The 57,077-nt window shown below is 70.3% G+C and carries 52 protein-coding genes, 1 pseudogene and 1 riboswitch (1 of these 54 running past the window's edge); of the genes and pseudogenes, 30 read left to right on the forward strand and 23 right to left on the reverse strand.

The genetic code is table 11. The features are described from left to right. Positions 1-191: 191 nt before the first annotated feature. Positions 192-1,325: a CaiB/BaiF CoA transferase family protein gene (locus AC30CM_RS07560; RefSeq protein WP_490116228.1), complete on the reverse strand. Its 1,134-nt coding sequence runs from the start codon at positions 1,323-1,325 to the stop codon at positions 192-194. Next, entirely contained in the window at positions 1,322-2,509 is a 1,188-nt protein-coding gene (locus AC30CM_RS07565; protein ID WP_490116229.1) for an acyl-CoA dehydrogenase family protein, read from the reverse strand. The genes AC30CM_RS07560 and AC30CM_RS07565 overlap by 4 nt, the downstream gene beginning before the upstream one ends. Positions 2,510-2,639: 130 nt before the next feature. Between AC30CM_RS07565 and AC30CM_RS07570 the strand changes: the two genes are divergently transcribed. Further along, complete coding sequence (locus AC30CM_RS07570; protein WP_490116230.1) at positions 2,640-3,650, forward strand: LacI family DNA-binding transcriptional regulator; 1,011 nt, start codon at positions 2,640-2,642, stop codon at positions 3,648-3,650. A 4-nt stretch (positions 3,651-3,654) separates the two neighbouring features. On the opposite strand, the gene AC30CM_RS07575 is transcribed toward AC30CM_RS07570, so the two are convergent. The 4 genes from AC30CM_RS07575 to AC30CM_RS07590 form a co-directional block, all read right to left on the reverse strand. Continuing rightward, a complete protein-coding gene (locus tag AC30CM_RS07575) occupies positions 3,655-3,879 on the reverse strand; it encodes a hypothetical protein (RefSeq protein ID WP_490116231.1) in 225 nt (74 codons plus the stop codon). An 89-nt stretch (positions 3,880-3,968) separates the two neighbouring features. Further along, positions 3,969-5,006 carry an ABC transporter permease gene (locus tag AC30CM_RS07580; RefSeq protein WP_490116232.1) on the reverse strand — a complete coding sequence of 346 codons (1,038 nt, stop codon included), beginning with the start codon at positions 5,004-5,006 and terminating at the stop codon, positions 3,969-3,971. Positions 5,007-5,018: 12 nt separating this feature from the next. Further along, positions 5,019-6,596 (reverse strand): sugar ABC transporter ATP-binding protein, encoded by a 1,578-nt coding sequence (locus AC30CM_RS07585; RefSeq protein ID WP_490116233.1) that lies wholly within the window; start codon positions 6,594-6,596, stop codon positions 5,019-5,021. A gap of 1 nt (position 6,597) precedes the next feature. Next, positions 6,598-7,950, reverse strand: a complete 1,353-nt coding sequence (locus AC30CM_RS07590; protein WP_490116234.1) for a sugar ABC transporter substrate-binding protein — start codon at positions 7,948-7,950, stop codon at positions 6,598-6,600. A gap of 140 nt (positions 7,951-8,090) precedes the next feature. Between AC30CM_RS07590 and AC30CM_RS07595 the strand changes: the two genes are divergently transcribed. Further along, positions 8,091-9,482, forward strand: a complete 1,392-nt coding sequence (locus AC30CM_RS07595) for an LLM class flavin-dependent oxidoreductase (protein ID WP_490116235.1) — start codon at positions 8,091-8,093, stop codon at positions 9,480-9,482. Here the strand turns inward: AC30CM_RS07595 and cbiE are convergent. From cbiE to AC30CM_RS07620, 5 genes are read right to left on the reverse strand one after another with little or no spacing between them, the layout of a single operon-like run. After that, positions 9,458-10,672, reverse strand: coding sequence for a precorrin-6y C5,15-methyltransferase (decarboxylating) subunit CbiE (cbiE, locus tag AC30CM_RS07600; protein WP_490116236.1), 1,215 nt, complete (start codon positions 10,670-10,672; stop codon positions 9,458-9,460). The genes AC30CM_RS07595 and cbiE overlap by 25 nt on opposite strands. A 10-nt stretch (positions 10,673-10,682) precedes the next feature. Further along, on the reverse strand, positions 10,683-11,426 hold the full coding sequence (locus AC30CM_RS07605) for a cobalt-precorrin-6A reductase (RefSeq protein ID WP_490116237.1): 744 nt from the start codon (positions 11,424-11,426) through the stop codon (positions 10,683-10,685). Continuing rightward, positions 11,423-12,898 carry a cobyric acid synthase gene (locus AC30CM_RS07610; protein ID WP_490116238.1) on the reverse strand — a complete coding sequence of 492 codons (1,476 nt, stop codon included), beginning with the start codon at positions 12,896-12,898 and terminating at the stop codon, positions 11,423-11,425. Before AC30CM_RS07610 ends, AC30CM_RS07605 begins: the two co-directional genes overlap by 4 nt. Positions 12,899-12,908: 10 nt before the next feature. Then, positions 12,909-13,682 (reverse strand): precorrin-6A synthase (deacetylating), encoded by a 774-nt coding sequence (gene cobF, locus AC30CM_RS07615; protein ID WP_490116239.1) that lies wholly within the window; start codon positions 13,680-13,682, stop codon positions 12,909-12,911. After that, positions 13,675-17,307, reverse strand: coding sequence for a cobaltochelatase subunit CobN (locus AC30CM_RS07620; RefSeq protein WP_490116240.1), 3,633 nt, complete (start codon positions 17,305-17,307; stop codon positions 13,675-13,677). The genes cobF and AC30CM_RS07620 overlap by 8 nt, the downstream gene beginning before the upstream one ends. Positions 17,308-17,335: 28 nt before the next feature. Further along, positions 17,336-17,467: riboswitch (cobalamin riboswitch) on the reverse strand. Between the two features lie 214 nt (positions 17,468-17,681). Between AC30CM_RS07620 and AC30CM_RS07625 the strand changes: the two genes are divergently transcribed. Genes AC30CM_RS07625 through lysE form a run of 4 tightly spaced genes read left to right on the forward strand, consistent with a single transcriptional unit; the run spans position 17,682 to position 21,118 of the window. Continuing rightward, on the forward strand, positions 17,682-18,689 hold the full coding sequence (locus AC30CM_RS07625; RefSeq protein ID WP_490116241.1) for an ABC transporter substrate-binding protein: 1,008 nt from the start codon (positions 17,682-17,684) through the stop codon (positions 18,687-18,689). Further along, entirely contained in the window at positions 18,686-19,708 is a 1,023-nt protein-coding gene (locus AC30CM_RS07630) for a FecCD family ABC transporter permease (protein ID WP_490116316.1), read from the forward strand. Before AC30CM_RS07625 ends, AC30CM_RS07630 begins: the two co-directional genes overlap by 4 nt. Continuing rightward, positions 19,705-20,469 carry an ABC transporter ATP-binding protein gene (locus AC30CM_RS07635; RefSeq protein WP_490116242.1) on the forward strand — a complete coding sequence of 255 codons (765 nt, stop codon included), beginning with the start codon at positions 19,705-19,707 and terminating at the stop codon, positions 20,467-20,469. Before AC30CM_RS07630 ends, AC30CM_RS07635 begins: the two co-directional genes overlap by 4 nt. 49 nt (positions 20,470-20,518) lie before the next feature. Beyond that, positions 20,519-21,118 (forward strand): L-lysine exporter, encoded by a 600-nt coding sequence (gene lysE / locus AC30CM_RS07640; protein ID WP_490116243.1) that lies wholly within the window; start codon positions 20,519-20,521, stop codon positions 21,116-21,118. A gap of 5 nt (positions 21,119-21,123) precedes the next feature. On the opposite strand, the gene AC30CM_RS07645 is transcribed toward lysE, so the two are convergent. The 4 genes from AC30CM_RS07645 to AC30CM_RS07660 are packed head-to-tail and all read right to left on the reverse strand — an operon-like array spanning position 21,124 to position 24,234. Beyond that, on the reverse strand, positions 21,124-21,813 hold the full coding sequence (locus AC30CM_RS07645; protein WP_490116244.1) for a GntR family transcriptional regulator: 690 nt from the start codon (positions 21,811-21,813) through the stop codon (positions 21,124-21,126). Continuing rightward, positions 21,810-22,325, reverse strand: a complete 516-nt coding sequence (locus AC30CM_RS07650; RefSeq protein ID WP_490116245.1) for a flavin reductase family protein — start codon at positions 22,323-22,325, stop codon at positions 21,810-21,812. The genes AC30CM_RS07645 and AC30CM_RS07650 overlap by 4 nt, the downstream gene beginning before the upstream one ends. A gap of 9 nt (positions 22,326-22,334) precedes the next feature. After that, the gene (locus AC30CM_RS07655) at positions 22,335-22,772 is read right to left on the reverse strand and encodes an ester cyclase (RefSeq protein WP_490116246.1); all 438 of its coding nucleotides are present in this window, start codon (positions 22,770-22,772) and stop codon (positions 22,335-22,337) included. Continuing rightward, on the reverse strand, positions 22,765-24,234 hold the full coding sequence (locus AC30CM_RS07660) for a purine-cytosine permease family protein (protein ID WP_490116247.1): 1,470 nt from the start codon (positions 24,232-24,234) through the stop codon (positions 22,765-22,767). The genes AC30CM_RS07655 and AC30CM_RS07660 overlap by 8 nt, the downstream gene beginning before the upstream one ends. A 174-nt stretch (positions 24,235-24,408) precedes the next feature. On the opposite strand from AC30CM_RS07660, the gene AC30CM_RS07665 reads away from it, so the two are divergent. The 15 genes and pseudogenes from AC30CM_RS07665 to AC30CM_RS07735 all read left to right on the forward strand — a co-directional run bounded on the left by AC30CM_RS07665 (position 24,409) and on the right by AC30CM_RS07735 (position 36,553). Further along, on the forward strand, positions 24,409-25,032 hold the full coding sequence (locus tag AC30CM_RS07665; protein WP_490116248.1) for an amino acid synthesis family protein: 624 nt from the start codon (positions 24,409-24,411) through the stop codon (positions 25,030-25,032). Beyond that, positions 25,029-25,580, forward strand: a complete 552-nt coding sequence (locus AC30CM_RS07670; protein ID WP_490116249.1) for an amino acid synthesis family protein — start codon at positions 25,029-25,031, stop codon at positions 25,578-25,580. Before AC30CM_RS07665 ends, AC30CM_RS07670 begins: the two co-directional genes overlap by 4 nt. Before the next feature lie 4 nt (positions 25,581-25,584). After that, on the forward strand, positions 25,585-26,313 hold the full coding sequence (locus AC30CM_RS07675) for an alpha/beta fold hydrolase (RefSeq protein WP_490116250.1): 729 nt from the start codon (positions 25,585-25,587) through the stop codon (positions 26,311-26,313). Next, positions 26,306-27,793, forward strand: a complete 1,488-nt coding sequence (locus AC30CM_RS07680) for an aldehyde dehydrogenase (RefSeq protein WP_490116251.1) — start codon at positions 26,306-26,308, stop codon at positions 27,791-27,793. Before AC30CM_RS07675 ends, AC30CM_RS07680 begins: the two co-directional genes overlap by 8 nt. Before the next feature lies 1 nt (position 27,794). After that, entirely contained in the window at positions 27,795-28,010 is a 216-nt protein-coding gene (locus tag AC30CM_RS07685) for a tautomerase family protein (RefSeq protein ID WP_490116252.1), read from the forward strand. After that, complete coding sequence (locus AC30CM_RS07690) at positions 28,007-29,050, forward strand: LLM class flavin-dependent oxidoreductase (protein ID WP_490116253.1); 1,044 nt, start codon at positions 28,007-28,009, stop codon at positions 29,048-29,050. Before AC30CM_RS07685 ends, AC30CM_RS07690 begins: the two co-directional genes overlap by 4 nt. Before the next feature lie 23 nt (positions 29,051-29,073). Then, entirely contained in the window at positions 29,074-29,409 is a 336-nt protein-coding gene (locus tag AC30CM_RS07695) for a hypothetical protein (protein WP_490116254.1), read from the forward strand. An 84-nt stretch (positions 29,410-29,493) separates the two neighbouring features. After that, positions 29,494-30,425: pseudogene (locus AC30CM_RS07700) on the forward strand (hypothetical protein). A 120-nt stretch (positions 30,426-30,545) separates the two neighbouring features. Then, positions 30,546-31,529, forward strand: a complete 984-nt coding sequence (locus AC30CM_RS07705; RefSeq protein ID WP_490116255.1) for an ABC transporter substrate-binding protein — start codon at positions 30,546-30,548, stop codon at positions 31,527-31,529. Between the two features lie 20 nt (positions 31,530-31,549). Beyond that, a complete protein-coding gene (locus AC30CM_RS07710) occupies positions 31,550-32,254 on the forward strand; it encodes a queuosine precursor transporter (protein WP_490116256.1) in 705 nt (234 codons plus the stop codon). Between the two features lie 85 nt (positions 32,255-32,339). Then, positions 32,340-33,029, forward strand: a complete 690-nt coding sequence (locus AC30CM_RS07715) for a 5-oxoprolinase subunit B family protein (RefSeq protein WP_490116257.1) — start codon at positions 32,340-32,342, stop codon at positions 33,027-33,029. Between the two features lie 10 nt (positions 33,030-33,039). After that, a complete protein-coding gene (locus AC30CM_RS07720) occupies positions 33,040-33,921 on the forward strand; it encodes a 5-oxoprolinase subunit C family protein (protein ID WP_490116258.1) in 882 nt (293 codons plus the stop codon). A gap of 40 nt (positions 33,922-33,961) precedes the next feature. Next, positions 33,962-34,516, forward strand: a complete 555-nt coding sequence (locus tag AC30CM_RS07725) for a GNAT family N-acetyltransferase (protein WP_490116259.1) — start codon at positions 33,962-33,964, stop codon at positions 34,514-34,516. A 193-nt stretch (positions 34,517-34,709) separates the two neighbouring features. Continuing rightward, the gene (locus tag AC30CM_RS07730; RefSeq protein WP_490116260.1) at positions 34,710-35,873 is read left to right on the forward strand and encodes a uroporphyrinogen-III synthase; all 1,164 of its coding nucleotides are present in this window, start codon (positions 34,710-34,712) and stop codon (positions 35,871-35,873) included. Next, a complete protein-coding gene (locus AC30CM_RS07735; RefSeq protein ID WP_490116261.1) occupies positions 35,870-36,553 on the forward strand; it encodes a sirohydrochlorin chelatase in 684 nt (227 codons plus the stop codon). The genes AC30CM_RS07730 and AC30CM_RS07735 overlap by 4 nt, the downstream gene beginning before the upstream one ends. A 23-nt stretch (positions 36,554-36,576) precedes the next feature. Here the strand turns inward: AC30CM_RS07735 and nirD are convergent, their stop codons facing one another. Together nirD and nirB are read right to left on the reverse strand one after the other, a co-directional pair. Further along, positions 36,577-36,933, reverse strand: a complete 357-nt coding sequence (nirD, locus tag AC30CM_RS07740; protein ID WP_490116262.1) for a nitrite reductase small subunit NirD — start codon at positions 36,931-36,933, stop codon at positions 36,577-36,579. Further along, a complete protein-coding gene (gene nirB, locus AC30CM_RS07745) occupies positions 36,930-39,503 on the reverse strand; it encodes a nitrite reductase large subunit NirB (protein WP_490116263.1) in 2,574 nt (857 codons plus the stop codon). The genes nirD and nirB overlap by 4 nt, the downstream gene beginning before the upstream one ends. A gap of 184 nt (positions 39,504-39,687) precedes the next feature. On the opposite strand from nirB, the gene AC30CM_RS07750 reads away from it, so the two are divergent. After that, positions 39,688-40,251 carry a YdcF family protein gene (locus AC30CM_RS07750; protein ID WP_490116264.1) on the forward strand — a complete coding sequence of 188 codons (564 nt, stop codon included), beginning with the start codon at positions 39,688-39,690 and terminating at the stop codon, positions 40,249-40,251. 25 nt (positions 40,252-40,276) lie between these two features. On the opposite strand, the gene AC30CM_RS07755 is transcribed toward AC30CM_RS07750, so the two are convergent. Both AC30CM_RS07755 and AC30CM_RS07760 read right to left on the reverse strand, forming a co-directional pair. Next, positions 40,277-40,687, reverse strand: coding sequence for a hypothetical protein (locus tag AC30CM_RS07755; protein WP_490116265.1), 411 nt, complete (start codon positions 40,685-40,687; stop codon positions 40,277-40,279). A gap of 73 nt (positions 40,688-40,760) precedes the next feature. Beyond that, positions 40,761-41,519, reverse strand: a complete 759-nt coding sequence (locus tag AC30CM_RS07760) for an isocitrate lyase/PEP mutase family protein (RefSeq protein ID WP_490116266.1) — start codon at positions 41,517-41,519, stop codon at positions 40,761-40,763. Positions 41,520-41,640: 121 nt separating this feature from the next. Here AC30CM_RS07760 and AC30CM_RS07765 point away from each other — a divergent pair, with 121 nt between their 5' ends. The 5 genes from AC30CM_RS07765 to AC30CM_RS07785 all read left to right on the forward strand — a co-directional run bounded on the left by AC30CM_RS07765 (position 41,641) and on the right by AC30CM_RS07785 (position 45,834). Further along, complete coding sequence (locus AC30CM_RS07765) at positions 41,641-41,937, forward strand: Rv0250c family protein (RefSeq protein ID WP_490116267.1); 297 nt, start codon at positions 41,641-41,643, stop codon at positions 41,935-41,937. Between the two features lie 77 nt (positions 41,938-42,014). After that, entirely contained in the window at positions 42,015-42,833 is an 819-nt protein-coding gene (locus tag AC30CM_RS07770; RefSeq protein WP_490116268.1) for a hypothetical protein, read from the forward strand. Between the two features lie 35 nt (positions 42,834-42,868). Next, entirely contained in the window at positions 42,869-44,803 is a 1,935-nt protein-coding gene (locus AC30CM_RS07775; protein WP_490116269.1) for a fumarate reductase/succinate dehydrogenase flavoprotein subunit, read from the forward strand. Positions 44,804-44,805: 2 nt separating this feature from the next. Further along, entirely contained in the window at positions 44,806-45,555 is a 750-nt protein-coding gene (locus tag AC30CM_RS07780) for a succinate dehydrogenase/fumarate reductase iron-sulfur subunit (RefSeq protein WP_490116270.1), read from the forward strand. A gap of 117 nt (positions 45,556-45,672) precedes the next feature. Then, complete coding sequence (locus tag AC30CM_RS07785; RefSeq protein WP_490116271.1) at positions 45,673-45,834, forward strand: hypothetical protein; 162 nt, start codon at positions 45,673-45,675, stop codon at positions 45,832-45,834. A 16-nt stretch (positions 45,835-45,850) separates the two neighbouring features. Here the strand turns inward: AC30CM_RS07785 and AC30CM_RS07790 are convergent, their stop codons facing one another. Then, positions 45,851-46,336, reverse strand: a complete 486-nt coding sequence (locus AC30CM_RS07790) for a flavin reductase family protein (protein ID WP_490116272.1) — start codon at positions 46,334-46,336, stop codon at positions 45,851-45,853. A 208-nt stretch (positions 46,337-46,544) separates the two neighbouring features. On the opposite strand from AC30CM_RS07790, the gene AC30CM_RS07795 reads away from it, so the two are divergent. From AC30CM_RS07795 to AC30CM_RS07805, 3 genes are all read left to right on the forward strand, one after another. Then, on the forward strand, positions 46,545-48,275 hold the full coding sequence (locus AC30CM_RS07795; RefSeq protein WP_490116273.1) for an AMP-binding protein: 1,731 nt from the start codon (positions 46,545-46,547) through the stop codon (positions 48,273-48,275). A gap of 10 nt (positions 48,276-48,285) precedes the next feature. Then, positions 48,286-48,957, forward strand: coding sequence for a GAP family protein (locus AC30CM_RS07800; protein ID WP_490116274.1), 672 nt, complete (start codon positions 48,286-48,288; stop codon positions 48,955-48,957). A 125-nt stretch (positions 48,958-49,082) separates the two neighbouring features. Beyond that, positions 49,083-50,192: a PE-PPE domain-containing protein gene (locus AC30CM_RS07805; RefSeq protein WP_490116275.1), complete on the forward strand. Its 1,110-nt coding sequence runs from the start codon at positions 49,083-49,085 to the stop codon at positions 50,190-50,192. Positions 50,193-50,258: 66 nt separating this feature from the next. Here the strand turns inward: AC30CM_RS07805 and AC30CM_RS07810 are convergent, their stop codons facing one another. The 3 genes from AC30CM_RS07810 to pks2 all read right to left on the reverse strand — a co-directional run. Next, the gene (locus tag AC30CM_RS07810) at positions 50,259-53,267 is read right to left on the reverse strand and encodes an MMPL/RND family transporter (RefSeq protein WP_490116276.1); all 3,009 of its coding nucleotides are present in this window, start codon (positions 53,265-53,267) and stop codon (positions 50,259-50,261) included. Between the two features lie 77 nt (positions 53,268-53,344). After that, positions 53,345-54,766: a condensation domain-containing protein gene (locus AC30CM_RS07815; RefSeq protein WP_490116277.1), complete on the reverse strand. Its 1,422-nt coding sequence runs from the start codon at positions 54,764-54,766 to the stop codon at positions 53,345-53,347. A 49-nt stretch (positions 54,767-54,815) separates the two neighbouring features. Then, positions 54,816-57,077, reverse strand: the 3' end of a protein-coding gene (pks2, locus tag AC30CM_RS07820) for a sulfolipid-1 biosynthesis phthioceranic/hydroxyphthioceranic acid synthase (RefSeq protein WP_490116278.1). 4,029 nt of this gene lie beyond the right edge of the window; only the last 2,262 of its 6,291 coding nucleotides appear in the window; its start codon lies off the right edge, out of view — the gene reads right to left on this strand; the stop codon is at positions 54,816-54,818.

Consider the following 57,077-nt stretch of genomic DNA (forward strand, 5'->3'; position numbering starts at 1 on the left):
GCCGGGCGCGGCGGCCGCCGCGGCGCGCACCGCGGCGTCGACGTCCGCTCGGGAGGCATGGCGGCCGCGACCGACGACGACGTCCGGGTCGTGCGGGCTGGTGCTGGCGAACTCGTCGCCCCCGCCCTCGGCCCAGTTGCCGCCGATCAGGTTCACCAAGTCGACCATCGCGCTGCCCACCCTTTCGTCGTTCACTCCAGTACCGCGGCGGCGTCCTCGCCGAGTCGCGGAGGCGCCGTACGGTACCGCGCTGGCGTGGCGCTGAGCCGAATCGGGTTGGCCACCTGACGAATCGGCGCATCTCGACGGGGATCGTCGACCTCGACCACCGGGTTCAGGCCCACCCGCTCGGCGAACGCGAAGGCGTCGGCCACGTCGTTGATGGGCCCGCAGGGCACGCCGGCGGCCGACAGCGTGGTGAACCAGGCGTCGGCCGTGTCGCGGGCGAACACCTCGGTGAGTTCCTTGGTCAAGGGCACGCGATGGGCCACGCGCTGGTCGTTGGTGGCGTACCGCGGATCGGACGCCATGTCCGGTCGGTCGAGAACGCGTGCCAGGGAACGGAATTGACCGTCGTTGCCGACCGCCAGCACGATGGGGCGATCGGCGGTCTCGAACACCTGGTAGGGCGCGACGCTCGGGTGTTCGTTGCCCATCGCCTGGGGTACGACGCCGGCGCCGACGTAGCCCGACGCCTGATTCACCAACGCCGAGAGTGCCGACGACAGCAGGTTCACCTCCACGCGCTGGCCCTCGCCGGTGCGGTCGCGGTGACGCAGCGCGGCGAGGATGCCCAGGGCGGCGTGCAATCCGGTGATGACGTCGACCACCGCCACCCCGACCTTCGTCGGCGTGGCGGGATCGGGACCGGTGATGCTCATCAACCCGCCGATGGCCTGCACCGCCAGGTCGTAACCGGGCAGCCCGGAGTCGCCGCCGAACCCCGTGATCGAGCAGTAGACGACGTCCGGATTGACCTGGCGCACCTGCTCGTAACCCATTCCGAGGGAGTCCAGCGTGCCGGGCAGGAAGTTCTCGACGACGACGTCGGCGCGGCTCACCAGGTCCGTTGCGGCCCGCAGGTCGTCGGGATCGCGCAGGTCGAGCGCCACCGAGCGCTTGTTGCGGTTCACCGCGAGGAAGTACGTCGACTCGTCACCGGACCAGGGCGGACCCCACCGCCGGGTGTCGTCCCCGGAGCCGGGCCGCTCGATCTTGACGACCTCCGCCCCCAGGTCGGCCAGCAGCATGGTGGCGTACGGGCCGGCCAGCACGCGGCCGAAGTCGGCGATGACGATGCCGTCGAGAGCCCCGGGCGAATTCACCTGAAGGCCGCCAGCCCGGTGAGTGCCTTGCCGATGGACAGCTGGTGCATCTCGGAGGTGCCCTCGTAGGTCAGCACCGACTCCAGGTTGTTGGCATGCCGCATGACAGGGTACTCGAGCGTGATCCCGTTGGCGCCCAGGATGGTTCGCGCTTCGCGGGCCACGGCCAGTGCTTCCCGGACGTTGTTGAGCTTGCCCAGGCTGACCTGCTCGGGACGCAACCCGCCGTTGTCCTTGAGCGAGCCGAGGTGCAGGGCGAGCAGGTAGGCCTTGCCGACTTCGAGGGCCATGTCGGCGAGCTTGGCCTGGGTCAGCTGGTAGGCCGAGAGCGGCTTGTCGAACACGTCACGGGTGTCGGCGTAGTCCAGGGCGGACTCCAGGCAGTCGCGCGCTGCGCCCACCGAGCCGAACACGATGCCGAACCGGGCCTCGTTCAGACAGCTCAGCGGGCCCTTGAGGCCCTCGGCCTCGGGCAGCATCGCCGAGGCGGGCAGGCGTACGCCCTCGAGCACCAGTTCGGAGGTGACCGACGCCCGCAGCGACAGCTTGGCCTTGATGTTCGGTGCGCTGAAACCGGGGGTGTCCGTGGGCACGACGAACCCGCGGACGCCGTCGTCGGTGCGCGCCCACACCACGGCGACGTCGGCGATGGAGCCGTTGGTGATCCACATCTTGGTGCCGTTGAGGATCCAGTCGTCACCGTCACGCTTGGCGTTGGTGCGCATGCCTGCGGGATTCGATCCGAAGTCGGGCTCGGTGAGGCCGAAGCACCCGATGGCCGTCCCGGCGGCCATCGCGGGCAGCCACTGCTGCTTCTGCTCCTCGCTGCCCCAGCGATGGATCGCGAACATCGCCAGCGACCCCTGGACCGACACCAGGCTGCGGATGCCGGAGTCGACGGCCTCGAGTTCCAGGCACGCCAGGCCGTAGGCCGTCGCGCTGGTGCCCGCGCACCCGTAACCCTCGAGATGCATGCCGAGCACGCCGAGGTCGCCGAGTTCCTTCGCGAGGTCGCGGGCGGGCAGCTCGCCGCTCTCGAACCACTCGGCGACGTGGGGGCGCAGCCGCGCCTTCGCGAAGTCGCGCACGGTGTCGCGCATGGCGATCTGTTCGTCGTCCAACAGGCTGTCCAGTGCGAACAGCTGCGAGAGGGTCTGGCGGTCGGACTTCTGGGTTTCGGACATGTGAGCTTCCCGTCGGCGTGATGCAATCGATAGAGAGAACGTTTGCACAAACGATCGCGTGCCTATGCTAGGTTCCCCTCGTCGTGGCAGTCAACCCGCCCCGAGCGGCCCGAAGAACGGAGGCGCAGCCGTGACGTCGCACCGGCCACCGCGCGCTCCCACCCTCAAGGAGATCGCCGAGCGCGCAGGCGTGCACGTCTCGACGGCGTCCCGGGTACTGCGGCAGCCCGAGCCCGTCGACGGCTGGTCGGCATCGGCACAGCGCGTACGCGAGGTCGCGGCCGATCTCGGCTATCGGCGCAATCTCTGGGCCGCCAGCCTGCGGACCCGCAAGACCACCACCATCGGCGCCGTGATGCCGAGGCTCACCGACGGCGTCGTCGCCACCCTGCTGCAGGGTGTCGAGGCGGCCGCGACCGCCGCGGGCTACTCGGTGCTGCTGTCCAGCCCACCCGACGAACTGGAGGCCCAGCGGCGGGCGGCCGAACTGCTCGCCGGCAGGCAGGTGGACGGCCTGCTGATGAGCAGCCTGCACATCCCCGGGCGCGAGTTCGTCGAGAACCTGCCCGTCGGGGGCCTACCGGTGCTGCTGCTCAACCGGCACGCCGAGGCGGGTCTGCCGTTCGTCGCGGGCGACGACCACCAGGGGGGCCTGCTCGCGGCCCGCCACCTGCTGGGCCGCGGCTACACGGACCTGGCCGTGCTCGCCGGTCCGCCGCACGCCAGCACCGCACGAGACCGCACCAGGGGCTTCCTCGACGGGGTCGCCGAGGCGGGGCTCACCGTGCGCCCCGACCGCGTCCAGCGCTGCGGATTCGACGTCGCGGGCGGCAGTGAGGCGGCTACCCGCCTGCTGGGCGCCGCCGATCGGCCCCAGGCCGTCTTCGCCGTCTCCGACACGCTGGCCATCGGGGCGCTGGGCGTGGCACGCGACGTGGGCCTGCGCGTGCCCGAGGATCTGGGGCTGGTCGGCTACAACGACATCGCGGTGTCGGCACAGCTTCCGGTGCCGCTGACGACGGTGCGTACACCCGCCGAGGAGATCGGCGCCCGGGGCCTGCAGGCCCTGCTCGACCTGATCGCCGGCCAGGAGGTCGAGTCGCTGCGATTGCCGGTGGAACTCGTGGTGCGGGGCACCTGAGCGCTCAGCGCTTCAGCCAGGTCCTCACGGACTTCAGGTCGCGGCTGTTGCTCATCAGGTAGCCGTCCTGGAAATGCGCACCCCCGCTGATGGCTCCGGGCTCCTGCCAGGTGACGCGCACCAGGTCCTCGCCGCGCGAGAAGTAGTCGGTGCGATCGGCGGTGCGCAGGTCCCAGCCCGCCGTACCGGCGATCTCGGACAGCGCCTCGCGCTCGGCGTCGTGCGCCATGGGTGTACCTCCTGTGTCTCCAGGTACGCTAGCGAATCCCCGTGGCCGAGCCCAACGCACCAGGTCGCAGGGCGGACACCCACGGGACGCTACTTCACGACGAGCGTGCGCTGCGAGGCCATCGTGAACACGGCGGCGACGATGATCACCAAGCCTTTGATGATGGTCTGCGTGTAGTCCTGTGCGCCGATCTGGTTGAGCCCGTTGGACAGTACGGTCAGGATGAGCACCCCGAGCACCGTGCGATTCACCCCGCCGACGCCACCCGAGAGCGCGGTGCCGCCAATCACGATGGCGGCGATCGAGTCCAGCAGGATCGTCGACCCGAGCGTCGGGCCCGCCGCCCCCAGCTGCGCCGTGAGCAGCAGACCGGCCAGGCCTGCGGTGATGCCCGAGGCCACCAGGATGCCCACCTTCACCCGCCCGGTGCGCACGCCGGCGAGTTCGACCACCCGCTCGTTGCCGCCGACGGCATACACATAGAGCCCGAAGCGGGTGCGCCGCGAGAGGAACCACACCACGAGGAACGCGACGCCCGCGATCAGAGCCGCGTTCTGCACGTTCGGCACGAGCTGCCCGATGGCCAGCTCGCGGATGGTCTGATTGGTGAAGTTGATGGTGCTGCCCTGCAGGATCGTGAGGCCGATGCCGGCGAAGAGCGACAGCGTGCCCAGCGTGGCGATGAACGACGGCACTCGCCCATAGGCGAACACGACGCCGTTGAGCAGACCGATGGCCGCTCCCACCGCGACGGCGATGGCCACGGCCAGCACCGGGTTGGTGACGCCCGCGTTGATCGCCGACGCGAGGACCGCACCGGTGAGCAGCGCGATGGAGCCCACCGACAGGTCCACCGAGCCGGCGATCACCACCAGGGTCGCCCCGAGCGAGGCCAGCAGCAGGATGCCCGCCTGACCGGTGATGAGCGTGAGGTTGGCAGGGGTCAGGAACGCCTCGGCGCGCACGGAGAAGAAGACCACCAGGATGGCCAGCGCCGCGATCGGCAGCACGTCGGCGACGACGCTGAACCTGCCGATGCTGGTGGGGAGTGCACGGGGCCGCGGCACCGGTTCGGGGTCGGACGCGGGACCGGAATCAATTGCAGTGGGGTTCAATTCGAGGGTCATGTCGGGTTCTTCCTAACTGGCGGTGGCGACGGCGGGGTGTGCCCCGGGGATCATCCGGGCGATGACGTCGTGTTCGTCGGGCTTGTTCCCGACGGGCGCGTCGAGCACCTCGACCAGGCGGCCCGCGGTGACGACGGCGATGCGATGCGACAGCCCGATGAGTTCCGGCAGGTCGTCGCTGATCAACACGATGGCGGTCCCCGTGGCGGCGACCCGTCGCAACAGGTCGTAGATGCCCTCGCGCGCTCCGGTGTCGACACCCTGGGTGGGCTCGTCGAGCACCAGGACGTCGGGCGCCCGCAGCAGCCACTTCGCGATGAGCACCTTCTGCGCGTTGCCGCCCGACAGTGACGACACGGGAGCGTCCAGACCGCCTGCCACGATGCCCAACTCGTCGACGAGACGCTGCGCCTCGCGCCGCGCCCGGCCCACCGCCCACAGCCCCGTCCACCTGGTGGCGAACCGATCGTGTAGCGACGGCAACTGGACGTTGTCGGTGATCGAGGCACCGACGATGAGGCCCTTCTCGGCGCGATCCGGTGGCACGTAGGCGATCCCCGCACGCACGTGGTCGCCGATCGAACCGTCGACGGTGACCCCGTCGATCGCCACGCGACCACCGGTGCGGCGCGCCACGCCTGCGATGATCTCGCCGAGTACGCGCTTGCCGGAGCCCTCCGTGCCTGCGAGCCCGACGATCTCACCCGCGGCCACGTCGAACGACGCGTCGAGCAGGACCCCCGCGCCGGAGACGTGCTCCACCCGCAGCTTGGCGGGCGCATCCGGCGCGATGGGCACCTGGGCGTGCTCGCGGTAGTAGTTCTGGGCGCGCACCCGGCCCACCATCAGGCGGTGCAATTCGCTCTCGTCGGTTCCCGCGGTGGGCCGGTCGGCGACGGACTCGCCATCCTTGAACACCGTGACGCGTTCCGTCACCTGCAGGATCTCGGGAAGGCGATGCGAGACGAACACCACCGCCGCAACGCCGCGCAACCGGTCCAGCAGCGTGAGGAAGTTGTCCTCGTGCTCCTGATCCAGCGCCGTGGTGGGCTCGTCGAACAGCACCACGGGCCGCTCGATCTCCAACAGCTGAGCCAACGCCACCACGCGCGCGATGTCCAGGCTCTGCTTCTGGCCGGGACTCAACCGCCCCGTGGGCTGCGTCGGATCGAGGTCGGTGACACCGGCAGCGGCCAGCGCCTCGGTCGCAGCCGCCAACAGTGCCTTGCGGTTCAGGCCGCCCGTGCGCGACCGGAACAGCCGCTCCCAGCCGAAGAACGTGTTCTCGTACACGGCGAGGTGATCGACCAGCGCCGTGTCCTGGAACACACGGAAGATGCCCAATCGGTTGGCTTCCTGGTAGGTCTTGGGGGCGATCGATGCGCCGTCGAGCAGCAGGGTCCCACCGTCGAAGGGCAGCACCCCGGAGATGATGTTGAGGATCGTGCTCTTGCCCGCGCCGTTCTCCCCGATGAGGCCCAGGACCTCGCCGTCGCCGACGGTGAGGTCCACGCCCTTGAGGGCCCGGTGGGCACCGAAGGTCTTGACGATGCCGCGCGCCTCGAGTCGCGGCGTCTGCGCATCCGCCATCTCAGACCCTCCCCACCGGCGACGGTCCGAGCACGGGCGTGCGGTAGTGCTCGGCGTACAGCGCCCGGATGCGTTCGAAGTCGCCGTTGCGCCGGGCGTCCAGGTATGCCTGCGGATACGCGAACCCCTCCGGTTTGGGTACTTCCGGCCAGATGCGGTCGAGGTCCTCCACCGGGTAACCCGCGAACTGCAGGTCGAAGTCGTGCGGGTGCTCGACGCGCGAGAGCAGCCGCACGTCGAACGACTCGCCGATGGGACCGTCGACGTAACGAGCCTTGAACGCGTCGACGTTGTCCTTGGTGATGATCTCGGCGCGCCAGCCGTAGAACTTCTCGGCGGCTTCGGGCTGCCAGCCGTGCAGGCGGTCGTGGAACTGGGCGACGGTCACGAACGACGGATAGGCAGGCACGTTGCCCGTGGTGACGAGTTGCTTGCCGGACACCACCCGCTCGATGCCCGCCGTGGACCCGTTGGCACCCACCACGAACACGTCCTTGCCGGGTACCTTGCCCGCCGCCTCGATGCCGGCGACCACGCCCGTCGCGGCGTCGTCGTTCACCGCGACGATGCCGACGGTGTCGGGAAAGCGCGCCAGCAGCGACGCGGCCGCCCGCTGGGACAGGTCGGCGTCGTACTTGGCGTGCAGCTCCCCGGCGAACGTGATCCTCGGGTACTTCTGCAGCGCGTGGTGCACCGCCAACCGCCGCTGCACCTCGAGACCGTCGATCGACGGGTAGTAACCCCCTACCCGGACCACGGTGCCCTCTTCCCCGATCTGCTTGGCCAGCACGTCGACGGCCTTGCCCACCGAGTCGTACTCGTCGGGCATGAGGAACGCGTTGTACTTGTCGCCGTCGGCATCACCGTGCCAGGGGGTGAACCACGCGGGCGAGTTCCACGCCGCCTGGAACAGCACGCCACCGTCGTTGGAATCGTGGGCCATGGTCGGCAGGGCGCCGGGATCGTTGAGCCCCACGAAGATTCCCGTCGTCTTCTGCGTCAGCAGCTGGTTGAACTGATTGGACTGCACGGCCGCGTCACTCTTGCCGTCCAACACCACGCTGCGGTAACCGAGTTGGCCCGCAGCCTCCTGAAAGGCCTTGGCCCACTGCACCTGGTAATCGCCCGTCGACGACCAATTCAACAGCGCGAACTGGCCATCGGTGTAGGCGACGGCGCCGGCCCCGGACCGGTCCGGTCTTCCCACCGCGGCCAGGGCACCGCCGGCTGCGAGCACGGCCGCGCTGCCCGCCAACAGTTTCGCGAACTGGCGGCGGCCCATGCCGTAGGTGTCGAGCCGCTCGAGGAGGGGGTCGAGTGCCCGGCGCTCGTCACCGGTGCCATCAGGGGTCATGGCGGCCGAGGCTACGAGCCCTGTGCCCACGCCCGAAGGCTCTCGCTCGTGGTGAGTCGATCACGGTGAGCAGAAATGCCTCCGGCGCAGCGTGATCGGAATCGTTGTGCCCGCAGACACGGCACGTGAGGCTGACGGACATGGCCGCTCCACCGCTGCACTTCTCTGCCTTCGTGATGAACACGACGTCGCACATCCTGCAGGGGGTGTGGCGTCGCCCCGACGCCCGGCAGACCGACTTCAATTCCCTGGACCACTGGGTGCGATTGGCGCAGGTGCTCGAGCGCGGCCGCTTCGACGTGCTGTTCTTCGCCGACGTCGTGGGCCTGTACGGCGACTACGGCGGTTCGTACGAGAAGTACGTGGAGACCGGACTGCAGATTCCCAGTAACGACCCCAGTGTCATCGCTTCGGCGATCGCCTACGCCACTACCGATCTGGGCATCGCGATCACCAGCTCGGTGATCCAGGAGCATCCGTTCAACTTCGCCCGCAAGATGTCCACCCTGGACCACGCGACCGGCGGCCGGATCGCCTGGAACATCGTGACCAGTGCGCTCACCAACGCGGCCCGCAACTTCGGCCATGCCGAACTGACCGAACACGACGAGCGCTACCGCTGGGCAGACGAATACGTCGACGTCACCTACAAGCTGTGGGAGGGATCCTGGGACGACGGGGCACTGCTGCAGGACCGCGAGCGTGGAGTTCACGGCGACTACTCGAAGGTGCACAAGATCCACCACGTCGGCCCGCGCTACCGCGTGGAAGGCCCGCATCTGGTGGCGCCCTCGCCGCAACGCACGCCCGTGCTGTTCCAGGCCGGCTCGTCCGAGGCCGGGCGCGACTTCGCCGCTCGTCACGCCGAGGCACAGTTCATCATCAGTCCCGGCCCGAAACAGGCGCGCGCCCTCGTCGACGACACCCGCCGCCGCGTGGTGGCCACGGGTCGGCGCCCCCGGGACCTGAAGTTCTTCCAGGGCTTGCACTTCGTGATCGGCAGCACCGAGGCGGAGGCCCGACGCAAGGAAGCCGAACTCGACGCGTCGATCGACCTCGACGGCATGGTGGCCCACCTGTCGGGCGCCGTCGGCGTCGACCTCGGCGGTCACGACCTGGACACCCCGCTGGGCGATGTCGCCGACACCGACGGCACCCGCAGCATCGTCGCCTGGGTCCGGGAGTCCGTGTCTGGCCGCGAGCCGACGGTGCGCGACCTCGGCTTGCTCCAGGGCCGAAACTCCCGGGTGGTCGGCACACCGGAGTCCATCGCCGACCAGCTCGCCGTGTGGCGCGACGCCGGGGTCGACGGTATCAACGTCGTCAACGCGACCATTCCGGGCAGCTACGAGGAGTTCGTCGACCACGTGACGCCCGTGCTGCAGAAGCGCGGGCTGGCCCAGCGCGAATACCTGCCTGGGACGATGCGCATGAAACTGTTCGGGTCGGACGGGATCGACGACCGCCACCCCGCCGCACGGTACCGCGGGGCGTTCTCGGGATCGGGTCAGCCCCTGGTGAACGCCCACTGAGTGACCGCGCGCGCCGGGGTCCACCCGGTGAACGAGCCGATGGGAGCGGCGATCTCGATGTGGATGCGGGTCAGCTCCCCGCCGTGGTCGCGGTAGCAGGTCGCCAGCAGCGTCTCGGTCTCCACCGTCACCCCGTGCACCACCAGCCGTCCTCCGGACGCCACCGCGGCCAGGCATGCCGGGAGCACCCCGTCCGCCGACGCGCCCCCGCCGACGAAGATGGCGTCCGGCGTGGGCAACCCGGCCAGCGCCTCGGGGGCGCGGCCGGTCACCACCCGTAGCGCCGGCACCCCGAGCGTCCGGGCGTTGCGGGCCACGCGGGCGGCGCGGGCGGCGTCGGCCTCGACGGCGATCGCCCGGCACGTGGGATGGGCGCGCATCCATTCGATGCCGATCGACCCTGCGCCCGCGCCGACGTCCCACAGCAACTGCCCCGGCGCGGGCAGCAGCCGCGCCAAGGCCGACGCCCGCAGGTCACGCTTGGTGAGTTGCCCGTCGTGGTCGAAGGATTCGTCGGGCAGGCCACTCGCCCAGCCCGCCAGCAGCGGTCCGGCGGCCTCGACGGCCACGACGTTGAGCCGCGGCGCCGCGCACCCGGTCGCCGCCTGCGCGGCGGTGCTCTCGATGCGCGTCTCGCCGGGCCCGCCCAGATCGCCCAGCACCACCATCCGGCTGCCGCCGTATCCCCGCGACGTCAGCAGCCGGCCCACCTCGGCGGGCGTGGTCTCGTCGGACGACAGCACGAGGATGCGGCGACCGGGTGCGAGTTCGCGCAGCACCGCGTGCACGTCGCGGCCGACGACGCTGACCACCGTGGACGCCTCCGCCGACCAGCCCAGCCGGCCCCGCGCGAGCGTCACCGACGACACCGCGGGCACGATCGAAACGTGCTCCGCACCAAGGAGTTCCACCAGCGTCGTGCCGATCCCACTGAGCATCGGATCCCCCGAGGCCAGCACCACCGTGTCCATGCCGGCGCACTCGGCCAGGACGGCGGGCAGAGCCTGGCGCAGCGGGGCCGGCCACGGGCGGCGCAGCTGGCCGTCGCCCGCCGGCAGCAGGTCGAGCTGACGGGCACCACCCAGCACCACCTCGGCGGTGGCGATCCGGGCACGCGCGGCCTCGGTCAGCCCGGCCCACCCGTCGGCACCGATGCCGACGACGGTCACCCGGACGCCCTGGATCACCACGGTCGCGATGCTAACCCAGCCCCGGTTGCGCGTGTACCCAGCGCACGGCGTCGGCCACGTCGGCGACCGTGGCCACCCCGGCCGGCGCGGCGGGACGCCGCACGATCACCACGGGCACGCCCAGTTCTGCCGCGGCGGCCATCTTGGCCCACGTGTACTCACCACCGGAGTCCTTGGTGACCAACACGTCGCTGCCGTGGGCACGCAGCAGCGCCAACTCGTCGGCCAACGCGTACGGTCCGCGATCGTGGCGCACCGTCCAGGTCGCGGGGATGGGCACGTCGGGTTCGTCGACGACGCGCGTCAGGACCGCGAGATCCCGCAGGGCCGGTACGAAGCGGGCCAGCTGCTGTCTGCCCACCGTCAGCAGCGGCCGGCTCCCCAGGCGCGCGGCGGTCCTGGCGGCCTCGTCGTGCGTGTCCACCCAGTGCCACGTCGGCAGGGCCCGGTCCGCCCAGCCCGGCCGCTGCAGCCGCAGCAGCGGCCGCTCACCGGCGCACGCGGTGGCGGCATGGGCCGAGATGGTCGCCGCGAAGGGGTGCGTGGCATCGACGATAACGTCGAATTCACGCGCTGCACGGCGCAATCCGTCGGGACCCCCGAAGCCGCCGATGCGGACGTCGCCGACCGGCAGCCGGGGCCGGGCCACGCGGCCTGCCAGCGAGCTGGTCACCGCCGCGCCGTCGGACACCAGCCGGGCCGCCAACGCCCTGGCCTCCGCGGTCCCTCCGAGGATCAGCACGCGCGTCGTCACGGCGCCCCCGGAGGCAGCACCGGCAGCCCCGGCGGCGCGCCGCGACGGGCCAGGTCCATCACGGCGTCGACGTCGACGTGCCGTTCGACGAGGTCGGCCAGGACGTCCAGGCGCCGTTGTCGCGCAGCGGGAAACGAGACGCCCGAGGCGGCGACGTCGAGCACCTCGCCGAGGAACGCCGCGCGCAGGGCGTCGCCCTCCAGCGCGCCGTGCCACATGGTGCCGAACACCCGGCCTGCGCGCGCCCCGCCCAGGAACTCCTCGGCGGCCGCGCCGCGGGTGATCCGGCCGTGGTGGATCTCGTATCCGGAGGCGGGTGCGCCCAGCGCGGCGCCGCGTGGCAGCCGCAACGCCTTCTCGGCGGCGAACGTCGTCTCGACGTCGAGCAACCCCAGGCCCTCGGCGTGGGGGACCGAGCCCTCCACGCCGTCGGGATCACGGATGACGCGGCCCAGCATCTGAAAGCCCCCGCAGATGCCCAGCACCGGCCTCCCCGCGGCGGCATGGGCGAGCACCGCCCGGTCCAGCCCCCGTGACCGCAGCCACGCCAGATCGGAGATCGTGGCCCGCGTGCCCGGAAGCACGACGAGGTCGGCGTCGTCGACCGCGCGCGGATCCGAGGCGAACACGACGTCGAGGTCGGGTTCCAGACCGAGGGCGTCCACGTCGGTGAAGTTGCTGATCCGCGGCAGCCGGATCACCGCGACGCGCCGCGCCGAACGTCGCGGTGCCCGTCGGCCCGCGATGTCGAGCGCATCCTCGGAGTCCAGCCAGACGTCGGGATGCCATGGCACGGTGCCGAACACGCGGCGCCCCGTGATGCGTTCCAGCCCTTGCAGGCCCGGCGCCAGCAGGGTGGGATCACCCCGGAACTTGTTCACCACGAAGCCTGCCACCAGGGCCTGGTCCTGCGGCGAGAGCAGGGCGACCGTGCCGAAGAACGCGGCGAACACTCCGCCCCGGTCGATGTCCCCGACCACGATCGTGGGCAGCCCGGCGTGCCGCGCCAGACCCATGTTGACGTAATCGCCTGCGCGCAAGTTGATCTCGGTGGGACTGCCCGCTCCTTCGGCGATCACCACGTCGTACCTCGATGCCAGGTCGTCGTAGGCGGCGTGCGCCGCCGCGGCCAGTGCCCGCCGACCGTCGAGCCAGTCGGACGAGTCGACCGCACCCCACGGGAGACCCAGGAGCACCACGTGGCTGCGCCGGTCACCGCCCGGTTTGAGCAGCACGGGGTTCATCGCGACCTCCGGTGTCGCGCGCGCGGCGAGCGCCTGAACCCATTGCGCGCGCCCGATTTCGGCACCCGTCCCGTCGGGACCGGCGCACACCATGGAGTTGTTCGACATGTTCTGGGCCTTGAACGGCGCCACCCGCACGCCGCGACGTGCCAGGACCCGGCAGAGTCCGGTGGTGATCGCACTCTTGCCTGCGTCGCTGGTGGTGCCGGCGACCAGCAGTCCCGCCATCAGGCCGACCTCACGGCGTGCATCGCCGCACCAGGAACACGTCCATCACCCAGCCCGCCTCGGCCTTGGCCGCCGCGCGGGCCGCCGCGATGCGGCGCATGGTGTCGCCGACGCGCCCGGTCTCGAGGCGCTCGCCGACCGCACCGAGATTGGCGCCCCACCAGATGGTCCAGTCCTCGATGCCCCGCAGGTCCAGCCGCTCCGGCGGCGGGTTGAGCATGGCCACGACGTTGTCCTGGCCCGCGCTGACCGCCTCGGGCAGGCGGCGGCCGGTGGTGACGTGCACCGGCCGGCCCACCTCGTGCAACACGATGCGGTGTCGCGCCGCCAGCACCTGGGGCGCGCTGATGCCCGGCAGCACGTCGAATTCGACGTCGACACCCGACGCGGCGATGCGTTCCACGACGCGGATGGTCGAGTCGTACAGGGCCGGGTCGCCCCACACCAGGAAGGCCGCCGTCCCGGCGCGCGAACGCATCTCGGCGGCGTACCGTTCGGCACGCGCGGCGTGCCAGTCGGCGACGGCGCCCTCGTACTCGGTCCCGGACAGGCGTGCGGAGCGGTCGCGTTCGGGATCGGGCACCGCCACGACCTCGATGGCCCGGTCCGGCGCCACCACGGCGACGATCCGTCGACGCAGCTCCAGCAGCCCGTCGTCCGCGTCGTCCGACTTGTCCGCCGCCAGTACGTAATCCACGGTCTGCAGCGCCTCGGCGACCTCCGGCGTGACGTGCGCCGGGCCCATCCCGACGCCGAGGATCCTGACCCGGACGGGGTCAGCCATCCGCGCGTGCCTCCAGATCACCTTCCACGTCCAGGTAGGCCTGCCGCAGCGCGGCCAGCGTCTGCGGATCCGGGTTCTCCCACAGACCACGGTCGGCGGCCTCCTGGAGGCGTTCGACCATGCCCTGCAGCGCCCACGGGTTCGACTGGTCGAGGAACTGTCGCGTCTCGGGATCGAGCACGTAGGACTGCGCCAGCTTCTCGTACATCCAGTCGTGGACCACGCCTGCGGTGGCGTCGAAGCCGAACAGGTAGTCCACGGTGGCCGCGAGTTCGAACGCCCCCTTGTACCCGTGCCTGCGCATCGCCGAGATCCAGCGCGGATTGACCACGCGCGCCCGGAAGACGCGCGCCGTCTCCTCGCTCAGCGTGCGGGTGCGCACGGCGTCCGGCGACGTCGAATCCCCCACGTAGGCCATGGGATCCGATCCCGTGAGCGCGCGGACCGTCGCCACCATGCCGCCGTGGTACTGGAAGTAGTCGTCGCTGTCCACGATGTCATGCTCGCGGGTGTCGATGTTCTTGGCCGCCACCTTGATCCGCGCGTAGTTGGTGCGCATGTCGGCCGGCGCCGGGGCGCCGTCCAGCCCACGGCCGTAGGCGAACCCGCCCCACGCGGTGTACACCTCGGCCAGGTCCTTGTCGTCGCGCCAGGTGCCCGCCTCAACCACCTGCAGGATGCCCGCGCCGTAGGAGCCCGGTTTGGACCCGAACACCCGGGTGGTGGCGCGGCGTTCGTCCCCGTGGTCGGCCAGGTCGGCGCGCGCGTGTGCGGCCACGAAGTTCACGTCGTCGGGCTCGTCGAGCAGGGCGACCATGCGGACGGCGTCGTCGAGCATCGTCACCACGTGCGGGAAGGCGTCGCGGAAGAAACCCGAGATGCGGATGGTCACGTCGATGCGCGGCCTGCCCAACTCGTCGAGCGGCACCACGTCGAGCCGGGAGACGCGCCGCGAGGCCTCGTCCCACTCCGGCCGCACGCCGAGCAGTGCGAGCACCTCGGCGATGTCGTCACCCGAGGTGCGCATGGCGCTGGTGCCCCACACCGAGAGCCCCACCGACTCCGGGTAGGTGCCCGTGTCGTCGAGATAGCGTTGCAGCAGGGAGTCGGCCATGGCCTGCCCGGTCTGCCAGGCCAGCCGCGACGGCACCGCGCGCGGGTCGACGGTGTAGAAGTTGCGCCCGGTGGGCAGCACGTTGACCAGACCGCGCAGCGGCGAACCCGACGGTCCGGGACGCACGAAGCCACCCGCCAGTGCGTGCAGCACCGCGTCGATCTCCCCGGCGGTCCCGGCCAAGCGCGGCACCACCTCGGTGGCCGCGAACCGCAGCACGTCGCGTACCTCGGGGTTGTCGGTCAACGTGTCGGCGGTCTGCGGCGCCCAACCTGCCGCCTCCATCGCGGACACCAAACCGCGTGCCTGCGTTTCGATCTCGTCGACGGCCGTCGTCTCGGCACCCTCCTTGAGGCCCAGCGCCGCACGCAATCCGGGGACCGCGTGGTCCTTGCCGCCCCACACCTGAGCGGCGCGCAGGATGGCCAGCACCAGGTTGACCCGCGGCTCCCCCACGGGTGCACCGCCGAGCACGTGCAGCCCGTCGCGGATCTGGGCGTCCTTGATCTCGCACAGCCAGCCGTCGACGTGCAGCAGGAAGTCGTCGAACTCCTCGTCGTCGGGCCGGTCGTCCAGACCCAGGTCGCGGTGCATCTCGGCGGCGCGCATCAGGTTCCAGATCTCCCCGCGGATGGCAGGCAGCTTGGCCGGGTCCATCGCCGCGATGTTGCCGTACTCGTCGAGCAGTTGTTCCAGCCGGGCGATGTCGCCGTAGCTCTCCGCACGGGCCATCGGCGGGATCAGGTGGTCGACGATCGTGGCGTGCGCGCGCCGCTTGGCCTGGGCCCCCTCCCCGGGATCGTTGACCAGGAACGGGTAGATCAGCGGGAGGTTGCCGATGGTCGCGTCCGTGGCGCAGGCGGCCGACAGCGCGGCGTTCTTGCCGGGCAGCCACTCCATGGACCCGTGCTTGCCGAGGTGCACCACCGCGTCGGCGCCGAAGCCGTGCTCGAGCCAACGGTAGGCCGCGAGGTAGTGGTGGCTGACCGCCATGTCGGGGTCGTGATAGATCGCCACCGGATTCTCCCCGAACCCGCGCGGCGGCTGGATCATCAGCACCAGGTTGCCGGAACGCAATGCGGCGAGCACGATCTCGCCCGCGTCGTTGACGAACAGGGTGCCCGGCGCCGGACCCCACGTCTCGGCGATCTCGGCCCGCAGACTCTCGGGCAGATCGGCCGTCCACCGGGCGTACTGATCGGCGCTCACCCGCACCTGGGCATCACCGAGCTGGGCCGTGGTGAGCCACTGCTCGTCCTGGCCGCCTGCCTCGATCAGCGTGTGGATGAGCTGGTCGCCGGCGCGCGTCTCGTCGGCGATCTCGAGCACGCCGAAGCCGTCGCCCACGTCGTAACCTGCCTCGCGCAGGCGGTGCAGCAGGCGCACCGCCGACGCCGGCGTGTCCAGGCCGACGGCGTTGCCCACCCGCGAGTGCTTCGTCGGGTACGCGGACAGCACCAGCGCGATCTTCTTGTCGGCGTTGGGGATTCGACGCAGCCGCGCGTGCTTGACCGCGATGCCCGCGACGCGGGCGCAGCGCTCGGCGTCGGGCACGTAGTGCGGCAGGCCGTCGTCGTCGACCTCCTTGAACGAATACGGCGCCGTGATGACGCGGCCGTCGAACTCGGGAATGGCGATCTGCGTCGCCGAGTCCAGCGGCGTCACGCCGTCGTCGTTGGCATCCCATTCCGCGCGCGAGGACGTCAGCGAAAGTCCTTGTAGCACCGGCACGTCGAGAGCGGCGATGCGCTCGATGTCCCAGGACGCGTCGTCCTCACCGGCACCGGCGGCCGCCGCCTTCGACCCGCCGGCGGCCAGCATGCTCACCACGATCGCGTCGAGCGTGCCCAACGCGTCGAACAGCTCGTCGGGCGCATTGCGCAGCGACGACGCGAAGACGGGCAACCCCACCGCGTCGCCGGTGGCGTCGATCGCGTCGGCCAGCCCGTGCACGAACGCGGAGTTGCCGCTGACCTCGTGCGCCCGGTAGTACAGGATGCCCACGCGCAGCGCGTCGGGCCGCGCCCGCCCGGCGCGTTCTGCCCAGCCCCACTCGGGGATCACGACGGGCTCGTCGAAGCCCTCCCCGGTGAGCAGCACCGTGTCGCACAGGAACGCGTGCAGTTGCGCGAGGTTGACCGCCCCGCCCTCGGCGAGGTAGGCGTGCGCCTGCGCCGCCACGCCGATGGGCACGGTCGAGCACTCCATCAGCTCCGCGCTGGGCTGACGTTCCCCGCCCAGCACCACCAGCGGGCGCCCGGTGGCGCGCAGCGCGGCCAGTTCGTCGGCGACCTCGGCCGACGACCCGAGCACCCGCAACACCACGACGTCGACGTCGACGGCGGCCGGGTCGCCCCCGGCGCCCAGGATGGTCTCGACGGCCTGCCGGGAGGGATTGCCCAGTCGGTAGGACGCACCGCTCGCCCGCGCCGACAGCAGGTCGGTGTCCGACGTGGACAGCAGCGCGATGCGCGGAGTGTGGATGGAGTCGCTGGCGTGGGCCGCTGACATGGGTCCTCCTCGGGGTTCTCGCCCCTCGTAGACGACATGCCCCGTGGCCAGTATCTGGCTTGGGGCACCGACCCTGCCGACCGCAGTGCCGAACCCTCACAGTGGCGGAACCGCCCCGGTCTCGCACCGGGTTCCTGACGCCACGAGACGTACGTGAGCAGTGTAGCGACGGCCGTCCGGCCCTGTCACCGGCTGGTACCGTGAGCCCGCCAGACATCACCAGGGGAATCCGGTGTGAATCCGGAACTGACGCGCAACGGTGTGAGTGCCCATCGCGGGCACCTCGAGTCCGATCACCTGCTGGCGTAGCCGGCGACCGCCGGCTGCTGCTCATCGGGTCTCGCCGATCGGACCCCTGAAGCCGAAGGAACGTCATGCTGCCGCTGCGGCGTCTACTGGTCCTCTCCCTGCTCGGGCCGCTGACGGCCTGCACCCCGTCGGCCACGTCGACCGGCGCCGCACCGCAGGGCGACCCCGTCACCGTCCGCAGCTGCGGCGCCGACGTCACGTTGGCGCGGCCCGCCGAGCGGATCGTGTCGCTCAACCAGGGCACCACCGAGATCCTGCTGTCCCTGGGCGTCGCCGACCGCATGGTGGGCACGGCGGGGTGGACCGATCCGGTGCTGCCCGCGCTCGCCGCGGCGAGCGACCGCGTCCCCCGGCTGGCCGACCAGAAGCCCTCGCTGGAGGCCGTCCTGGGCACCAACCCCGACCTGGTCACCGCGTCGCTGCGCGGCACGCTCGGCCCGGGCGGCGTCGCCACCGCGGCCGAACTCGCCGACCTCGGCGTGCCGTCGTACATGTCGGCGGTCGAGTGCACGAAGGAGGAGGGCGACTCCGACGGGAAGCGCAGCGAGACGTTGGAGGTGGAACCGATGTACGACGAGATCACCGAGTTGGGCGTGCTGGTGGACCGCCGCGCCGAAGCCCGCGCGATCGTCGCCGACATGCGGCAGCGGTGGCAGCGGGTCTCCGCGACCGACGCCGGCGGCGCGTCGGTCATGTACTGGTTCGCCAACGCCGAGCTGCCCTACGTCGCGGGCTGTTGCGGCGGACCCGGCGTGCTCACGCGGGCGCTGGGGCTCACGAACGCCTTCGCCGACAGCGCGCAGGACTGGCCTCAGGTCGGCTGGGAGACCGTGGCCCGCCGCGATCCGGACGTCATCGTGCTCGGCGATCTGACGCGCAAGAGTCAGACCGCGGAGTCCGCCGACGCCAAGATCGCCTTCCTCGAGTCCAACCCGGTGACCCGCCAGATGACGGCCGTCCAGCAGCGGCGCTACGTGCGCATGGCCGGCGCCGAACTGAACCCGTCGATCCGCATCGTGGCCGCCGCCGAGAAACTGGCTGCGAGCCTGCGCGAGTTCGGGTTCGCACGCTGAGCGCGCCGGACCTCGCCCGCCGTCTCGCGTGGCCCGCGGGCATCGCGGCGCTGCTGTGCTCGATCGCGGTGGCCACCACCATCGGGCCGTCGGACCTCGGCCCCGCCGACGCCTTCGCGGCCACGCTGCAACGGGTGGGAGGGCCGCCGTCGGGGCTGACGCCGTTGCAGCAGAACATCATCTGGAATCTGCGGCTGCCGCGGGGCGTGCTCGCCGCCCTGTGCGGCGCCGGACTGGCACTGTGCGGCGTGCTCCTGCAGTCGCTGCTGCGCAATCCCCTGGCCGACCCCTTCATCCTGGGCGTCGCCTCGGGCGCCTCCACCGGCGCGGTGTCGGTGATCGTGCTCGGGGTGGGCGCGGGCACGCTCGGGTTGGCGTCGGGCGCCTTCGTCGGCGCCGTCGCCGCGTTCGGCCTGGTGCTGCTGCTCAGCGCCGCCGCCGGGGGCGGCGTCGACAAGACCATCCTCGCCGGAGTGGCTGGCACGCAGCTGTTCTCGGCCCTGACGTCGTTCATCGTCTTCACCTCCGCCGATGCCGAGCAGACGCGTGGCGTGCTGTTCTGGCTCCTCGGATCGCTGAGCAGCGCGTCGTGGTCGGACGTCGGCACCGCAGCCGTGGTCGTGGGCACGGGCGTCGTGATCTGCGTGGCCCTGGCGGGCACCCTGGACGCGTTCCTGTTCGGCGAGGACGCCGCTGCCGCCCTCGGGGTGTCGGTGGCCCGCGTCCGGCTGCTGCTGCTCGTCACCGTCGCGCTGGTCACCGCGGTGATCGTGGCGTTCGTCGGCGCCATCGGCTTCGTGGGCCTGGTGATCCCCCACGCCGCCCGCGCGCTCGTCGGCACCCGCCACCGCATCCTGGTGCCCGCCGCCACCGTGATCGGGGCCATCTTCCTGGTGTGGGTGGACACCGCGGCACGCATCGCGATCGCCCCACAGGAGGTGCCCGTCGGCGTGGCCACCGCCATCGTGGGCGTGCCGGCGTTCCTGGTGATCCTGATCCGCAAGCGAGGACGGTCGTGACGTTGCGCACCGAGCGGGTCACCTGGCGCGTGCGGGGTGCGGTGATCATCGACGGCGTCGACGTGCACGTCCCGGCCGGCGGCACCGTCGGCCTGTTGGGCCCCAACGGATCCGGCAAGTCATCGCTGCTGCGACTGCTGGCGGGGCTGCGCCCGGCGTCGTCGGGCGTGGTCACCGTCGACGGCACCGACGTGACCCGGCTGGGCCGGCGCGCGCTGGGCCGCCGGCTGGCCGTGGTGGACCAGGAGCACACCACCGAGCAGGAACCCACGGTGCGCGACGTCGTCGAACTGGGCCGCCTGCCACACCGTGCGGCGTGGTCGCCGACCACCGCGCGGGACGCGGACGTGGTCGCGACCGCCGCCGCAACCACGGGTGTCGCGCACCTGCTGGCGCGGCGGTACTCGACGCTCTCGGGCGGCGAGCGGCAACGGGTGCAGATCGCGCGGGCGTTGGCGCAGGAACCCACCGAGCTGCTGCTCGACGAGCCGACCAACCACCTCGACATCCGTCACCAACTCGAGCTGCTGGAACTGGTCGCCGCCGCGCCCACCACCACCGTGATGGCCCTGCACGACCTCAACCTGGCCGCGCGGTACTGCGACGAGTTGGTGCTGCTGCACCGCGGCCGGGTGCACGCCGCGGGGTCCGCCGGGGCGGTGCTGACGCCCGAGATCATCGCCGAGGTCTACGGCGTCGAGGCCACCGTCGACGACGTCGACGGGATGCCCAGCGTGCGATTCCATCGGCCGCTGCGGTGAGGCTGCTCCCGACGCCGCGGGCGTGGTCGGGCGTATTAGCGTCTGGTCCGTGTCGTCCCCGCTGCTCGTCGGCTTCCTCACCGCGCTGACCCTGATCGCCGCCATCGGCGCGCAGAACGCCTTCGTGCTGCGCCAAGGCATCCGGCGCGAACACGTGCTGCCCGTCGTGGTCCTGTGCACGGTGTCGGACGCGGTGCTGATCGTGGCGGGCATCGCCGGCTTCGGCGCCTTGGTGAGCGCGCACCCGAACGTCCTCTACGTCGCGCGCTTCGGCGGCGCGGCGTTCCTCGTCGGGTACGGCCTGCTGGCGGCCAAGCGGGCCGTGCGGCCGGGTGCGCTGAACCCGGCGGACGAGGCACCGGCGCGACTGGGGCCGGTGCTGCTCACGTGCGCGGCCCTGACGTTCCTCAACCCCCACGTCTACCTGGACACCGTGATCCTACTCGGGGCACTGGCGAATGAAAGACTAGACGGCCGTTGGCTGTTCGGCCTGGGCGCCGTCGCCGCGAGCGCGGTGTGGTTCGGCGCGCTGGGTTTCGGCGCCCGCCGGCTGGCGGGACTGTTCGCCTCGCCGCGCACGTGGCGCATCCTCGACGCCGTCATCGCCGTCACGATGATCGCGTTGGGGATCTCGCTCGCGGTGACGTGACCCGTTCAGACGGCCGGGCCCAGCCCGTCGAGCACCGCCCGGCGGGAGGCCCGCACGTGCTCGCGCATCACGCGCTCGGCACTGTCACCGTCCTTGGCCACGATCAGGTCCAGCACGTGGTGATGCTCGCGGTCGGACTGCAGGGGCCTACCCGGTTGGCTCAGCGACGTGTTGACCAGACGGGCGTAGGCCAACTGGTTCATCAGCATCCGGTAGTGCGCTTCGAGCTTCGTGTTGTCCGCACCCGAGATCAGCAGGTCGTGGAACTCGGCGACCAGCTCGGCGTAGCGCGTCTTGTCGTCGGCCGCCACCGCGAGATCGGACTGGCGCAGGTTCTCCTCGAGCCGGTCCACGTGCGGGACGCGGCCGCGCTGCGCCAACAGCCTGGCCGCCGCACCCTCCAACAGCTCCTTCATCTCGAACAGTTCCATGATCTCGCGACGCGAGGGCGTGGTCACGAACGTGCCCACGCGGGGCCGGATCTCGATGAGTCCCTCGGTCTGCAACTGCTTGAACGTCTCGCGCACCGGGGTGCGGGACACCCCGAACTCGTCGGCGATCGCGATCTCGGAGATGTTCACGCCCGGCTGGATGTCCCCGGCGATGATGCGCCTGCGGATCTCGTCGACCAGCCGCGCCTGGATCGACCCGTTTCGCGAACCCGCCGCCGCGCCCATCGCCGTCCCTCCGATCACCCGAGTTCCACGAGATTACCGCCGTCGAAGAACCGTCCGGCCGCGTAGACCATCGGGTGCGTCTCGAAGGCCTCGGCGTGCACCACGCGACACATGAACACCGTGTGGGTGCTGGCCTGCAGGCGTTCCCGGATCTCCACCTCCATCACCGCCGCACTGCGCGCCAGCAGCGGGCTGCCGCACGGGCCCGGTGACCAGTCCAGGCCGGAGAACTTGTCGTCGGACTTCGTCGCGAACCGCCGCACCACGTCGAGTTGGTCGACCGACAGGATGTTGATCGCCAGATGGGTTGCGGGAAACAGACAGTCGTGCGTCGACGACGAGTGCTGCACCGCGACCATCACCGTCGGCGGCTCCAGCGAGATGCTGGCGAACGCGTTGACCGCCAACCCCTTCGGAGTGCCGGTCGGCGTGCCGGGAACCATGGTGGTGACCACGGTGACCCCGGTGACGAACTGGCGGTTGACGCGTTTCATCACGTCCAGATCGGGCTGGACTCGCGTGTCGGACATCGGAACCCCTCAGTGATCCTGGCCGACCGAGATGATGCCGAGCGCGCTGAGCAGCGTGTGCGGATCCCAGGTGACGAACTCCTCGACGACGACGTCGCCGTCGAACCGGGCGAACGTCGCCCCGCTGACCTCCACGCGACGCTTCGTGGCGGGAACCCCGAGGAAGGAGTGCGCGTGGTTGCCGGTGCTGTGCCACCGCACCGCGGCCCGGTCACCCTCCACCACCACGTCGTCGACGACGGTCAGCAGGTCCGGAAACGCCGACCGCGTCGCGGTGATGGAGGCCTTGAACTCGTCGCGGGTCTGCACGGCACCCGCGCTGCCGACACGGCGGTACTCGGGGCTCAACAGGCCGTCGAGCGAGTCGACGTCACCGCGGTCCCACGCGGCCTGCCACGCCTCGACGATGCGGGCCCGGCGCGCGTCCCCGGCGGAATGCTCAGACATGACTCTTCCTCTCTGCGACGGGAGCGGCGACGGCGCCGCCGTCGAGCACGGTCTTCTTGCGGTGCCACAGCGGCGGCAACCGGTAGGTGGCGAGGTAGGCGACGGCGCCCACGCCGAACCCGACGAAGTACGACAGGTCACCCCACTCGGGATGCGCGGCGGCGACCGGTCCGACGAAGAACGACAGGTTCCAGAACAGGGCCGACACCGCGGCTCCGACGATCCACGCGACGAACCCCCACTCCAGTACCCGGCCGGAGTCGTACAGCTCGGCGATCCGGGCCCGGTCGTGGCGTCGGCCGAACACGTAGTCCAGCAGCAGCACCGCGCCGAAGGGGGCGATGAGGTAGGCGCCGACGAACAGGAACGTCTTGAACTTGGCCTCGAAACCCTCGCCGCCCCAGAGGCTGATGAGATACGCCGCGGCACAGATGAAGACGACCGCGGTGCGCCTGCTCACCGGGATGCGCAGCGTCTGCACCGAGATGGCGCCGCCGTAGACGTTCAGGAAGTTCTGCGAGAACGACGAGATCAGCACCACCAGCAGGGCGGGCGCGTAGAACGGGCCGGTGAGCCGGACCAGTGCCTCGATGGGGCTCTCGCCGGTGAGCGCGGAGCTGCCCAGCAGGGCCCCGGCGATGCCCAGCCAGGACAGCGACAGGAAGTTCCCGGCGAACGTCCACACGCCCGTGGCACGGTTGACGTGGTCCTCGTCGGGCAGGTAGCGCGAGTAGTCCGAGGCGAAGGGCCACCACGCGATGAGGAACGACAGGAAGAAGCCGGCGAAGGTGATCCAACCGCCGATGCCGCCGATCCAGTAGGGCGCGCTGGGGTTGGTCTGGAAGCCGCCCTGCCAACCCCGCGTCACCGACACGACCGTGATCATGAGGAAGCCGAAGAACAGGACGACGGCCAGGATGCGCTCCAGGTAGTGGATCATGTTGTAGCCGAAGATGGCGACGACCAGCTGGATGCTCACCAGTGCCAGCGCTCCCAGCCAGAACGGGATCGCGGGCACCAGCGCCTCCAGCGCCTGCGCCCCGAGGATCACCGTGACCGACGCCCACCCGATGCCGGCGAACACGTTGACGTACGCGACCGGGATGAAGTTGCCGAAGAAGCCCAGGGGGCCGCGCGCCTGGATCTGCTGCGCCACCCCGAGGCGCCCACCCATGCGGGACAGCACGCCCATCACGACGGCGCCGACGAACGAACCCGCGACGATCGCGGTGACCGAGGCCGTCAGCGACAGCCCGTAGCTCACGGCGAGGAAGCCGAGCACCATGATCGGGAAGTTCATGCCTGCGGCGAACCAGATGAAGAACTGCGAGATCGGCTTGCCGTGCCGTTCCGAATCGGGGATCGCGTCCACGCCGTACGGCTCGATGGCGGCGATCTTGTCGCGGTAGTGGAAGTCGGGGGCGGGCTCGCCGGTCGACGCTCGGGAGATGTCCTCTTGCATACAACAGAATGTAAGAGCGGTCACACCAAAAGTCAACGGGTGCCGTGGGGCATGACGATGACGGCGCGCCCCGATTCGCGGATCTCGCCAGTAACGCCACGTCAGAGCCCCAGCAGGCTTGCGCGACGTAGACGGACCTTGACCATCACCAGGCAGCGGCCTATCGTCTGTTGCATGCAAGCGTTGCCCTCTGATTCGCCGCACATCGGCCTACGCAAGGTGGTGGTCCACCGCGAGACCGTCGTCAGCGAGGCCGGCGCGCACCTCCTGCGCCCCGCCGTCCAGGCAAGCGTCGCCGCGGTGATCCGCAACCCGTGGCTCGGCACCGGGCCCACCCACGACCTCGGCGCCGAAACGGCGCGCATCGCCCCGGTGCTGGCACGTCTGCTCAGCGAACGCCTCCTGGACACCCTCGGCGGCCCCGACGCGGTCGAGGCGTTCGGCAAGGCGGCCATCGTCGGCACCGCAGGCGAGATCGAGCACGGTGGCGCACTGATCCACACGCCCTACTTCGGCAACCTGATGCGCGAGTTCCTCGACGGCACCTCGATCATCTGCTTCGCCGACGCGCGCGCCGACGCCGGCGCCACCCTGGTGGTGCCGCTGTGGCACAAGACGCAGGCCGCCACCCGCAGCCACTACCAGACCACCACGACCCGGGTGGCCGACGGACCACGCGCCGACGAGATCGTCATCGTCGCCGCCGCAGCCACCGGCCCCCGCCCCCACCCCCGCATCGGGGACCGCACCACCGATCCCGCCGTCACGTCGAAGAACCTGGAGAGCGTGCTGTCATGAAGGTCCGCAAGATCGTCACCATCGTCGAGGAGATCCGTACCGAGGGCGGCCGCGAGGTGTTCCCCGCGGCCCGCGTCGCCGTGGTCGCCGTCGTCATCGAGAACCCCTGGGCTGGAATGGGATTCGTGGACGACCTGGGTCCGGGCATCAGCGCCAACGCCTCCGACCTGGGTGCCCTGCTGGCACCGCAGGTGATCGAGGCGCTCGAGGCCGCCCCCGAGGCATACGGCAAGGCCGCCATCGTCGGCCTCGACGGCGAGATCGAACACGGTTCCGGCCTGATCCACACGCTGCAGTTCGGCGACCACTTCCGCAAGGCCGCCGACGCCACCACGCTGCTGCCCGCCGTCGAGAAGCGTGGCCCCGCGGGCGTGGTGTTCGACATCCCGCTCAAGCACATCACCGACGCCACGATCCGCTCGCACCACCAGAGCGTCGAGGTGCGCATCGCCGACGCACCCCACGCCGACGAGATCGTGGTGGCCCTGGCCGCCGCAGCGCAGGGGCGGCCCCAGCAGCGCCTGGCCCCACTGGCCACCGAGCAGTAGACCCATGACCACCCCGACGCTGGTACTCCTGCACGGAGTGGGCCTGGACCACTCCGTGTGGGACCCGGTGCGTGCCAGGATGTCCGGTGACGCCCACGTCGTCGCCCCGGATCTGCCCGGACACGGTGCCCGTCCCCCCGTCGGGCCCGTCACGCTGGCCGAGTTGGCCGCCGACGTCGCCCACGACGTCCCGCCCGGCGCACATCTCGTCGGCTTCTCCCTCGGCGCCCTCGTTGCGCAGTACCTCGCCGTGCACCGCCCGGACCTCGTCGCCTCGCTGGTGTCGGTCAGCTCGGTGTGCCGCCGCACCCCCGACGAGCGGGCGGCGGTCCTGGCCCGCCTCGCGGGCGCCGAACGCGACTTCCCGGCGAGCGTCACCGCCTCGCTGCACCGCTGGTTCGACGGCGCCGACGTCGCCCCCGACGTCGTCGAGCACACCCGCTCGGTGCTGCTGGCCAACGATCCCGAGAGCTTCACCCACTGCTACCGCGTCTTCGCGACCGCCGACGCCGAGATCGGCGACCGACTCGGCGACATCCGCGTGCCCGCCCTGGCCATCACCGGACGAGACGACCCCGGATCCACCCCGGAGATGAGCGCCCGGCTCGCCGCCGCCATCCCCGACTGCGACGTCACCGTCGTCGCGGATGCCCGTCACATGCTGCCGGTGCAGCGGCCCGACGCCCTCGCCCGTGCCCTGTCCACCTTCTACGGGAGATTCGCCCATGTCTGACCGTCCGACGCTGCAGCACTTCATCGCAGGCAAGCCCGTCGAACCCGTGGCGGGTGACTACTTCGAGAGCACCAACCCCGCCACCCGCGAGGTGCTCTACGACGCCGCGCGGGGCACCGCCGCCGACGTCGACGCCGCGGTCACGTCGGCCCGGGCGGCCTTCGACGACCCCCGCTGGCGCGATCTCAGCCAGACCAAGCGTGGCCACCTGCTGCGTAAGCTCGGCGACCTGGTAGCCGACAACGCCGAGGAATTGGCGCGCTCCGAGTCGCTGGACAACGGAAAGCTGTTGCGCGAGATGCGCGGTCAGCTGGCCACCCTGCCGGAGTACTACTACTTCTACGCCGGCCTCGCCGACAAGATCAACGGCGACGTGATCCCCACCTCGGATCGTCGCGTGCTGAACTACACCACGCGCGAACCGCTCGGCGTCGTCGGCGCCATCACGCCGTGGAACTCGCCCCTGACGCTGACCACCAGCAAGCTGGCACCCGCTCTGTGCGTGGGCAACACCGTCGTGATCAAGCCGTCGGAGTACACGTCGGCGACCGTGCTCCGCCTGGCCGAGTTGGTGATCGAGGCCGGCTTCCCACCCGGCGCCGTCAACGTCGTCACCGGGTTCGGCGCGGAAGCCGGGCAAGCGCTCGTCGACCATCGCGGTCTGGCCAAGATCTCGTTCACCGGCAGCACCGCCACCGGCGCGCGCATCGCGTCGGCCGCCGCGGGCCGGTTCATCGGTGCCACGCTGGAATTGGGCGGCAAGTCGCCGAACATCGTGTTCGACGACGCCGACGTCGCCAACGCGGCCACCGGCGTCGTCGCAGGCATCTTCGCCGCCGCGGGCCAGACGTGCATCGCGGGCAGCCGGGTGTTCGCCCACCGCAATGTGTACGACGAACTGCTGCAACGGGTCACCGACCGCGCCCGCAGCATCCGCATCGGCGACCCCCTGGACGACACCACCGAGCTGGGCCCCCTGGCCTTCGCCGACCAGCGTGACAAGGTGGCCTCCTACGTCGACCTCGGCCGCGCGGAGGGGGCGCGGGTGCTCACCGGTGGCCGCTCCACCGACGCCGGCCTCGGCGGCTACTTCTACGAGCCGACGGTGCTGGTGGACGTGCACAACGACATGCGGGTCGTGCGTGAGGAGATCTTCGGCCCCGTCGCGGCGATCATGCCGTTCGACGACGAGGACGAGGTGGTGCGACTGGCCAACGACACCGACTACGGCCTGGCGGCAGGCATCTGGACGGCGAATCTCGCACGGGCGCATCGGGTCGCCGGTCGACTGGAGGCCGGCACCGTGTGGGTCAACACCTACCGCGCCATGTCACCGATGTCGCCGCGGCAGGGCTTCAAGAGCAGCGGCGTCGGCATCGAGCACGGCACCGAGACCATCCGCGACTACACCCGGCTCAAGAGCGTGTGGATCAACACCGACGAGGGACCGGTGCCGGATCCCTTCGTGATGAGGAGCTGAGATGCCCAACGTCGAGATCGCCATCGGGGCAGGCCGGTCCGCCGAGCAGCTGCGCACCCTGATGCGCGAGGTGCACCAGGCGGTACTGCGCAGCGTCGACACCGCCCCGCAGAACATCCGAGTCGTCATCCGCGAAGTACCCCGAAGCCATTGGGCCACCGGCGATCTGACACTCGCCGAATGGGACGCCCAGAACCGATCCGAGGAGCAGTCATGAGATTCTCGTTGTTCGTTCACATGGAGCGCTGGGACGACTCCGTCAGCCACCGAGAGCTGTTCGAGGACCTCGCCGAGTTGACGCTGCTGGCCGAGGCCGGCGGGTTCGGCACGGTGTGGATCGGCGAGCACCACGCCATGGAGTACACCATCTCGCCGAGCCCCATGCCGCTGCTCGCCTACCTGGCGGGCAAGACCAGCACCATCCGGCTCGGTGCGGGCACCATCATCGCGCCGTTCTGGCACCCGCTGCGCGCCGCAGGCGAGACCGCCCTGCTCGACGTCATCAGCAACGGCCGCGCCGAGATCGGAATTGCGCGCGGCGCATATCAATTCGAGTTCGACCGGCTGGCCGACGGACTGCCCGCCACCGACGGCGGCAAGCATCTGCGCGAACTGGTCCCCGCCGTGCGTCGCCTGTGGCAGGGCGACTACGCCCACGACGGTGACATCTGGCGGTTCCCCACGTCGACCAGCGTCCCCAAGCCGATCCAGCAGCCCACTCCCCCGATGTGGGTGGCGGCCCGCGATCCCGCATCCCACGACTTCGCGGTGGCGCAGGGATGCAACGTCATGGTGACGCCGCTGATGAAGGGCGACGAGGAAGTGGTGGACCTCAAGCGCAAGTTCGACACCGCCGTCGGCGATCACCCCGAGGTGCCGCGCCCCGAGATCATGGTGCTGCGCCACACGCACGTGCACGCCGCCGAGGATCCGGACGGCTGGCGCCCTGCCGCAGCCGCGATCTCACGGTTCTACCGGACGTTCGACGCCTGGTTCGGCAACAAGACCACCCCGGTGGACGGATTCCTGGAGCCGAGCCCCGAGTCGAAGTTCTCCGGGCGCCCCGAATTCGAGCTGGAGTCGCTGCACCGCACCGCGATGATCGGCACGCCCGAGGAAGTCATCGAACGCCTGCGCTTCTACCAGGAGCTGGGCATCGACGAGTTCAGCTTCTGGTGTGACAACGGGTTGTCGCACGAGGAGAAGCGCGCGTCGCTCGAACTGTTCATCAAGGACGTGATCCCGGCCTTCCAGTGACCGGGCGGCAGACAGGACATCCCATGGCCATTCGCATCAGCGCCGCCGACCTGCGCGAGGCGCAGCGCACCTCGGCGGCGATCCGTGACGCCGCGGCAGAGCGGGGCGAGCCCGCACCCGAGATCCTGCTGGACGTCGAGGTGGTCGTCGAACGCGACGTCGCGGCGGCGTTCGCGGCAGCAGGCGACCTGGGGCCGGGCGTGCGGTACGTGGGCACCCCCCGCGGCCTGGCCGGCCTGATCGCCGACGTGCGACGCCTGGGCATCGCCGACGGCGTGGTCCTGGTGACGCCGTCGCGCGAGCACGTCGAGGACCTCATGCTCGCAGAACTCTGTCCGGGCCTGGCGTTGTCCGCCTGACGAGTGGGAATCTGACGACGCCTTTCGGCCCTCGAGCGTCGCCGGATTCCCACTCGGCGCTCGTGGATGGAGCGCGCACTGGGGATGACCGGGCACCGGGACGCCCGCGGCGTCGGACGCGGGTGTCAGCGTCGGCGTGTGATCCGAACACCGTTCGTCGCGGTCGAGGCCGTGGCCTCGGGAATACTGAGCGAACGCGGCGTGCGTCGCGACTACGTCGCGCTGTATCCGGGCGTCTACGTACCGAGGAGCCCGGCGCCCACCGCGGCGATCCGGGCCGAGGCCGCCTGGCTGTGGTCCAAGCGGCGCGGCGTGCTCGCCGGTCGCTCCGCCGCCGCCCTGTTGGGGACCAAGTGGGTCGACGGCCATCACCCGGCCGAGCTGATCCACGTGAATCGCAAGGCGCCACCGCTGTTGACCGTGCGCGAGGAGACCCTCGCTTCCGGGGAGACCTGCCGGGTGCGCGGTATGACCGTGACGACGCCGACCCGCACGGCATTCGACGTCGGTCGTCATGCCCCCACCCGCGACGAGGCCGTGCAGCGACTCGACGCGCTGGCTCGCGCGACGGGTTTCCGCGCGGCCGACGTCCACGAACTCGCGGCCAGGCATCGCGGCGTCCGCGGGCTGGCCCAACTGCGCGCGGCCCTACCGCTGGTCGACGGGGGAGCGGAATCACCGCAGGAGACCCTCGCGCGGCTCGCCCTCGTCGACGCGGGATTGCCCGCGCCCGAGACCCAGGTGAACGTCTACGACCGGCGGCGGAACTTCGTCGCCCGCCTCGACATGGCGTACCGCGACCTCCAGGTCGGCATCGAATATGACGGTCCGCAGCACTGGGAGGACCCGGCCATTCGGCAGCGCGACATCGACAAGACGTACGCGTTCGCCGCGCTGGATTGGCTGGTGATCAGGGTCAGCCGCGACCTCCTGCGCAACGCAAGGCCACGTATGTCGAGAGGGTGCGGATCGCCATGGCCGGACGCGACCCGAGCCTGGCCCGAGTGGGAATCTGACGACGCGTTGGGACCCGAAAGCGTCGCCAGATTCCCACTCGGGAGATTGGCCAAAGCCCCGGGGCGCCGTCGCCGTCGTGTTCGCCCACGTGGATCCGCGACGACGATTAGTCTCGGCCCGTGACCCCCAACTGGTCGCGGCGCAGTTTCCTGGCCCTCTCCGCGGGCACGGCGCTGCTGGCCGCTGCGGGCTGCGGCAAGACTGAACCCGGCGCCGTCGCCTCGGACGGATCGGTGACCATCACGCATGCCTTCGGTGAGACGAGGATCCCCGGACCGCCGAAACGGGTCGTCAGTGCCGGGTTCACCGAGCAGGACGACCTGTTGGCGCTCGGGGTGGTCCCCGTCGCGGTGACGGACTGGTACGGCGGGCAACCGTTCGCGACCTGGCCGTGGGCGCTGCCCCGGCTGGGCACCGCACAGCCCGTCGTGCTGAGCCTGAACGACGGCATTCAGGTGGACCAGATCGCCTCGCTCACACCGGATCTCATCGTCGCGATCAATGCCGGGCTGGACGCGGACACGTACGCCCGGCTGTCGGCGATCGCGCCGACGGTCGCCCAAGCCGGCGCGGATCCGTTCTTCGAGCCATGGCAGACCCAGGCCGCGACCATCGGCCAGGCGGTGTTCCAGGCCGACAAGATGCGCGACGCCGTCAAGGCCGTCGACGATCGCTTCACCACCGCAGGCAAGAACACCCCCGCGTTGTCCGGCAAGAAGGTGTACGTGGTGCGCGGGACGTTCGAGGCGGACGACGCGGTGATCACGCCCGCCGGACCCCGCACCCAGTACCTCGAGCAGATGGGTCTCGTGGTGCCCGACGGCGTCGGACGGTACGTCGACGGCGACGTGGCCTACGTGCCGCGGGACCGCATGGCCGAGGTGCTCGACGACGCCGACGCACTCATCTGGACCACCGAGGACGACGGTCAGACCGCGGCGCTGCTCGCCGATCCCGCCTTCGCCGCGCTGAAGGCCACCAAGACCAACCGCAACGTGCTCACCGACCCCGAACTCGCAGGCGCCATGGCCTTCGGCACGGTGCTCTCCTACCCGGTGGTGGCCGACCGGCTGCCACCCCTGCTGGCGCGCGCGCTGACGTGACGGCCTGAGAGGATGTCCGGGTGACAGACCACCTGGACTCCGCGGGCCGACTGGATGCCGCCGACCGCCCCACGTTCGCGCAAGTCGGCTCGGCCTACTATCCGGTGCTGGTCGCGGTGTTCACCGCCCTGGTGATCATCTCCAACGTCACCGCCACCAAGGGCGTCGCCTTCGGCCCGATCATCACCGACGGCGGGTTCATCGTCTTCCCGCTGACCTACGTCATCGGTGACGTCCTCGCCGAGGTCTACGGCTTCAAGGCCGCCCGGCGCGCGATCATCCTGGGCTTCTCGATGAACATCCTGGCGGCGCTGGCCTTCTGGGCCACGGTGTACCTGCCCGCCGCCGACTTCTACCCCAATCAGGAGCACCTGGCCAACGTCGTGGGCTCCTACACCCAGCTCATCATCGCCGGCCTCGCGGGCTTCATCGTCGGGCAGACGCTGAACGCCTGGACCGTGGTCGCCATCAAGGAGCGCACCAAGGAGAAGCACCTGTGGGCGCGCCTGGTCGGTTCCACGTTCGTGGGCCAGCTCGGCGACACGCTGGTGTTCTGCGCGATCGCCGCGGCCGCGATCGGCATCACGACGTTCAAGGACTTCGTCGTCTACACGGCGCTGGGCTGGATCTACAAGACCGCGGTCGAGGTGGTCATGCTGCCGATCACCTACCGCGTGATCGCCGCGATCAAGCGGCGCGAACCCACCTACGAATTGGCCGCCTGAGCCGCTTCTGAAGAGTCCTTAAGGCTCCTCTGGCGAGGCACTAAAGCCCCTGGCGAACGTTGCTACCCGTCGGTAGCTTGAGGCCATGACAGCCACGATCCACGCGGCAGGCGACACCGTGAGCGGCCGCGCCACCGGCGGTTCCGCCGGGCCCGTGCACGATTACGGCGAGCACGCGCTGCTGCTGGAGTTCGACGACACCTCCGAGGTGCTCGCGTGGACGACCGCGGTGCGCGAGGCCGAGATCCCCGGCGTGCTCGACGTCGTCCCCGCATCGCGAACGGTACTGGTCACGCTGTCGGAGATACGTCACCGAGAGCCCGCGCGGCGCCGCCTGGCGGCGCTGCGCGTCGACGCCGCAGCGCGCGCGCACCAGCCGCCCGCCGACGACCGGGTGGACGTGGAACTGGACGTGGTCTACGACGGTCCCGATCTCGACGAGGTGGCCCGGATGACCGGCCTGTCCGCCGACGAGGTGGTGGCCGCCCACACCGCCACGCCCGTGCGCGTCGGGTTCGGAGGGTTTGCCCCCGGGTTCGCCTACCTGGTGGGCGGCGATTCCCGGCTGCACGTCCCGCGCCGCGCCGAACCGCGGACCCGGGTACCGCAGGGTGCGGTGGGTCTGGCCGGCGAGTTCAGCGGCGTCTACCCCCGCGAGACGCCGGGCGGGTGGCAGCTCATCGGGCGCACCGACGCCGTGCTGTGGGACGTCGACCGACCCCTGCCCGCGCTGCTGGTGCCGGGCAACTGGGTGCGATTCCGGGCGATCGGCTGAGGTGACGGTGATGATCACCCTGGAGATCCTCGAGACCGGTCCGCTGGCCCTCGTCGAAGACCTCGGCAGGCCCGGCCATGCGCACCTGGGCGTGACGCGGTCGGGAGCGGCCGACCGGCGTTCGCACACGCTGGCCAATCGCCTGGTGGCCAATGCTCCCGACCTCGCGACCGTCGAGGTGACGTTCGGCGGGTTCTCCGCACGGGTTCACGGTGGCGACGTCGCGATCGCGGTCACGGGCGCCGACGCCGATCCGTCGGTGAACGGGAAACCGTTCGGCACCAACAGCGTCGTGCACGTCCACGACGGGCAGGTGATCTCGCTGGGGGCCCCGCGCACCGGACTGCGCAGCTACGTCGCCGTCCGCGGCGGCATCGCCGTCGACGCGATCCTGGGGTCCCGCAGCTATGACGTGATGTCGGACATCGGGCCGCGCCCGCTTCGCCCCGGTGACGTGGTCCGCGTCGGCGAGCACACCGGGGACATGCCCGAGTGGGACCAGGCGCCCGTCGCCGCCCTCGGCGACGACGTCGTGGAACTCAACGTCGTGCCCGGACCCCGCGACGACTGGTTCACCGAACCCGACCGCCTGGTGCACACCGACTGGGTGGCCACCGACCGCAGCGACCGGGTGGGCATGCGACTGTCGGGACGACCCCTGCATCTGCGCTCCCAGGATCGCCAGCTGCCCAGCGAAGGGGCCACCCGCGGCTCGATTCAGGTGCCGCCCAACGGTTTGCCGGTGATCCTCGGACCCGACCACCCGGTCACCGGCGGGTATCCCGTGATCGGCGTGCTCGTCGACGTCGACATCGACCGGGCGGCTCAGATCCGTCCCGGGCAACAGGTGCGGTTCCACTGGTCGCGGCCGCGGCACCCCGTGCACGCCTGACCCCGCCTGGCGAGGCCGCTCGGCTGGTAGAACTCAAGGGGTGTACACCGCGCGCCTGGTCCACACGTCCGATCTCGACGGTGAGACCCGCGAGGGTGCCCGGCGCATGGTCGTCGACGCCTTCGACGGCTCCGAGGTGGACTTCACCGACGCCGACTGGGAGCACGCCCTCGGGGGCATGCATGCGTTGATCCAGCATCACGGCGCCCTGATCGCGCACGGTGCGGTGGTTCAGCGGCGGATGTTGCACGCCGGCTACCCGTTACGGTGCGGGTACTTGGAAGCCGTTGCGGTGCGCGAGGACTGGCGCGGCCGCGGATTGGCGACGGCGGTACTGGACGCACTGGAGCAGGTGTTGCGCGGCGCCTACCAGCTGGGCGCACTGTCCGCGTCGGAGGCGGGACGGCCGCTGTACGTGGCGCGCGGCTGGCTGCCCTGGCGGGGCCCGACGGCGGTCCTGACCCCCGACGGCCTCGTGCGCACGCCCGACGACGACGGGACCCTCTACGTGCTGCCGATCGCCCTGCCCGGCGGGGTCGGGTTGGACACCGCAGGGGAAATCGCCTGCGACTTCCGCGCCGGGGACGTCTGGTAACCGCGAGTAGACACGAACGTGCACGCCCTCCTGGGCTTTCGCGGACAGTTGCGTCTGCTCGCGGGAGGGAGCGTGCACCTCACGCGGACTCCGGATCGGCGGTGAGGGGAAGTTCACGGCGCGACGTGCCACGACACCGCCGCGCAATGGCCGAGTAACGACCCCGAAACACGGCTTGCCAACACTGGCGGGCATGGACGAGTCGGACTGGGGGCCGCTGACGGGGTTCCGCGTGGCGGTGACCTCGGCCCGCCGCGCCGAGGAGCTGGGCACCCTGCTGACCCGTCGCGGCGCACGCGTGACCAGCGCCGCGGCCATCACCATGGTGCCCCTGCCCGACGACGACGAGCTGCGCGCACACACCGAGGCACTGATCGCGACGCCACCCGACGTGGTGGTCGCGACCACCGGCATCGGGTTCCGCGGCTGGATCGCCGCCGCCGACGGCTGGGGTCTGGCCGCGGACCTGACCGACGCGCTCGCCAAGGCGCGCATCGTCTCGCGCGGCCCCAAGGCAACCGGCGCGCTGCGGGCCGCCGGGCTGCCGGAGGAGTGGTCCCCGGAATCCGAGTCGTCGCGCGACGTGCTCGAGTACCTGCGCGCGGGCGGTATCGGCGGGACGCGCATCGCCGTCCAGCTGCACGGTGCCACCGACGAGTGGGACCCGTTCCCGGAGTTCGTCGACGAGATGCGGGCCGCGGGCGCCGACGTCGTCCCCATCCGCGTCTACCGGTGGCGACCCCCGCCCCGCGGCGGTGCCTTCGACCAGCTGGTACGCGACCTCGCCGACCACGAGTTCGACGCCGTGAGCTTCACGTCGGCCCCCGCGGTGGCGTCGGTCCTGATGCGGGCCGGCGAACTGGGCATCGAGACCGAGTTGCTGGATGCGCTGCGCACCGACACCCACGCCATGTGCGTCGGCCCCGTGACGGCCCGTCCGCTGGCGCGGCTGGGGGTGCCGACGTCGGCTCCCGAGCGCATGCGGCTGGGAGCCCTGGCCCGGCACATCACCGACGAACTGCCGGTCCTGCGGTCGCGCACCGTGCGCGTGGCCGGCCACCGCCTGGACATCCGCGGCACCTGCGTGCTGGTGGACGGCGCCGTCAAGGAGCTGTCGCCCGCAGGCATGGCGACCCTGCGCGCGCTGGCGCACCGCCCCGGGACGGTGGTGTCGCGCACCGACCTGCTGCGCGCGCTGCCCGGTTCCGGAACCGACACCCACGCCGTCGAGACCGCCGTACTTCGGCTGCGAAATGCGCTCGGCGACAAGAACATCGTGACGACCGTGGTCAAGCGCGGTTACCGTCTGGCCATCGACGAGAACCGCGACGAGAACATCGACGAGGAGACCCGATGAACGCCGTCCTGGTGGCCCACGGCACCCGCAAGCGCACCGGCGTCGCGATGGTGACGGCGCTGGCCGACCGCGTCGCCGACGCCCTGCGGCGCCCGGTGCACACGGCGTTCGTCGACGTCGTCGGGCCGACGCCCACCGACGTGCTGGCCACGCTGCCCTCCGGTCCCACGGTGCTGGTGCCGGCGTTCCTGGCGCGCGGTTACCACGTGCGCGTCGACATCCCGGCCCACGTCGACGCCGCCGCACGACCCGACGTGGTGGTCACCGAGGCGCTGGGCCCGTCACCGCAGCTCACCCGCGTGCTCACCGACCGGCTGCTCGAACGTGGTTGGCGCCCTGGTGATGCCGTGGTGCTCGCCGCGGCGGGGACCTCCGACGGCGGTGCGCAACGCGATCTGCGCATCACCGCGGCGCTGCTGTCGGCGGCGCTCGGCGAGCGCGTCGAGTTGGCGTACGCGGCCACCGGAACCCCACGCGTCGCCGACACCGTCGCCGCACTGCGGGTCTCCGGCGCGCGCCGCGTGGTGGTGGCGTCCTACCTGCTGGCCGACGGGCTGTTCCAGGACCGGCTGCACGCCTCGGGGGCCGATCTGGTGGCGGCACCGCTGGGGCTGCATCCCGGTGTCGTCCGACTGGTGGCCAACCGCTTCCGGCGGGCCGTGCTACCGGTGGCGGCGTGAGACCCGATCGGGCCTAGGTACGTCTAGGCCGCCACCTGCACGTCGCCGTCGGCGTTGACGCGGACGCGGTACACCGGAATCGACACCGTCGGATCGTCGAGGCACACCCCGTCGTCCAGGGCGAAGGCCTGCTTCTTGAGGGGCGTCTGCACGCATACCCGGCCGCCTCGGTCACCGACGATGCCGCGCGACATCACGGCCGCACCCGAGAACGGATCCAGGTTGCCCACGGCGTACACGGCGCCGTCGTCGAGCCGGAACACCGCGGCCTGTGCGCCGTCGGGCAACAGCACGCCGACGCCCCGGAAGGGTTGCAGGAAGTCGAAGCGGCACACCGTGATCCATGCGTCCACGGCGCTGCGTTGGTCCACCAGCGTCATCGGATCTCCTGTCGTGCGGGAACGGTGGGCATGCCCACGTGGGTGATCATGGGCACCTTGCGGCCGTTGCGGGTCTCGAACTCGACGGTGGGGTCCGGTGCGCCCGGCGCGTTGACGAACGACACGAACCGCGCCAGCTTGTCCGGATCCTCCAGCACGCCCTTCCACTCGCAGGCGTATCCGGCGACGTGTCGTTCCATGGCTGCCTCGAATTCCGCTGCCAGGCCCAGCGAGTCGTGACACACGACGTCACGCAGATGGTCGATGCCGCCGTCGAGCGACTCGACCCACGGCGCCGTCCGCTGCAACCGGTCGGCGGTACGCACGTAGAACATCAGGAAGCGGTCGATGTAGCGGACCAGCGTCTCGTCGTCGAGATCTCCGGCGAGCAGCTGCGCGTGCCGCGGCGTCATGCCGCCGTTGCCGCCGACGTAGAGGTTCCACCCGGTCTCGGTGGCGATGACGCCGACGTCCTTGCCGCGCGCCTCGGCGCACTCACGCGCGCAGCCCGAGACACCCATCTTGATCTTGTGCGGGGCGCGCAGGCCGCGGTAGCGCAGTTCGAGGTCGATGGCCATCTGCACCGAGTCCTGCTGGCCGTAGCGGCACCAGTCACTGCCGACGCAACTCTTCACCGTGCGCAGCGACTTGCCGTACGCCTGACCGGATTCCATGCCGCCGTCGACCAGGCGGCGCCAGATCTGCGGCAGCTGGTCGACCGTCGCACCGAACATGTCGATGCGCTGCCCCCCGGTGATCTTGGTGTAGAGACCGAAGTCGCGCGCGATCTCACCGATGAGGATCAGGTGCTCCGGCGTGATGTCCCCGCCGGGCACGCGCGGCACCACCGAGTAGCTGCCGTTGCGCTGGATGTTGGCCAGGAAGTGATCGTTGGAGTCCTGCAGCGAGGCGGCCTCACCGTCGAGGACGTGGTCCGACGACGTCGACGCGAGGATCGACGCGACCACGGGTTTGCAGACGTCGCATCCCTTCCCACGGCCGTACCGCTCGATCAGCCCGGAGAACGTGCGGATCTCGGTGGCACCGATGATCTCGAACAGCTCGGCGCGTGACTGGCCGAAGTGCTCGCACAGCGCCTTGCTCTGCTCGACGCCCTCGGCCTCCAGGAGTTGCTTCAACAGCGGGACGCACGAGCCGCACGACGTGCCCGCGAGCGTGCACTTCTTCAGCCCCGGCACGTCGGTGCAGCCGCCGCAGATGGCCTCCTTGAGATCACCCTTGGTAACGTTGTTGCACGAGCAGATCTGCGCGATGTCCGGCAGCGCACCGACGCCCAGTGCGCCCGCGCCATCGCCGCCGGCCGGGGCGATGAGCGACAGCGGGTCCCCCGGCAGTTCGCTGGCGACCATCGGGCGCAGCACGCCGTACGCGGAGGCGTCACCCACCAGGATGCCGCCGAGCAGGGTCTTGGCGTCGTCGGAGAGCACCAGCTTGGCGTAGGTCTGCTTCACCGGGTCGTTGACGACGACGTCGAGGCTGCCGGGCGTATGGCCCTTGGCGTCACCGAAACTCGCGACGTCGACGCCGAGAAGCTTGAGCTTGGTGGACATGTCGGCCTCGCCGAACTCGGCCGCCCCGCCGAGCAGCCGGTCGGCGACCACCTCGGCGCTGGTGTATCCGGGACCCACCAGGCCGTAGCAGCGGCCGTCGATCGCAGCCACCTCGCCCACCGCGTAGATGGCGGGATCGCTGGTGACACAGCCCCGATCGGTCATGACACCGCCCCGCTGCGCCAGGTCGAGACCCGCCTCGCGGGCCAACTCGTCGCGTGGCCGCACACCGGCGGCGAAGATCACCACGCCCGCGTCGATGCTGGTGCCGTCGTTCAGCGTCACCCGCACCGCGTCGTTGGATCGCGACTTGCGCAGCGGCTCGTTCTTCTGGGCGGGCCGGATGTGCTCGGTGCTCACCCCGGTGTGCACCTCGATCCCCAGGCCGCGGATCATCCGGGTCAGCACGGCACCACCCGCCTCGTCGAGCTGCGCGGACATCAGGTGCGGTGACATCTCCAACACGTGGGTGTCCAAGCCGAAGGCGCGCAGGGCATTGGCGGCCTCCAGGCCCAGCAGACCGCCGCCGATCACCACGCCGACGGGCGTCTTCGTGGCCAACGCCGCCTGCGCACCCGCCCGGATGGCGTCCAGGTCGTCGAGGGTGCGGTAGACGTGGCACTGCGGCAGATCCCTGCCGGGCACCGGCGGCACGAACGCCGAGGAACCCGTGGCGAGCACCAGCGCGTCGTAGCCCATGGCCCGGCCGTCGGTGAGGGTGACGGTCTTGGCGTCCCGGTCGATGGCGCGCACGCGCGTGCCCAGGTGCAGGACCACCCCGTCGTCGCCGGCGTAGTCGTTGCCCGGCAACGCCAACCGGGACCGGTCCCAGTGCTCGGTGTAGCCGGTCAGGCCCACGCGGTCGTAGGCCGCGTCGGCTTCCTCGGAGAGCACCGTGACGCGCCAGGCGCCGTCGGCGTCCCGCGCGCGCAGCGCCTCCACGAAGCGGTGCCCCACCATGCCGTGTCCGACCACGACCACATGCTTGGCTGATTGCATACCCCAGCACGCTAGGAACTCGATATTGCCGTCGTGTCGCGTCGTGTGACACCGCCATCACGGTGTCCTCACGGCGCGGCGGGAACGCATGTGAGTCCGCTCCGGCCACCGCAGACGTAACACCGGCCCCGCCACACGCGATCACACCATCGACCCCATCCACCCCAGACGTCGCGGAGGACGCATGCCTCGACAGCCGACCCTGGGTGCCCTGGCGCTGGCCATCGCCCTCCTGCTCGGCGTCCTCGCCGGCACCGCACCCACCGCCACCGCGGCCCCCGCGGGCAAGGACTTCACCAAGCCCGCCATCGTGATCCTGGGTTACGGCCTGACGCCGGCGGGCACCATGCGCCCCATCCTCTACACCCGACTGCTCACCGGACTCGCGGTGGCGCAGATGTTTCCGCAGTCACCCATCATCGTGACGGGCGGCAACCCGAGAAACGGCGTCACCGAGGCGGCCGCCATGGCGGGCACGTTGCAACTCCTGGGCTTCCCCCGCGACCGCATCCTCGTCGAGGACCGCGCCAACAGCACCGTGCAGAACGCCCGGTTCTCGGTGCCGCTGGCCAAGAAGGCCGGGACCTCCGGGATCATCCTCGTCACGTCGTCCACGCACCAGGGCCGCGCGGACCAGAACTTCGCCGACGCCGGCGGCAACGTGCTGGCCACCGTCAGCTTCCCCGACGGCGATCCCGCCACCAACGTCGCGCAACTCGTCCGCGACGTGATCAGCCCGTTCACCTGAGCGGGACGCGCACCGGGACTCTGCCTCAGACGTGTCCGGCCGACCCCGCCGTCGTGGTGGGCGCGTACGGGTTGTAGATCGTCGTCGAGGTTTCCGGTGGCGTCCAATCACCCTGCGGCGCATCTTGGTTCGGCGGCGGCGGCCCCGGCGGCCCCGGCGGCGATACCGGGCCGTCCGGCTCGCTGGTCTGCGGGCGCGGTGCGGTGTACGACGTCGTGGGGTCCAGGGTCTTCAGCGTCGTCGACGTGGTCGCCTGCGACGTCGTCGGCGGTAGCGTCGGCAACTGCGCGGGATCCCGGGCGTCGTCGGACACTCGCACGACGGCCCACACCAGCAGGCCCGCCAGCAGGACGACGGCCACACCGGCGGTCCAGATCACCGCCTCGTGGTCGTGCCAGTCCCACGGTCGGTACGCGTCGTCGGGGTCGTCGGCCACCCGCGGGATGCTAGACGGGCCCACCCGCCACGAGGCAAATCACCGCCCCGCGCGGGTGGCCCACGTCACGCCGTCAGGCCCAGCGGCCCAGGATCTCGCGTGCCCGCTCGGTGAGCGCACCCTGCAGGAACGGCCCGAAGCTGATCCGTCCGACCCCCAGGGGGCCGAACGACGCGGGATCGTCCGAGGCAGGCAGCGCGATGGCGTTCACCGGAAGCGGCAGCGCCTCGGTCAACCGACGGTAGGTCTCGTCGTCGTGCCGACCCACCGGATACAGGCTGTCCGCACCGGCCTCGGCGGCCAGTTTCAGCCGCGCCACCGCACGGTCGAAGCGCGTGTCCGGGTCGCCGTCCTCCCGCAGGAACAGGTCGGTCCTGGCGTTGATCACCACGTGCACGCCTGCCGCGTCGGCCGCCTTGCGCAGGTCCGCGACCACGGCGGCGTGCTCGGAATCCGAGCGGATGCGCTTGCCCTCCCGGTGCACGGTGTCCTCGACGTTGAGACCCACGGCACCCGCCTCGAGCAGACCGTCGATCAGCCGCCGGCCGGACTCCCCGTACCCCGACTCCACGTCGACCGACACCGGCACCTCGACGGCCGAGGTGATCTGCGCGACGCGCGTGGTGAGTTCGTCGAACGTCATGCCCTCGCCGTCGGCCCGGCCGATCGAATCGGCGACGGGGTGGCTGCCGACGGTGAGCGCGGCGAATCCCGCCGCCACCGCCAGCGTCGCCGACCACGCGTCCCAAACGGTCGGCAAGACCACCGGCGCACCGGGCACGTGCAATGCCAGCAAGGTGTCGGCCCGCTGCACGAGATCCTGCTTGGACAACCCTTAACCTCCGCTTCGTATCGTGCCGCGAACGTGATTCGCGTCACTCTCAACATGGTGATGTGGCTAGCATCGGTTACGTAATGTGATTCCCGACACCCTTCAGCCCAAGGAGGTCACGTTGTCCACGACTACCGAACTCGCCGAACTGCACGAACTGATCGGCGGCCTGCGACGCTGCGTGTCCTCCCTCGCATCACGCTACGGGGATTCGCCCGCGATGCGCCGGATCGTCAACGACGCCGAGCGCATCAAGAACGACATCGACCGGCTCGACATCGACGCCGAGGAGTTGGAACTCGATCGCGGGTTGTCCCGCCACCACCACGTGGGCGAGAAGATCGGCATCCCGGACACCCAGTACGCCAGCGACTTCTGGCAGGACGTCGACGACGAGGGGCTCGGCGGGGTGCGCTAGGGCCATTCAGGCCCCGGGCACGCACGCACGGCACCGAGAACCGCACGCAGGACTACGACCGAAGTGAGGCACCGCCCGTGAGCGCACCCACCGACGACCGCAGGCGCACCGGCGTCTTCTCGCCCACCCGGGCGCAGATCTCGCAACGGACGCTGCGCACCGATCAGTGGTGGCGCTCGCCCATCATCACCGATCTCGGCTTCGCGGCGTTCGTCATCTACGCCACGGTGCGCGCGTTCCTGCAGAACGACTACTACGTCGCCGACTACCACTACCTGACGCCGTTCTACTCGCCCTGCGTCAGCGTCGGCTGCGTGCCGGAGGCCAGTCACTTCGGGCAGTTCCTTCCCGACGTGTGGTGGCTGCCCTACGCGGCGCTGTCCCTGCCGTTCCTGCTGCTGTTCCGGCTCACCTGCTACTACTACCGCGGCGCCTACTACCGCACGGTCTGGCAGGCGCCGACGGCGTGCGCGGTGGCCGAGCCGCACGCCACCTACACCGGCGAGACCAAGTTCCCGCTGATCGTCCAGAACACCCACCGGTACTTCTTCTACATCGCGGGCATCATCTCGATCATCAACACCTACGACGCCATCATGGCGTTCCAGTCCCCCAGCGGCTTCGGGTTCGGGCTGGGCAACGTCATCCTGGTGATCAACGTCGTGATGCTGTGGGTGTACACGCTGTCCTGCCACTCCTGCCGCCACGTCGTCGGCGGGCGCCTCAAGCACTTCTCCAAACACCCCGTGCGGTACTGGTTCTGGACGCAGGTGAGCCGCCTCAACACCCGCCACAAGCTCTACGCGTGGATCACCCTCGGCACCCTGATGTTCACCGACTTCTACATCATGCTGGTGGCCAGCGGCACCATCTCCGACTTGAGATTCGTTGGCTGACAACTCAATACCCGACACAGCAAGGACTTTTCGGTATGCCTGAATTGGAACGGCACTCCTACGACGTCGTCGTGATCGGTGCCGGCGGCGCGGGTCTGCGGGCGGTGATCGAGGCACGCGAGCGCGGCCTGCGCGTCGCCGTGGTGACCAAGTCGCTGTTCGGCAAGGCCCATACGGTGATGGCCGAGGGCGGCTGCGCCGCAGCCATGCGCAACGTCAACACCAAGGACAGCTGGCAGGTGCACTTCGGTGACACCATGCGCGGCGGCAAGTTCCTCAACAACTGGCGCATGGCCGAACTGCACGCCCAGGAAGCACCCGACCGGGTGTGGGAACTGGAGACCTACGGCGCGCTGTTCGACCGCACCAAGGACGGCAAGATCAGCCAGCGCAACTTCGGCGGGCACACCTACCCGCGGCTGGCGCACGTCGGCGATCGCACGGGCCTGGAGATCATCCGCACCCTGCAGCAGAAGATCGTCAGCCTGCAGCAGGAGGACAAGCGCGAACTCGGCGACTACGACGCCCGCATCCGGGTGTTCCACGAGTGCTCGATCACCGAGATCGTCAAGGATGGGCAAGGCCGCGTCGCGGGCGCGTTCGGCTACTACCGCGAGAGCGGCAAGTTCGTGCTGTTCGAGGCGCCGGCGATCGTGCTCGCCACCGGCGGCATCGGCAAGTCGTTCAAGGTGTCGTCGAACTCGTGGGAGTACACCGGCGACGGGCACGCGCTCGCGCTGCGCGCCGGCTCGGGCCTGATCAACATGGAGTTCATCCAGTTCCACCCCACCGGCATGGTCTGGCCACTGTCGGTGAAGGGCATCCTCGTCACCGAGGGCGTACGCGGCGACGGCGGCGTGCTGAAGAACTCCGAGGGCAAGCGCTTCATGTTCGACTACATCCCCGACGTGTTCAAGGGGCAGTACGCCGAAACCGAAGAAGAAGCCGACCAGTGGCTCAAGGACAACGACTCCGCACGCCGCACCCCCGACCTGCTGCCCCGCGACGAGGTCGCCCGCGCCATCAACGAAGAGGTCAAGGCCGGACGCGGCACGCCGCACGGCGGCGTATACCTCGACATCGCCTCCCGCATGCCCGCCGAGGAGATCAAGCGCCGGCTGCCCTCGATGTACCACCAGTTCATCGAGCTGGCCGAGGTCGACATCACCAAGGACGAGATGGAGGTGGGCCCCACCTGCCACTACGTCATGGGTGGCATCGAGGTGGACCCCGACAGCGGCGGCGCCGCCACCCCCGGCCTGTTCGCCGCGGGGGAGTGCTCCGGCGGCATGCACGGCTCCAACCGACTCGGCGGCAACTCCCTGTCCGACCTGCTGGTGTTCGGGCGGCGGGCCGGCCTCGGGGCCGCCGACTACGTGCGCGCACTCAAGGCCGACGACCGTCCCACGGTCTCCGAAGACGCGCTGGAACGCGCCACCGCGCTCGCGCTGGCGCCGTTCGAGCCCAAGCAGAACGCGGAGAACCCCTACACGCTGCACGCCGAGCTGCAGGAATCGATGAACGACCTCGCGGGCATCATCCGCAAGGAGGGCGAACTGCAGCAGGCACTCGACAAGATCGACGAGCTGAAACGGCGCTACGCCAACGTCGTGGTCGAAGGCGGCCGCGTCTTCAACCCCGGCTGGCACCTCGCCATCGACCTGCGCAACATGCTGCTGGTCAGCGAGTGTGTGGCCAAGGCCGCGCTGCAGCGCACCGAGAGCCGCGGCGGCCACACCCGCGACGACCATCCGCAGATGGACCGCACGTGGCGCAACAAGCTGCTGGTGTGCAAGACCGTCGACGGGGCGGGCGATCAACCCGGCGACCCCGTGGTCCCCGCTGTCACGGTGACCGCGGAGCAGCAGCCGGTGATGCGGCCGGACCTGCTGGCCACGTTCGACCTGTCCGAACTCGAGAAGTACTACACCGACGACCAACTGGCCGAGCACCCCGATCGGAAGGGCTGACCATGGCTGCCTACAACGCGAACCTGCGAGTCTGGCGAGGAGATCCCGACGGGGGCGACCTTCGGGACTACACCGTCGAGGTCAACGACGGTGAGGTGGTGCTCGACATCATCCACCGGCTGCAGGCCACCCAGACCCCCGATCTGGCGGTGCGCTGGAACTGCAAGGCAGGCAAGTGCGGCTCGTGCTCGGCGGAGATCAACGGCCGACCCCGGCTGATGTGCATGACGCGGATGTCCACGTTCGACGAGAACGAGACCGTCACCGTCACCCCGCTGCGCACGTTTCCCGTGATGCGCGACCTGGTCACCGACGTGTCCTTCAACTACGAGAAGGCCCGCCAGATCCCGTCGTTCACCCCGCCGAAGGACCTGCAGCCCGGCGAGTACCGCATGCAGCAGGAAGACGTGAACCGCAGCCAGGAGTTCCGCAAGTGCATCGAGTGCTTCCTGTGCCAGAACGTCTGTCACGTGGTGCGCGACCACGAGGAGAACAAGGAGAACTTCGCGGGTCCCCGCTTCCACATGCGCATCGCCGAACTCGACATGCACCCGCTCGACACCGTCGACCGCAAGGAGATGGCGCAGGACGACTTCGGCCTCGGCTACTGCAACATCACCAAGTGCTGCACCGAGGTGTGCCCCGAACACATCAAGATCACCGACAATGCGCTGATCCCGATGAAGGAACGCGTCGCCGATCGCAAGTACGACCCCATCGTGTGGCTGGGGAACAAGCTCTTCCGGCGATAGGACGTCGACAGGACGTCGACAGGGCGTCGGTAGGGCGTCGGTAGGGCGTCGGTAGGGCGTCTGGGGGCGTACGCTCGATGACATCCCTGCACTCCTCTCAATGACGAAGGAGAACCCGTGAAGACCGGAGAAACCCAGAGCGTCAACGACATTCGCACGGCCATCCGCGAGCTGTCCGCACGCGCCGAGCTGGCGCGCAAGGAAGGCCGACCCGAGGACGCCGCCGAACTCGACCAGCGCGTCACCCGCTACCGCGAGGAGTTCGGCTCGCGACCCTGAGATCGGGGCCCGGCCGTCAGCCGTGCAACCGGCGGAACGTGCTGCGGTGGAACACGATCGGCGGTACGTCGTCGTGCACGGTGATCTCACTGACCCGCAGGATCACGATGGTGTGATCGCCTGCCGGGATCTGCTGTTCGATGGCGCTCTCCAGCCACACGCTGGTGCCGTGCAGGAACACCGCCCCGCTGTCGCGTGACGTGGTGTCCAGACCGGCGAACCGATCACCGGTCTTGGCCGCCAAGGTGCGGGCCGCGACGTCGTGCTCCTCCCCGAGCACGCTGATGCCCAACGACGGGCGGTCCACCAGCTTCGGCCACGTCGTCGACGTGTTCTGCACGCAGAACGACACCAACGGCGGATCCAGGGACACCGGCACGAACGTGCTGGCCGCCAACCCGACGCGCTCGCCGTCGACCTCCGCGGCGATGGCGATGACCCCCGACGGGAAGTGGCCGAACGCCTCGCGCAGCGACGCCGGGCTCAGTTCGGTGCTACTCATCAATCCTCATCCTGACACGAGTTCCAGTTTCGGCCCCGGGCAACACCTCCATGATCCGCCCGCCCGGCCATCCCCGCCAGCGTCCGAATCTCGATGAACGCAAGCCCACGCGCGGACCTCCCCCGCCACGACGGGGCTGCGACAGGGCCGCCACAGGGGCTGCGACCAGGGATCACCCGGCCCCGCACCGGGCGGTAACGTGACGCGCATGTCCAACGCGTCACTGCTGTCCGTGCTGCGCGAACGCGCCGGTCTGCAAGCCAATGACCCGGCCTTCACGTACACCGACTACGACGTCGAAGCCGACGGTGTCGCCGAGACGTTGACCTGGTCGCAGATGTTCCGTCGCACCATCAACGTGGCCATCGCGGTCGCCGAGCACGGCGCCGTCGGCGACCGCGCCGTCGTCGTCGCACCCCAGGGCTTGCACTACATCGCGGCCTTCCTGGGCGCCATGCAGGCCGGCCGCATCGCCGTCCCGCTGTCCACCCCCGCCATCGGCTCGCACGACGAGCGCATCAGCGCCGTCTTCGCCGACACCCAACCCACCGTCGTCCTCACCACGTCGGCCATCGCCGACAGCCTCACCGAATACGTCACCGAGCTGGGCATCGACGTCGCCGTCATCGCCGTCGACCACCTCGACCTCGACGGCCGCAACGGCTCCGGCCCCCGGATCAAGCAGCCCCCATCCTGCGCCTACCTGCAGTACACGTCGGGTTCCACCCGCACGCCCGCCGGCGTCATGGTCACCGACCGCAACCTGACGGCCAACTTCGAACAGCTGATGGCCGACTACTTCCCCTACATCGGCGGCATGGCACCCTCCGACACCACCCCCGTGACGTGGCTGCCCTTCTACCACGACATGGGGCTGATGCTCGGGGTCATCGCCCCCATCCTCGGCGGCTACCACGCCCGCGTCACCAACCCCATGGCCTTCCTGGCCAAACCCGCCCGCTGGATCCAGGCCATGGCCAGCCACCCCAACGTCTACTCCGCCGCCCCCAACTTCGCCTTCGAGCTGGCCGTGCGCCGCACCACCGACGAGGACATGGCCGGCTACGACCTCTCCAACGTGCTGACCATCGTCAGCGGCAGCGAACGCGTGCACCCGTCGACGCTGGACCGCTTCGTCAAGAAGTTCGGCCCATACGGCTTCCGCGCCGACATGATGACGCCGTCCTACGGCATGGCCGAGGCCACCGTCTACGTCGCCGCGCTCCCCGTCGACGTCGAGCCCAAGGTGGTGCACTTCGACCCCGAGAAGCTCGCCGACGGCACCGCCGAACGCACCACCGCCGAGGCCGGCGCCCCGCTGCTGAGCTACGGCACCACCGACTCGGTCACCGTCCGCATCGTCGACGCCGACACCGCGACCGAGTGTCCGCCGGGCACGGTCGGCGAAATCTGGGTGCACGGCGACAACGTGTCCCCGGGCTACTGGAGCGACCCCGAGTCGCGACGCAACACCTTCGGCGGCGTCCTGGCCGCGCCGTCGGCGGGTACCCCCGAGCGCCCCTGGCTGCGCACCGGCGACCTGGGCTTCGTCTCCGACGGCGAGATGTTCATCGTCGGCCGCGTCAAGGACCTGCTGATCGTGCGCGGACGCAACCACTACCCCGAGGACATCGAGGCCACCGTCTCCGAGATCACCGGTGGCCGCGTCGCCGCCATCGCCATCGAGGCCGACGCCAGCGAGAAGCTCGTCACCGTCATCGAATACAAGAAGCGCGGCACCGACGAGGAGTTCACCGAGCGTGTCGCCGGCGTCCGCAACGACGTCACCGCCGCGATCTCACGCGCCCACGGCCTCAACGTCGCCGACCTGGTGCTCGTCGCCCCCGGCTCCATCCCCACCACCACCAGCGGCAAGATCCGACGCGCCGCGTGCGTCGAGCAGTACCGCAGGCAGGCGTTCGCCCGGCTGGACGCCTGACCCACTCCCCATGTGGCTCACCCTGCTGGTGATGGCCGTCGCCGTCTGCCTCGAACCGTTCCGGATCGGGATGGCCGTGCTGATGCTCAACCGACCGCGGCCGGTCCTGCAGATGTTCGCGTTCCTGTGCGGCGGCTACGCAATGGGCCTGGCGGTCGGCGTGACCGTGCTGTTCCTCATCCAGCCGAGGCTGCCCTCGGCCTCGGAGTTCAGCCTGCCGATGGTGCAGATCGCGATCGGGGCGCTCGCGCTGGTGGTGGCCGCGTTCATGGCCATCCAGGTGGCCGTCACCCGGGGCCGCGCGACCCCTGCCGAGCCCCGTCCCCAGGGCCGGGTGGCCACGCTGCGGGCCCGCCTGCTGGACGGGCGCTCCCTGTGGGTCGCGGCGGCCGCGGGCTTGGGCATCGCGCTGCCGTCGGTGGACTACCTGGCGGTGCTGGCCGTCATCCTCGCCTCGGGAACGACGGCGACCACGCAGTTCGCCGCGCTGCTGATCTTCCACGTCGTGGCGTTCGCACTCGTCGAGGTGCCGCTGGTGGCCTATCTGCTGGCGCCGCAGCGCACCCTCGCCACCATGACCACCCTGAACGCCTGGCTGCGGTCCCGCCGACGCCGCGACGTGGCCGCTTTGCTGGGCCTCTTCGGGGGCGTCCTGATCGGCGTGGGCCTGGCAGGAATCTGACAGGTGTCACCGGGCCCGGGTGCCGCCCCGCGCCGAGGCTCGTCGTGCAGTACCGTGGGGTGCGAAACCGTCGTCGCGATCAAGGTTTTGGCGACGCGTGTGCTGGGTGGAAGGACTGCGATTCGATGAGGCGTGCACTCGCCGGCCTGTTCACGCTGGGACTCGTCGGCGCCGCCGGCGGGCTCGGAACCGGGGTCGCGGTCGCAGAACCGCGCTGGGTGGATCCGATGATCCCGCCGCCCGCCCCAGCGCCCATCCCCGTCGGCGCCGACGCGAACGCCAAGGAGGTGTACGCGCTCGGCGGTGCCCGCGCCCCCGGCATCCCCTGGTACGACTACACCAACCGGGCCGGCGCCGAGTACTTCCCCACCGCCAAGCGCAACCTCGTCGACTACCCCGCAGGCGCCCCGTTCTCCTGGGTGCCGTCGATGTTCCTGCCGCCGGACACGGCGAAGGACAACATGAGCATCGGCGAAGCGGCCACCGTGGCCACCAACAACCTGAGCCGGGCGCTGCGTTCCGACGCCGGCCGGTCCAGCGACCAGCCCGGAGCGGTCGTCGGGTTGTCGCAGGGCACGCTGGGCCTCGACGGGGAGATGGTGCGACTGGCCAACGACCCCAACGCCCCCGCCCCCGACAAGCTGACGTTCACCGAGATCGGCAACCCCATCGGCCAACACGGTTTCGGTCAGAGCTTCCTGCGCGGCATCTTCAAACCGGGCGACTACATCCCGTTCATCGACTACACGGTGCCCCCGAAGGTCGATTCGCAGTACGACCAGAACAAGATCGTCGCGACGTACGACGGGCTGGCCGACTTCCCCGACCGCCCGGGCAACGTGATCTCGGGGCTCAACGCCCTGGCCGCATCGGCCATCGTGCACACCCCTGCCGCGTTCACCGGCCCGCAGGACGTGCCGCCGCAGAACATCCGCACCACGGTCAACTCCAAGGGCGCCACCGAGACCACCTACCTGATCCCGGTCAACCACCTTCCGATGACGCTGCCGCTGCGCTACATCGGGCTGTCGCCGGGCTTCGTGGACTCGATCGACTCGGTGCTGCAGCCCATCGTCGACGCGGGGTACTCGCGCTACGACAACCCTGCTGCGCGCCCCGTGTCCGTCGATCCGGTGCACGGCATGGATCCCATCGCGGTCCTCGACGACGGCACGCGCAACCAGATCGAGGGCACCTTCGCCACCATCCGCGACGTCCTGGGTCCCCTGCCCTGACGTAGGGCGGCTCGGCGGGTGCGCGCCCGCGACGAGACGTGCGTCTCGGCCCGCGGCGCGCCTGCCCTACACCTTGTCGAACACCGTGCGCTGCTTGCCCGGGGGCGGCACGTCGGACTCGGTGGCGCGCAGCCACGGCTTGCTGGGCCACCAGCTGACCCGACCCATCAACGTGACGATCGCCGGCACCGTGATGGTGCGCACCACGAACGTGTCCAACAGGATGCCCACGCCGATCACGAACCCCGACTGCACCACCGTGCCGATGCTCGAGAACAGCAGACCCGACATCGACGCGGCGAAGATCAGCCCCGCCGCGGTGATGACCCCGCCCGTCGACCGCACCGTCCGGATGACGCCGAAGCGCATCCCGTGCGGCGCCTCGTCGCGCAACCGCGACGCCAGCAGCATGTTGTAGTCCGCGCCGACGGCGACGAGCACCACGAACGCCAAACCAGGCACGCTCCAATGCAATTCGTCGCCAAGCAGGTACTGGAACACCAGCACGCCGATACCCACCGCCGACAGGTAGGACAGGATCACCGATCCCACCAGGTAGAGCGGGGCCACCACCGACCGCAGCAGCGTCATGAGGATCAGCAGCACCACGATGATCGTCACCACGATGATCATCGTCAGATCGCGGTCGTACAGGTCACGCGTGTCCCGCAGCGTCACCGGATAACCCGACATCGAGATCTTCGCGTCCGCCAGCGACGTATTCGGTTGCGCGCCACGGGCGGTGTCCAGGATCTGATTCACCTGATCCATCGCCTGCGTACTGAACGGGTTGAGATCCGTCTGGATGAAGTAGCGCGCCGCATGCCCGTCGGGCGAGATGAAGATCTGCGCGATCTTCTTGAAGTCGTCGGTCTCCAGGACCTGCGGCGGCACGTTGAACCCGGCCATCGACGGCCGCGACGCATCCTGCCCCATCGACATCAGGAACTCCGACGCCTGGCTCAGCCCCAGGCCCATCCGCTGCGTCTCGCTCACCAGCAGCGTGACCCCATCGGCCACCTGGCGGCTGGCGCTGGCGAGGTCGTTGGCACCCTTTTGCACCGTGGCGATCTGCGAGCGCGCCGTCCGCGGATCGCTCAGCCCCAGCTTGTTCAGCGACGTCATCGCCGACTGCAGCGGTTTGGTGAGCCCCTCGACGGTGTCACCCAGCTTGTCGAGTGGTCCCGCCTGCTGCAACTGGTTCGCCAACTCCACGATGCGATCCAGCGAACCGTTGTCCCTGGCGGCCTGCAGCCGCACGAACTGGCCCCTGGCCGTGATGCACAGCGGGTTGACGTTGCAGGTGGGGCTGGCGTCCAGGGCCACGATCACCGGATCGATCCACGAGAAGTCCGCCGACAGCGTTCCGAAGTTGCGCTGCAGCAGCTCGCCCAGCGTGCGCATGCCCTTGATCAGCTTGGCGCTGTCGCCCAACTGCCCCAGCGTCATGCCACCGCCGAACTGCCCCTGGATGGCGGCCAGTGAGTCCACCAGACCGCGGATGCCGCCCACGGCATTGTTGATCTGACCGCGCGCGTCGCCCAGTCCGTCGGCCAGCTGATCGGCGCCGGACGCCAAGCGGTTCAGGTCCTTCGACCGCCCGTTGATGGTCGACGACGCCGCCCCGAGCTGGTTGCCCACCTCGCCGGCCTGATAGGTGGCCTTGGCCTCCTCCAGCGACTCGCCCGTCGGCCGCGTGACGCCGCGGACCATGGCGACGCCCGGGATCTGCGCCACGCGCTGCGCCATCTGCTCGAGGTCGGCGAGCGCCCCCGGCGTGCGCAGGTCCTGCGACGACTGGATGAACAGGTACATCGGGATGGTCTCGTTGACCGAGAAGTGGCGATCCAGCGCGGCGTATCCCACCGAGCTGTCGGCCGACGCCTGCAGTTGCTTGCGGTCGTCGTAGTTGAAGTGCACCAGCCCGGCGCACGACGCCAACACCAGCAGCACCCCGAGGCTCGCCACCAGATGCGTCTTGGGCCTGCGCACGATCCGGATGCCCATGCGCCGCCAGAACTCCGACATGCGCTCGGCGCGCGGCGCCACCCAGCCGCGCGGCCCGGTGAGCACCAACACGGCCGGCAGCAGCGTCACCGCCGCCAGGAACGCCACGCCGATCGCGATGGCCAACGCCACGCCGACCGTCGAGAACACCCCGAGCTTCGCGAACCCCATGCCCAGGAACGTGATGCCGACGGTGGCGGCCGACGCCGCGACCACCTTGCCCACCGACTGCATGGCGTGCTTGACGGCCCGCACCGGATCTTCCCCGAGCCGCACGTAGTCGTGATAGCGGGCGATCAGGAACACCGCGTAATCGGTTCCCGCGCCGGCGATCATCGCGCTCATCAGCACGATGGTCTGATTCGAGATGGCGAGCCCGGTCACCAGCGACACCAATGCCACCACGGCCTGCGCCGACATCAACGACGCGCCGATGGCCAGCAGCGGCAGGAACATCGTCACCGGGTTGCGGTAGACGATCACCAGGATGATCAGCAGCATCACCGCGATGGCCAACTCGATGGGCAGCCGATCGGCGGCCCCGGCGGCCGTCAGGTCGGCGACGGTGGCCGCAGGCCCCGTGAGGTGCGCCGTGAGCGTCGTGCCGTCGGTGGCGTGGTCGACGATGTCCGACACCCGCTGGAACGCCCCGTAGGCCTCGGGCGTTCCGAGTTCCCCGTCGAGGCCGACGGGCAGGATCCACGCCTTGCCGTCCTCGCTGGACAACGTCTGCTTCAACTGCGGCGTGCTGACGAAGTCCTGCAGCATCACCACGTCGTCGGTGTCCGCGCGCAGTCGATCCACCAGGGTGCGGTAGGTCTGCTCGTCCGGCGGCGTCAGGGGTTTCGACTCGTCGTCGTGCGTCAGCAGCACCACCAGGACGTTCTCCGAACCCGCCTCCCGGAACGCCTGCGTCATCTCGCGCGTCGCGATCGACGACGGCGCGTCGGCGGGCAACACCGCGATGGGATTGCGCTCCGACATCTCCGCCAGCGACGGGATGGTGAGCGGGAACACCAGGGCGAGCACGGCCCAGAACCCGATGACGAGCCACGGCCACCGTGCCACGACCTCGCCTAGCCGACCAAAGATGTTGCTACCCCTTGTTTCTGCCGAGTCGTGCTCGGCTCAGACGAACGCCGCGGTTACGCGACGTAACGCCAATGACCACGCTCGGAGACGCGCTCGAAGACCGACTTCAGCGCCTCGAGATACGTCGCCACCGACTTCTGCGCCTCTTCGTTGTCCGGGAACATGACCGCCACGGCGGTCTCCTTCGCCACGCGGATGACGTAGATGCACAGCTGGTAGGAATACCGGCCGTCGCTGTAGATGCCGATGTTGAGATCGTCGAGGTTCGCGGTGAGCAGCGCCGAGAGCGGAGCCGTACCCGCGTCGAGGAAGTTGACCACCGGGAAGTCGGGTCGCGGCTTGCTCAGGTGCGGCGCGATCTCCAGCACGCGGTCATACGGCACCTCGGCCATGTCCAGGCCGGTGTCGAACGAGACCTGGGCTGCCCTGGCCGCATCCCCGAACGCCGCGCCCGCGATGGGCACCGTCACCGGCACCAGCCCCGTGAACCAGCCCTGCGTCATGACGTCGAGTTCGGTCTTGCGGGTATCGCTGGGCGTCAGGCCGTAGTACGTGTCGGCACCGGTGAGTTCGTGCTCGGCCAGCGCGCTGCAGGCCAAGACGCCACCGATGAAGCGGGCACCCGCGGCCGTGCACGCACTCTCGAAGCGCGCGGTCTGACGTTCGTCCATCATCCGCATGGTCACGATGTCGGCGTCGACGCGCACCGACGGATCGCCCAGCGGCAGCGGGAACGACGGCATGCTGCCGTCGTTGGCCTCGGCGAACTCGGTCCAGGCCCGCACGCGCGGGGTCTGCGCCGTGAGGCCGTCGGTGAACACCTGCTGCTTGCGGCAGAAGGCGTCATAGCTGCCCGCGGGCGGTAGCGCGATGGGCGGGTTGCCGCCCACCAGCGCCAGGTACATCATCAGGAACTCGGTGAGCGTCGAGCCGACGATCATCGCGTCGACGTGGACGTGGTCGATGCTCACGAAGAACGTGAAGTGATCGTCGGCCTGGATGATGCCGTAGCGGAAGCAGTCCCACTGCAACGGATCCGGGGTGCTCACGACCAGTTCGCGAGCCTCCTCGACCGTCAGCGCACCCAGTCGCCGGGCCTTGAACTCGATGTCGTCCGGATCGGTGATGCCGTGCCGCAGGATCGTCCGACCGTCCTCGGCGAGCACGAAGCGACTGCGATACGTGTCGTGCCTGCGCAGGTGCTGGTTGATGACGTAGGTCATGGCCCGCACGTCGCAGTGGCCGGGGGCGTCGCAGCTGACGATCATCAACCGCGAGTAGTCCAAACCCTTGCTCTGCTGATCCAGGTGTCCCCGAATGTGCTGTGCCTGCATGTAACTCACCGGCACGTCGGACAGAGGCGCACGGGCGGCCGCCTCGAGCGCCGACGCGGTGGGCTCCCAGATGATCGCCTTGCCCGCCGTCGGCGACCATTCGGACAGCGTCCCCACCGCCAAGGGCCCTACTTGCACCATCGTCGTCTCCTCGCCTCACCCCTGCCCCGATGCCGCCAACAGACTGCCATCAGGTGGTCGCCACCCCGTCGGCGGCCGCCAGTTCTTCGCACAGGTGATCGGCCAGACCACGCACGGTCGTGATGTGCGTGGGGCTGATCCGGATCCCCGTCTCCGTCTCGATGCGCGTGCGCAGCTCGAGATTGCCCAGCGAGTCCAGCCCGTAGTCCGACAGCGGCCGGTCCGGGTCGATGGTGCGACGCAGCAGCAGGCTGATCTGATCGCTGACCATGCGACGCACGGTGCTGGGCCACTCCTCCCGCGGCAGGGCCGCCAGCTCCGCGCGGAACTTGCCGGTGTCCTTGCCGCCGGTGCCGCTCTCGCCGAACGCCTCGGCGAACTTGCTGCGCTGCGCGAACGAGGTCAGCCACGGCGACCCCATCAGCGGCGCGTAACCGGTGTAGGCCCGATCGTGACGCAGCATCGCGTCGAACGCACGGAAGCCCTCCTCCGGCGCGATGGCCGCACCCGAGTCCTCGGCCAGCGCGGTGGCGCGGCCGACCTCGGCCCACGCGCCCCACGCGATGGCCTCCGACGGCAGGCCCTTGGCCCGCCGCCAGTGCGCGAACCCGTCGAGCCAGCTGTTGGCCGCCGCGTACGCACCCTGCCCCGGCGAGCCGACGAGCGCGGCCGCCGAGGAGAACGAGCAGAACCAGTCCAGCGGCTGGTCGAGCGTGGCCTGGTGCACGTTCCACGCCCCGAAGGCCTTCGGCGACCAGCAGCGGTCGATGAGGTCCTCGGTGACGTTGGTCAGCGTCGCGTCCTCCACGACCGCGGCGGCGTGCAGCACGCCCCGCACCGGCAACCCCGTCGCCGTGGCGGCCTCGATGAGCAGCTTCGCCGTGGTGGGCTCGGCGATGTCACCGCGCACCACCTCGACCGTCGCTCCCCTGCCGCGGATCCGCTCGATGGCCTCCAACGCGTCGGGCTTGGGCTCCGAACGCGCGTTGAGCACGATGCGGCCGGCGCCCGCCTTCGCCATCTCGTCGGCCAGGTACAGGCCCAGCCCGCCCATGCCGCCGGTGACGACGTAGGCGCCGTCGGCCCGGAACGGATGCACCTGCTCGGGCGGCAGCACCGCGACGCTGCGACCCTTGCGTGGCACGTCGAGCACCACCTTGCCGGTGTGCCCGGCACCGCCGACCAGGCGCACCGCCGCGGCGGCGTCGTGGATCGGGTGGTGCATGGTGTGCGGCATGGGCAGCGTGCCGTCGGCCGTCTTCTCGTAGACGGTGGTGAGCAGCGCGCGCACCACGTCGGGATGACTGTGCGTCATCAACGCGAGGTCGACGGCGTACAGGCTCAGGTTGCGCCGGAACGGGAACAGGCCCAGCCGGGTGTCGCCGTAGATGTCGCGCTTGCCGATCTCGACGAACCGCCCGCCGAACGCCAACAGCTCGAGACCCGCGCGCTGCGCGGCTCCCGGCAGCGAGTTCAGCACGACGTCGACGCCGTAACCGTCGGTGTCGCGCCGGATCTCGTCGGCGAAGTCGGTGCTGCGGGAGTCGTAGACGTGCTCGATCCCCATGTCGCGCAACAGCTGTCGCCGCTCCGGGCTACCCGCGGTGGCGAACACCTCGGCGCCCACCGAGCGGGCGATGGCGATCGCGGCCTGCCCGACACCGCCCGTGCCCGAGTGGATCAGCACCTTGTCGGACGCCGACAGCCGGGCCAGGTCCACCAGGCCGTACCACGCCGTGGCCGACGCCGTGGGCACCGCCGCCGCATCCGCGAGGTCGATCGCGTCGGGCACCGTGACCGCGTGGCGCGCATCGCACGTCACGAACGTGGCCCAGCAGCCGTTGCGGGACATGCCGCCGACGCGGTCGCCCACCCGGTGATGGGTGACGTCCGGGCCGACCGCGGTGACCACACCCGCGAAGTCGATGCCGAGCTGCTGCTTGTAGCCCTCGAACGTGGAGTAGCGCCCGAACGCCACCAGCACGTCGGCGAAGTTGATGCTCGAGCCGACGACGGCCACCTCGATCTCACCGGGGCCCGGCGGCGTGCGGTCGAACGCCGTGAACTCCAGCGACTCGACGTCACCGGGATTACGGATCTCCAGCTTCATGCCGCCAGTCTCGTGATCGACGGTGGTGGTGCGACGCTCCTCGGGGCGCAGGGGTCCCAGACGCAGCCGCGCCGTGTACCAATCGCCGTTGCGCCAGGCGGTTTCGTCCTCGGGCGAGCCGCCGAGCAACTGCTGGGCGAGCCGTTCCGGATCGGTGTCGTCGTCGAGGTCCACCTGCGTGGTGCTCAGGTGCGGGTGCTC

The organism is Mycobacterium sp. DHQP2018-32-09 (assembly GCF_058148405.1).

What these genes read in the sequence shown, in the direction of transcription:
- AC30CM_RS07565 (WP_490116229.1), bottom strand. Translation starts at nt 2,509, where the DNA reads ATGTCCGAAACCCAGAAGTCCGACCGCCAGACCCTCTCGCAGCTGTTC.
- AC30CM_RS07575 (WP_490116231.1), bottom strand. Translation starts at nt 3,879, where the DNA reads ATGGCGCACGACGCCGAGCGCGAGGCGCTGTCCGAGATCGCCGGTACG.
- AC30CM_RS07580 (WP_490116232.1), bottom strand. Translation starts at nt 5,006, where the DNA reads ATGACCCTCGAATTGAACCCCACTGCAATTGATTCCGGTCCCGCGTCC.
- AC30CM_RS07585 (WP_490116233.1), bottom strand. Translation starts at nt 6,596, where the DNA reads ATGGCGGATGCGCAGACGCCGCGACTCGAGGCGCGCGGCATCGTCAAG.
- AC30CM_RS07590 (WP_490116234.1), bottom strand. Translation starts at nt 7,950, where the DNA reads ATGACCCCTGATGGCACCGGTGACGAGCGCCGGGCACTCGACCCCCTC.
- AC30CM_RS07595 (WP_490116235.1), top strand. Translation starts at nt 8,091, where the DNA reads ATGGCCGCTCCACCGCTGCACTTCTCTGCCTTCGTGATGAACACGACG.
- AC30CM_RS07610 (WP_490116238.1), bottom strand. Translation starts at nt 12,898, where the DNA reads ATGGCGGGACTGCTGGTCGCCGGCACCACCAGCGACGCAGGCAAGAGT.
- cobF (WP_490116239.1), bottom strand. Translation starts at nt 13,682, where the DNA reads ATGGCTGACCCCGTCCGGGTCAGGATCCTCGGCGTCGGGATGGGCCCG.
- AC30CM_RS07620 (WP_490116240.1), bottom strand. Translation starts at nt 17,307, where the DNA reads ATGTCAGCGGCCCACGCCAGCGACTCCATCCACACTCCGCGCATCGCG.
- AC30CM_RS07625 (WP_490116241.1), top strand. Translation starts at nt 17,682, where the DNA reads ATGCTGCCGCTGCGGCGTCTACTGGTCCTCTCCCTGCTCGGGCCGCTG.
- AC30CM_RS07650 (WP_490116245.1), bottom strand. Translation starts at nt 22,325, where the DNA reads ATGTCCGACACGCGAGTCCAGCCCGATCTGGACGTGATGAAACGCGTC.
- AC30CM_RS07655 (WP_490116246.1), bottom strand. Translation starts at nt 22,772, where the DNA reads ATGTCTGAGCATTCCGCCGGGGACGCGCGCCGGGCCCGCATCGTCGAG.
- AC30CM_RS07660 (WP_490116247.1), bottom strand. Translation starts at nt 24,234, where the DNA reads ATGCAAGAGGACATCTCCCGAGCGTCGACCGGCGAGCCCGCCCCCGAC.
- AC30CM_RS07665 (WP_490116248.1), top strand. Translation starts at nt 24,409, where the DNA reads ATGCAAGCGTTGCCCTCTGATTCGCCGCACATCGGCCTACGCAAGGTG.
- AC30CM_RS07670 (WP_490116249.1), top strand. Translation starts at nt 25,029, where the DNA reads ATGAAGGTCCGCAAGATCGTCACCATCGTCGAGGAGATCCGTACCGAG.
- AC30CM_RS07675 (WP_490116250.1), top strand. Translation starts at nt 25,585, where the DNA reads ATGACCACCCCGACGCTGGTACTCCTGCACGGAGTGGGCCTGGACCAC.
- AC30CM_RS07680 (WP_490116251.1), top strand. Translation starts at nt 26,306, where the DNA reads ATGTCTGACCGTCCGACGCTGCAGCACTTCATCGCAGGCAAGCCCGTC.
- AC30CM_RS07685 (WP_490116252.1), top strand. Translation starts at nt 27,795, where the DNA reads ATGCCCAACGTCGAGATCGCCATCGGGGCAGGCCGGTCCGCCGAGCAG.
- AC30CM_RS07690 (WP_490116253.1), top strand. Translation starts at nt 28,007, where the DNA reads ATGAGATTCTCGTTGTTCGTTCACATGGAGCGCTGGGACGACTCCGTC.
- AC30CM_RS07695 (WP_490116254.1), top strand. Translation starts at nt 29,074, where the DNA reads ATGGCCATTCGCATCAGCGCCGCCGACCTGCGCGAGGCGCAGCGCACC.
- AC30CM_RS07715 (WP_490116257.1), top strand. Translation starts at nt 32,340, where the DNA reads ATGACAGCCACGATCCACGCGGCAGGCGACACCGTGAGCGGCCGCGCC.
- AC30CM_RS07720 (WP_490116258.1), top strand. Translation starts at nt 33,040, where the DNA reads ATGATCACCCTGGAGATCCTCGAGACCGGTCCGCTGGCCCTCGTCGAA.
- AC30CM_RS07730 (WP_490116260.1), top strand. Translation starts at nt 34,710, where the DNA reads ATGGACGAGTCGGACTGGGGGCCGCTGACGGGGTTCCGCGTGGCGGTG.
- AC30CM_RS07735 (WP_490116261.1), top strand. Translation starts at nt 35,870, where the DNA reads ATGAACGCCGTCCTGGTGGCCCACGGCACCCGCAAGCGCACCGGCGTC.
- nirD (WP_490116262.1), bottom strand. Translation starts at nt 36,933, where the DNA reads ATGACGCTGGTGGACCAACGCAGCGCCGTGGACGCATGGATCACGGTG.
- nirB (WP_490116263.1), bottom strand. Translation starts at nt 39,503, where the DNA reads ATGCAATCAGCCAAGCATGTGGTCGTGGTCGGACACGGCATGGTGGGG.
- AC30CM_RS07750 (WP_490116264.1), top strand. Translation starts at nt 39,688, where the DNA reads ATGCCTCGACAGCCGACCCTGGGTGCCCTGGCGCTGGCCATCGCCCTC.
- AC30CM_RS07775 (WP_490116269.1), top strand. Translation starts at nt 42,869, where the DNA reads ATGCCTGAATTGGAACGGCACTCCTACGACGTCGTCGTGATCGGTGCC.
- AC30CM_RS07780 (WP_490116270.1), top strand. Translation starts at nt 44,806, where the DNA reads ATGGCTGCCTACAACGCGAACCTGCGAGTCTGGCGAGGAGATCCCGAC.
- AC30CM_RS07790 (WP_490116272.1), bottom strand. Translation starts at nt 46,336, where the DNA reads ATGAGTAGCACCGAACTGAGCCCGGCGTCGCTGCGCGAGGCGTTCGGC.
- AC30CM_RS07795 (WP_490116273.1), top strand. Translation starts at nt 46,545, where the DNA reads ATGTCCAACGCGTCACTGCTGTCCGTGCTGCGCGAACGCGCCGGTCTG.
- AC30CM_RS07800 (WP_490116274.1), top strand. Translation starts at nt 48,286, where the DNA reads ATGTGGCTCACCCTGCTGGTGATGGCCGTCGCCGTCTGCCTCGAACCG.
- AC30CM_RS07805 (WP_490116275.1), top strand. Translation starts at nt 49,083, where the DNA reads ATGAGGCGTGCACTCGCCGGCCTGTTCACGCTGGGACTCGTCGGCGCC.
- AC30CM_RS07815 (WP_490116277.1), bottom strand. Translation starts at nt 54,766, where the DNA reads ATGGTGCAAGTAGGGCCCTTGGCGGTGGGGACGCTGTCCGAATGGTCG.